The organism is Haematomicrobium sanguinis DSM 21259, assembly GCF_000688395.1.
GTDB classification, from domain to species: Bacteria; Actinomycetota; Actinomycetes; order Actinomycetales; family Micrococcaceae; genus Haematomicrobium; species Haematomicrobium sanguinis.
Map to the genome: position 1 here is coordinate 1 of NZ_JIAG01000011.1, position 57,671 is coordinate 57,671.

At 59.2% G+C, this 57,671-nt stretch carries 49 protein-coding genes (1 of these 49 running past the window's edge); 12 read left to right on the plus strand and 37 right to left on the minus strand.

All coding sequences use genetic code 11. The annotated features are described in order from the left end of the window. Positions 1-2,163, plus strand: a 2,163-nt coding sequence (locus tag O148_RS16110; RefSeq protein ID WP_035745824.1) for an HNH endonuclease signature motif containing protein, incomplete at its 5' end; no start/stop codon positions are given. A 78-nt stretch (positions 2,164-2,241) separates the two neighbouring features. Further along, a complete protein-coding gene (locus O148_RS16115) occupies positions 2,242-3,693 on the plus strand; it encodes a glucose-6-phosphate dehydrogenase (RefSeq protein ID WP_035745826.1) in 1,452 nt (483 codons plus the stop codon). A gap of 101 nt (positions 3,694-3,794) precedes the next feature. Here the strand turns inward: O148_RS16115 and O148_RS0110340 are convergent, their stop codons facing one another. Together O148_RS0110340 and O148_RS0110345 are read right to left on the minus strand one after the other, a co-directional pair. Continuing rightward, positions 3,795-4,133, minus strand: coding sequence for a P-II family nitrogen regulator (locus tag O148_RS0110340; RefSeq protein WP_026530843.1), 339 nt, complete (start codon positions 4,131-4,133; stop codon positions 3,795-3,797). Beyond that, positions 4,130-5,509, minus strand: coding sequence for an ammonium transporter (locus tag O148_RS0110345; protein ID WP_026530844.1), 1,380 nt, complete (start codon positions 5,507-5,509; stop codon positions 4,130-4,132). The genes O148_RS0110340 and O148_RS0110345 overlap by 4 nt, the downstream gene beginning before the upstream one ends. Before the next feature lie 305 nt (positions 5,510-5,814). On the opposite strand from O148_RS0110345, the gene O148_RS0110350 reads away from it, so the two are divergent. After that, positions 5,815-7,581: a glycoside hydrolase family 5 protein gene (locus O148_RS0110350; RefSeq protein WP_051620100.1), complete on the plus strand. Its 1,767-nt coding sequence runs from the start codon at positions 5,815-5,817 to the stop codon at positions 7,579-7,581. On the opposite strand, the gene O148_RS16120 is transcribed toward O148_RS0110350, so the two are convergent. The 5 genes from O148_RS16120 to hchA all read right to left on the minus strand — a co-directional run bounded on the left by O148_RS16120 (position 7,578) and on the right by hchA (position 15,494). After that, the gene (locus tag O148_RS16120) at positions 7,578-8,840 is read right to left on the minus strand and encodes an acyltransferase family protein (protein WP_169737529.1); all 1,263 of its coding nucleotides are present in this window, start codon (positions 8,838-8,840) and stop codon (positions 7,578-7,580) included. The genes O148_RS0110350 and O148_RS16120 overlap by 4 nt on opposite strands. Before the next feature lie 24 nt (positions 8,841-8,864). Beyond that, positions 8,865-9,542 (minus strand): homocysteine S-methyltransferase family protein, encoded by a 678-nt coding sequence (locus O148_RS0110360; protein WP_026530846.1) that lies wholly within the window; start codon positions 9,540-9,542, stop codon positions 8,865-8,867. 69 nt (positions 9,543-9,611) lie between these two features. Next, positions 9,612-10,817 carry a signal recognition particle-docking protein FtsY gene (ftsY, locus tag O148_RS0110365; RefSeq protein ID WP_026530847.1) on the minus strand — a complete coding sequence of 402 codons (1,206 nt, stop codon included), beginning with the start codon at positions 10,815-10,817 and terminating at the stop codon, positions 9,612-9,614. A gap of 47 nt (positions 10,818-10,864) precedes the next feature. Continuing rightward, on the minus strand, positions 10,865-14,464 hold the full coding sequence (gene smc / locus O148_RS0110370; RefSeq protein ID WP_026530848.1) for a chromosome segregation protein SMC: 3,600 nt from the start codon (positions 14,462-14,464) through the stop codon (positions 10,865-10,867). A gap of 163 nt (positions 14,465-14,627) precedes the next feature. Next, positions 14,628-15,494 (minus strand): glyoxalase III HchA, encoded by an 867-nt coding sequence (gene hchA / locus O148_RS0110375; RefSeq protein ID WP_026530849.1) that lies wholly within the window; start codon positions 15,492-15,494, stop codon positions 14,628-14,630. Between the two features lie 189 nt (positions 15,495-15,683). Here hchA and O148_RS18195 point away from each other — a divergent pair, with 189 nt between their 5' ends. Continuing rightward, positions 15,684-15,809, plus strand: a complete 126-nt coding sequence (locus O148_RS18195; protein WP_276203070.1) for a hypothetical protein — start codon at positions 15,684-15,686, stop codon at positions 15,807-15,809. 68 nt (positions 15,810-15,877) lie between these two features. Here the strand turns inward: O148_RS18195 and mutM are convergent, their stop codons facing one another. Genes mutM through O148_RS0110400 form a run of 4 tightly spaced genes read right to left on the minus strand, consistent with a single transcriptional unit; the run spans position 15,878 to position 18,321 of the window. Then, positions 15,878-16,798, minus strand: a complete 921-nt coding sequence (mutM, locus tag O148_RS0110385; RefSeq protein WP_026530850.1) for a bifunctional DNA-formamidopyrimidine glycosylase/DNA-(apurinic or apyrimidinic site) lyase — start codon at positions 16,796-16,798, stop codon at positions 15,878-15,880. After that, positions 16,791-17,528, minus strand: coding sequence for a ribonuclease III (gene rnc, locus O148_RS0110390; protein ID WP_051620102.1), 738 nt, complete (start codon positions 17,526-17,528; stop codon positions 16,791-16,793). The genes mutM and rnc overlap by 8 nt, the downstream gene beginning before the upstream one ends. A gap of 20 nt (positions 17,529-17,548) precedes the next feature. Next, on the minus strand, positions 17,549-17,752 hold the full coding sequence (gene rpmF, locus O148_RS0110395; RefSeq protein WP_026530852.1) for a 50S ribosomal protein L32: 204 nt from the start codon (positions 17,750-17,752) through the stop codon (positions 17,549-17,551). Between the two features lie 2 nt (positions 17,753-17,754). Next, positions 17,755-18,321, minus strand: coding sequence for a YceD family protein (locus O148_RS0110400; RefSeq protein WP_026530853.1), 567 nt, complete (start codon positions 18,319-18,321; stop codon positions 17,755-17,757). 308 nt (positions 18,322-18,629) lie between these two features. Here O148_RS0110400 and O148_RS16125 point away from each other — a divergent pair, with 308 nt between their 5' ends. Beyond that, positions 18,630-19,238, plus strand: coding sequence for a YdcF family protein (locus O148_RS16125; RefSeq protein WP_084157256.1), 609 nt, complete (start codon positions 18,630-18,632; stop codon positions 19,236-19,238). Here the strand turns inward: O148_RS16125 and coaD are convergent. After that, entirely contained in the window at positions 19,235-19,711 is a 477-nt protein-coding gene (gene coaD, locus O148_RS0110410) for a pantetheine-phosphate adenylyltransferase (protein ID WP_026530854.1), read from the minus strand. The two genes, O148_RS16125 and coaD, sit on opposite strands and share 4 nt — an antisense overlap. A gap of 54 nt (positions 19,712-19,765) precedes the next feature. Between coaD and O148_RS16130 the strand changes: the two genes are divergently transcribed. Together O148_RS16130 and O148_RS0110420 are read left to right on the plus strand one after the other, a co-directional pair. Further along, positions 19,766-20,950, plus strand: coding sequence for an aminotransferase class I/II-fold pyridoxal phosphate-dependent enzyme (locus tag O148_RS16130; RefSeq protein ID WP_035745830.1), 1,185 nt, complete (start codon positions 19,766-19,768; stop codon positions 20,948-20,950). Beyond that, positions 20,951-21,736 (plus strand): spermidine synthase, encoded by a 786-nt coding sequence (locus tag O148_RS0110420; RefSeq protein WP_084157257.1) that lies wholly within the window; start codon positions 20,951-20,953, stop codon positions 21,734-21,736. A gap of 88 nt (positions 21,737-21,824) precedes the next feature. On the opposite strand, the gene rsmD is transcribed toward O148_RS0110420, so the two are convergent. Genes rsmD through O148_RS0110435 form a run of 3 tightly spaced genes read right to left on the minus strand, consistent with a single transcriptional unit; the run spans position 21,825 to position 25,542 of the window. Then, positions 21,825-22,391 (minus strand): 16S rRNA (guanine(966)-N(2))-methyltransferase RsmD, encoded by a 567-nt coding sequence (rsmD, locus tag O148_RS0110425; RefSeq protein WP_026530856.1) that lies wholly within the window; start codon positions 22,389-22,391, stop codon positions 21,825-21,827. Continuing rightward, the gene (locus O148_RS0110430; RefSeq protein ID WP_035745832.1) at positions 22,391-24,607 is read right to left on the minus strand and encodes an ATP-dependent DNA helicase RecG; all 2,217 of its coding nucleotides are present in this window, start codon (positions 24,605-24,607) and stop codon (positions 22,391-22,393) included. The genes rsmD and O148_RS0110430 overlap by 1 nt, the downstream gene beginning before the upstream one ends. Next, the gene (locus tag O148_RS0110435) at positions 24,604-25,542 is read right to left on the minus strand and encodes a DAK2 domain-containing protein (RefSeq protein ID WP_026530858.1); all 939 of its coding nucleotides are present in this window, start codon (positions 25,540-25,542) and stop codon (positions 24,604-24,606) included. Before O148_RS0110435 ends, O148_RS0110430 begins: the two co-directional genes overlap by 4 nt. Before the next feature lie 305 nt (positions 25,543-25,847). On the opposite strand from O148_RS0110435, the gene wecB reads away from it, so the two are divergent. Both wecB and O148_RS0110445 read left to right on the plus strand, forming a co-directional pair. After that, complete coding sequence (wecB, locus tag O148_RS0110440) at positions 25,848-26,999, plus strand: non-hydrolyzing UDP-N-acetylglucosamine 2-epimerase (protein ID WP_026530859.1); 1,152 nt, start codon at positions 25,848-25,850, stop codon at positions 26,997-26,999. Then, positions 26,999-28,468 (plus strand): hypothetical protein, encoded by a 1,470-nt coding sequence (locus tag O148_RS0110445; protein ID WP_157374615.1) that lies wholly within the window; start codon positions 26,999-27,001, stop codon positions 28,466-28,468. Before wecB ends, O148_RS0110445 begins: the two co-directional genes overlap by 1 nt. 4 nt (positions 28,469-28,472) lie before the next feature. On the opposite strand, the gene O148_RS0110450 is transcribed toward O148_RS0110445, so the two are convergent. The 10 genes from O148_RS0110450 to O148_RS0110495 all read right to left on the minus strand — a co-directional run bounded on the left by O148_RS0110450 (position 28,473) and on the right by O148_RS0110495 (position 40,971). Beyond that, complete coding sequence (locus O148_RS0110450) at positions 28,473-29,294, minus strand: hypothetical protein (RefSeq protein ID WP_026530861.1); 822 nt, start codon at positions 29,292-29,294, stop codon at positions 28,473-28,475. Next, positions 29,294-31,984 (minus strand): glycosyltransferase family 2 protein, encoded by a 2,691-nt coding sequence (locus tag O148_RS0110455; protein ID WP_026530862.1) that lies wholly within the window; start codon positions 31,982-31,984, stop codon positions 29,294-29,296. Before O148_RS0110455 ends, O148_RS0110450 begins: the two co-directional genes overlap by 1 nt. Continuing rightward, on the minus strand, positions 31,984-32,244 hold the full coding sequence (locus O148_RS0110460) for a hypothetical protein (protein ID WP_026530863.1): 261 nt from the start codon (positions 32,242-32,244) through the stop codon (positions 31,984-31,986). The genes O148_RS0110455 and O148_RS0110460 overlap by 1 nt, the downstream gene beginning before the upstream one ends. Beyond that, complete coding sequence (gene wecC / locus O148_RS0110465; protein WP_026530864.1) at positions 32,237-33,511, minus strand: UDP-N-acetyl-D-mannosamine dehydrogenase; 1,275 nt, start codon at positions 33,509-33,511, stop codon at positions 32,237-32,239. Before wecC ends, O148_RS0110460 begins: the two co-directional genes overlap by 8 nt. An 8-nt stretch (positions 33,512-33,519) precedes the next feature. Next, the gene (locus O148_RS0110470) at positions 33,520-35,481 is read right to left on the minus strand and encodes a glycosyltransferase family protein (protein ID WP_035745837.1); all 1,962 of its coding nucleotides are present in this window, start codon (positions 35,479-35,481) and stop codon (positions 33,520-33,522) included. A 2-nt stretch (positions 35,482-35,483) separates the two neighbouring features. Continuing rightward, entirely contained in the window at positions 35,484-36,371 is an 888-nt protein-coding gene (locus O148_RS0110475) for an ABC transporter ATP-binding protein (RefSeq protein ID WP_051620103.1), read from the minus strand. Continuing rightward, positions 36,349-37,245: an ABC transporter permease gene (locus tag O148_RS0110480; protein ID WP_075204346.1), complete on the minus strand. Its 897-nt coding sequence runs from the start codon at positions 37,243-37,245 to the stop codon at positions 36,349-36,351. The genes O148_RS0110475 and O148_RS0110480 overlap by 23 nt, the downstream gene beginning before the upstream one ends. After that, the gene (locus O148_RS16135) at positions 37,232-38,962 is read right to left on the minus strand and encodes a glycosyltransferase family 4 protein (RefSeq protein WP_157374616.1); all 1,731 of its coding nucleotides are present in this window, start codon (positions 38,960-38,962) and stop codon (positions 37,232-37,234) included. Before O148_RS16135 ends, O148_RS0110480 begins: the two co-directional genes overlap by 14 nt. After that, positions 38,959-40,122 (minus strand): glycosyltransferase family 4 protein, encoded by a 1,164-nt coding sequence (locus O148_RS16140; protein WP_169737530.1) that lies wholly within the window; start codon positions 40,120-40,122, stop codon positions 38,959-38,961. The genes O148_RS16135 and O148_RS16140 overlap by 4 nt, the downstream gene beginning before the upstream one ends. Positions 40,123-40,236: 114 nt before the next feature. Continuing rightward, positions 40,237-40,971 carry a hypothetical protein gene (locus tag O148_RS0110495; protein ID WP_157374617.1) on the minus strand — a complete coding sequence of 245 codons (735 nt, stop codon included), beginning with the start codon at positions 40,969-40,971 and terminating at the stop codon, positions 40,237-40,239. Between the two features lie 173 nt (positions 40,972-41,144). On the opposite strand from O148_RS0110495, the gene O148_RS0110500 reads away from it, so the two are divergent. Further along, positions 41,145-41,678 (plus strand): DUF3515 family protein, encoded by a 534-nt coding sequence (locus O148_RS0110500; RefSeq protein ID WP_026530869.1) that lies wholly within the window; start codon positions 41,145-41,147, stop codon positions 41,676-41,678. Positions 41,679-41,683: 5 nt separating this feature from the next. Here O148_RS0110500 and O148_RS0110505 read toward each other — a convergent pair whose 3' ends face one another. The 6 genes from O148_RS0110505 to leuC all read right to left on the minus strand — a co-directional run bounded on the left by O148_RS0110505 (position 41,684) and on the right by leuC (position 48,228). Beyond that, positions 41,684-42,826: a D-alanine--D-alanine ligase family protein gene (locus O148_RS0110505; RefSeq protein WP_084157258.1), complete on the minus strand. Its 1,143-nt coding sequence runs from the start codon at positions 42,824-42,826 to the stop codon at positions 41,684-41,686. 4 nt (positions 42,827-42,830) lie between these two features. Further along, the gene (locus O148_RS0110510; protein ID WP_084157259.1) at positions 42,831-43,940 is read right to left on the minus strand and encodes an NAD(P)H-dependent glycerol-3-phosphate dehydrogenase; all 1,110 of its coding nucleotides are present in this window, start codon (positions 43,938-43,940) and stop codon (positions 42,831-42,833) included. Next, positions 43,937-44,701 carry a lysophospholipid acyltransferase family protein gene (locus O148_RS0110515; RefSeq protein WP_026530872.1) on the minus strand — a complete coding sequence of 255 codons (765 nt, stop codon included), beginning with the start codon at positions 44,699-44,701 and terminating at the stop codon, positions 43,937-43,939. The genes O148_RS0110510 and O148_RS0110515 overlap by 4 nt, the downstream gene beginning before the upstream one ends. Continuing rightward, on the minus strand, positions 44,698-46,029 hold the full coding sequence (gene murA / locus O148_RS0110520; protein WP_026530873.1) for a UDP-N-acetylglucosamine 1-carboxyvinyltransferase: 1,332 nt from the start codon (positions 46,027-46,029) through the stop codon (positions 44,698-44,700). The genes O148_RS0110515 and murA overlap by 4 nt, the downstream gene beginning before the upstream one ends. 88 nt (positions 46,030-46,117) lie before the next feature. Further along, entirely contained in the window at positions 46,118-46,720 is a 603-nt protein-coding gene (gene leuD, locus O148_RS0110525) for a 3-isopropylmalate dehydratase small subunit (protein WP_026530874.1), read from the minus strand. A 71-nt stretch (positions 46,721-46,791) separates the two neighbouring features. After that, a complete protein-coding gene (leuC, locus tag O148_RS0110530) occupies positions 46,792-48,228 on the minus strand; it encodes a 3-isopropylmalate dehydratase large subunit (protein WP_026530875.1) in 1,437 nt (478 codons plus the stop codon). A gap of 145 nt (positions 48,229-48,373) precedes the next feature. Between leuC and O148_RS0110535 the strand changes: the two genes are divergently transcribed. Continuing rightward, on the plus strand, positions 48,374-49,087 hold the full coding sequence (locus tag O148_RS0110535) for an IclR family transcriptional regulator (RefSeq protein WP_026530876.1): 714 nt from the start codon (positions 48,374-48,376) through the stop codon (positions 49,085-49,087). A 19-nt stretch (positions 49,088-49,106) separates the two neighbouring features. Here the strand turns inward: O148_RS0110535 and thiL are convergent, their stop codons facing one another. Next, the gene (gene thiL, locus O148_RS16145; protein ID WP_051620106.1) at positions 49,107-50,132 is read right to left on the minus strand and encodes a thiamine-phosphate kinase; all 1,026 of its coding nucleotides are present in this window, start codon (positions 50,130-50,132) and stop codon (positions 49,107-49,109) included. Positions 50,133-50,180: 48 nt separating this feature from the next. On the opposite strand from thiL, the gene O148_RS0110545 reads away from it, so the two are divergent. Next, complete coding sequence (locus O148_RS0110545; RefSeq protein WP_026530877.1) at positions 50,181-51,080, plus strand: DUF6492 family protein; 900 nt, start codon at positions 50,181-50,183, stop codon at positions 51,078-51,080. A gap of 33 nt (positions 51,081-51,113) precedes the next feature. On the opposite strand, the gene O148_RS17160 is transcribed toward O148_RS0110545, so the two are convergent. From O148_RS17160 to O148_RS0110570, 5 genes are all read right to left on the minus strand, one after another. After that, positions 51,114-53,756: a polysaccharide lyase 8 family protein gene (locus tag O148_RS17160; protein ID WP_169737531.1), complete on the minus strand. Its 2,643-nt coding sequence runs from the start codon at positions 53,754-53,756 to the stop codon at positions 51,114-51,116. Positions 53,757-53,824: 68 nt separating this feature from the next. Then, on the minus strand, positions 53,825-54,703 hold the full coding sequence (locus O148_RS0110555) for a hypothetical protein (protein ID WP_026530878.1): 879 nt from the start codon (positions 54,701-54,703) through the stop codon (positions 53,825-53,827). Between the two features lie 56 nt (positions 54,704-54,759). Beyond that, entirely contained in the window at positions 54,760-56,091 is a 1,332-nt protein-coding gene (locus O148_RS0110560) for a UDP-glucose dehydrogenase family protein (RefSeq protein WP_026530879.1), read from the minus strand. Positions 56,092-56,101: 10 nt separating this feature from the next. Beyond that, the gene (locus tag O148_RS0110565; RefSeq protein WP_026530880.1) at positions 56,102-57,178 is read right to left on the minus strand and encodes a glycosyltransferase; all 1,077 of its coding nucleotides are present in this window, start codon (positions 57,176-57,178) and stop codon (positions 56,102-56,104) included. Further along, positions 57,175-57,671, minus strand: partial view of a hypothetical protein gene (locus tag O148_RS0110570; protein WP_026530881.1) — the 3' portion only. It continues 181 nt past the right edge of the window; only the last 497 of its 678 coding nucleotides appear in the window; its start codon lies off the right edge, out of view — the gene reads right to left on this strand; it ends in the stop codon at positions 57,175-57,177. The genes O148_RS0110565 and O148_RS0110570 overlap by 4 nt, the downstream gene beginning before the upstream one ends.

The window sequence follows — 57,671 nt, forward strand, 5'->3', positions numbered from 1 at the left end:
CTGCCCTTGGATGAAAAGATCGCACGCGGCAAAGGCGGGCACGGTGGCAAGCGCGGCAACGGTAGCGGCCGAGGGAAACACCAGGATGCGTTCACCGTCACTCCACCTACCAACGCGAACTCTCGCGCGGCTACGGGCCCGTCCGCGGCCAACCCCAACGGCACTAACTCCACGGGCACTGATTCCTCCAGCACTGCTAACTCGAGCACCGGAGCTGACTCGTCGAGCACGAGTGCCGGTCCGGCATCCAGTACTGGTACTGGGTTCGCGCGGGGTTCGGCGTTTTTCCCGGGGTTTGATTCCCGCGATGTTGAGGACTCCGAGGTCGCGTTCCCCCGGGTGTGGTGCGGTGTGTCGGTGAAAGCGATGGACGAAGCGCTCTGGGGTCTCGGGTCGGAGTTGGCGCTGTTGTGGGGTCGGAGCGAGTTCGTGACCACCGGGATGCTGATCGATACCGCGACCTTGTCCCGGCTCCCGAAACTCGAAGCACGATTCATTACAGGGTTACTGAACAGCCGATTGGTGAAAACCGCGGTGAAACACTGTGTCGGGCTGACCGATGAACAAGCCGCCAGTTATGACACTCGCCTGCACGAGTTCATGTTCCCGGCGAAATATGATGTGACCGGCCAATACCCCGTGCGCTCCGCGAATGATGTGGCGAAGTTCGCCGAGGTGACCCGGAACCGGTTACACGCCGAACCACTGGCGGTGCGGGAGCGGCGGGAGATGAAGCACCGGTACGTGTCGATCACCAATGAGTCGAACGGCATGTGCTCTATCAGCGGGTTGTTGCCGGCGACGGCGGCGCACCGGTTCATGAACACCCTCACAGATTTCGCGATCACCGCCAAGAGTGAGAACGACACTCGTACGTTGAAACAACTGATCGCCGATGTCTTCACCGACCTGATCACCCATAACTACAACCAGTCGTACCCGAACACCCCACCCAACCCGGCAGGGACCAGCAGCGCGGGCCCAGACGCGAGCCAGAGCACTGACGGTGCTGAGGGGACGGGTGCGCCAGGAACCGGTTCGGAACATGCCCAGCAGCCGAGCGCACAACCACAAGGCGACGATCCTCCCAGCGATACGGGCCCCTGCGACAGCACGCCGGATGTGGAGTTCTCCTTCGAATCCATCCATAACTTGTTCAACACCACCGGACAGCCCGGTGCCACGTTTACAGCCAGTTCCGACGGAACCACCATGCCCAACGCCAGGCGTGAGGGGACTACTGTGCCTGGCGATAGGCCCGAGGGGACAGTTGCGCCTGACGACAAGACTGAGGGGACAAGTGCGCCCGATCCCGGTACCGGTTCGGCGCCTGAGAACGACCGGGAGCGCGAGGAGCGTTACTGGGTCGACCCCGACGGCGTCATCCACGACCACCCCACGAAGGGTGACGCATCGGCGCACCCTGACACCGGAAACGGCGCCAGCGAATCACAGGCAGCCCGCTCCGCTGGCGGTGCCGAACCAGAAACTGCCTCGGGTTCGCGGTCGGGGTTGCGCGGTGAAGCGAAAATCTTTGTGACGATCCCGGCCACGTCGTTGGCGGGGTTGGATGAGCAGGACGGGTTCCTCTCCGGGTACGGTCCCATCCCCGCCGACGCGATACGCGAGGTCGCCGGAACCGCACACACCCTCTACCGAATACTCACCGACCCCAACACTGGCAGACCGCTCGCGTTGGGTCGCTCAAGCTACCGGGTAGACACCCAGTTGCGTGAATTCCTGCAACTGCGCTCGGACACCTGCCAGTTCCCCGGATGCGGTGTCAACGCCCGTCGCACCGACGCAGACCACATCCACGAATGGGACGCCGGCGGCGAAACGAACCCCGAGAATCTTCAGTTGTTGTGTCGCAAACACCACAACCTCAAAACACATCACGGCTGGGAAGCCAAAGTCCTGGACCCAGAAACCAACACGGTCCAATGGACTTCACCCCTCGGAAACACCTACATCACCGAACCCACCGGAACAGGAACCGGCACCGGAACCAGCACCACACCCGGCCCTGAATCGGAACCCGACAGGGGCAACCAGACCACGGCCAACACAGGCGACCGCAGTAATGACCACGCCACTCGTGATCCCTGGGCCACCCTTCCCCACGAAAACGCCACCACCAACTGGTCAGGCGCACCCTTCTAAACCAGGCCCCGTTCTAAAAATTGCCCCCGACAGACGCAATTGGTTCAGAATTTCGCCCGGACTTGGCAAACTAGGACTGTGAGCGAACAATCCAAGAAGTCCAAGCCCTCCGTCAAGACACTTCTCATCCTCGGCGCCACTGGCGACCTCACCGCACGTCTCCTCCTCCCTGGCCTCGCCAAACTGGTGGCCACCGGCCGCGCAGGTGACTTGAATCTGGTGGGATCCGGACGCGAAGAGTGGACCCAAGAACAGTGGCGCGATCGGGTCAAAAAGGCCTTCGAACCCGCCTTCAAGGAGTGCAAAGAAAACGGCCGCGAAGCCCTCGAGAAGGTCATCGCCAACGCCAGCTACCGCGTCGCGGACGTCACCAAGGAAGGCGAACTCCCAGGACTCCTCGACGGGCTCCCCACTCCCATCGCCATCTACTTCGCACTCCCGCCGGCCGTCAGCCTCAAAGCCATTTCGCTTCTCAAACCTGGCGAGCTCCCCGAAGGCACCCGCCTCGTCATGGAAAAGCCCTTCGGCGAAAGCGCTGCAACGGCCAAAGAACTCAACGACATGCTCGTCAAGCTCGTCCCCGAAGACCACATCCACCGCGTCGACCACTTCCTCGGCAAGTCCACGGTCTTCAATATCCTTGGGCTGCGCTTCGCCAACCGCATCCTCGAACCCATGTTCAGCAACGAAAACGTCGCCAAGGTCGAGATCATTTTCGACGAGGACCTCACCCTAGAGGGCCGCGCCTCCTACTATGACGGCGCCGGCGCCCTCCGCGACATGATCCAAAGCCACTTGCTGCAAATCATGGCCTTCATCGCCATGAACCCGCCTGCCACGCTCGGCGAGCGCGACCTACGCGACCACATCGGTTCGGTCCTGCGCGCCAGCAAAATCGCGGGCGACGTCGAGGTCTCTACCCGTCGTGCCCGCTACACCGCCGGCAAAATCGGCGACCGCTCGGTCCCCAACTACGTCGACGAAGAGGGCGTCGACCCAAGCAAAAACACCGAAACGCTTGCCGAAGTGCAGATCGCCATCAACAACTCGCGCTGGGCCGGCGTACCCTTCATCCTCCGCTCCGGCAAAGCCCTCGCGAAACCACGCAAAGAAGCAATCATCACCTTCAAGCCGGTCGCCCACCTCCCCGAAGGCTTCCTCGGCGGCGACAAGCCCGACCGCCTGCGCATCGGCTTTGGCCCCGCGACCCTTCGCATGGAAATCGACGTCAACGGCCCCGGCAACATCTTCACCCTTGATCGCGCCATCCTCGAAGCGAACCTGCACGACTCCGACCTCCTCCCCTACGGCGAAGTCCTGGACGGCGTTCTCTCCGGCGACCCGCTCCTCTCCGTCCGCGGCGACATCGCTGAGGACTCCTGGCGCATCGTCGACCCCGTCCTCGAGGCCTGGAAAAACCTTGACAAGGTTCCCATGGAGGAATACCCGGCCGGTTCGTTTGGTCCCGAGGACTGGGAAACCTCCCGCGAGGAGGATCCGATCGAGGACCCTCAGGTTCAAGAGAGTTAGCAAAAGAAGAACGACGGCGATGCCTACCTTGGGTGCCTACCGGCACCGAAGGCGAGTATCGCCGTCGTACATTCTTGCCAAAAACCCGCTTGGGTGGGCCGCTAGATTGCCGCGGCCCCGCGCTCCCCGGTGCGCACGCGGATCACCTCTTCGACCGTGGTGATCCAGACTTTGCCGTCGCCCGCGCTGCCGGTGTTGGCGGTGGAGACGATGACGTCGACGATGTCATCCGCCCACGGTTCATCCACGAGGACTTCGACGCGTACCTTGGGGAGCAGATCGACGGTGTATTCGTGACCGCGGTAGACCTCGGTGTGCCCGCGTTGCCGACCGTAGCCGCTCGCCTGGCTGACCGTTAGACCCTGCACGCCGTAGCTTTCTAGCCGCTCGCGCACCTCGGCGAGTTTGTCGGGGCGAATGATTGCGGTGATGAGTTTCATACCGTTGACTCCTCTTTAGATTCCTCGGCGGACGAGCCTTGGGTAGGCCCTGCTGCGACGTAATCTGGCACCAATTCTCGCCCCGGGGCTGGCCGGAACGGTCCGCCCACTCCCAGGCCGCCAAATTCGTACGCGGTTTCAGCGTGCTCGGACAGATCCACTCCATCTTCCTCGCTCTTACGGTCAACCCGGAACCCAATCGTGTACTTGAGGGCTAGCGCAAGCACCAGTGTCACGCCGCCGCTCAGCACAATCGCGATCAACGCGGCAATCGCCTGCGCCGCCAGTTGGCCGAATCCGCCGCCGTAGAACAGGCCGCCGGGTGTGCCATCCAAGGGCAACGCAATGAAGCCGAGCGCGAGCGTGCCAATGATGCCGGCAACCAGGTGAACGCCCACCACGTCCAGCGAATCGTCATAGCCGAGCTTGAACTTCAGGCTCACCGCCATCGCACACACTGCGCCTGCAACCAGACCCAACCCAATTGCCGCCAGCGGGGAGACATTCGCGCACGCCGGGGTGATCGCCACCAGTCCGGCAACGATTCCGGACGCCGCGCCCAGCGAGGTGGGACGCCCGTCGCGGATGCGCTCCACGGCCAACCAGCCGATCATCGCGGCCGCCGGTGCCGCCATGGTGTTCATGATGATCAGTCCCGCCTGCTGCGGTGTCGCCGCTAGGCCCGCGTTAAACCCGAACCAACCAAACCACAGAATCGCGGCGCCGAGCATAACCAGCGGCAAGTTGTGCGGGCGCTGACTCGGGTCCTTGCCGAAACCGCGGCGCTTGCCAAGCACAAGCGCCAAAACCAGGGCCGCCGCACCCGCACTAATGTGCACCACAGTGCCGCCGGCGAAGTCAATTGCGACCCCCACGGTCTTGCCAATGGCGCCGTTCGCGTTGAGGAGGCCGCCGGGTGCGTTCGGATCATCCGCGTTGAAATTCCACACCATGTACGCGAGCGGCGCGTACACGAGCGTGACCCACACCGCCACGAAAATCGCCCAGGCAGAGAACTTCGCGCGATCCGCGATCGAACCGCTGATGAGTGCCACCGTGATGATCGCGAACGTCCCGCCAAAGGCCGCATAAATCATCGCGTCGGTCGCCTCGGGATCATTGAGGATCGCTTCCAACCCGAAATACTCAAATGGATTGCCAAAAATCTCACCCACACTGGAGCCGGCTGTCATCGAGTACCCCCACAGCACCCAAATCACGCCAACGATGCCCATCGTGACAAAGCTCATCATCATCATGTTGAGTGTCGATTTCGACCGCGTCATCCCGGAATAGAAGAACGCAACGCCCGGCGTCATAAACAAGACCAGGGCCGTGGCGACGATCAGCCACGTATCGGTTGGAGCGAAGTCCATGTTTACCTCCCAAACCACAGGTGCCTCCTGCTTATCCCCCAGTCTTCTGGTGGAGTGTTTCAGGTGACGCGGGGGTTGAGTTGCGGGGGTGTAACAAAATGGCCGGTTGTGTGTCGATTCGGTGGCGCCCGTGTTTCGGCAGTGTTTCGCGGGGTGAACCGGTCGCGGTTTCGCGGGGTATCTTGGCGCGGCCGGGCCCGTTCAGGTGGAGCCGATACACTGGGAGTGAATCTCAGCGCGCGAGAAATTGTGTGCGCCATTCTTTTGCGCTTTGCCGTTTTGTGCCCTGCCGACTTTGGAGGATCATGTCCGAGCCGACCCCGCCCTCAAGCAACAACCCCTTTGACGATCTGCCCGAGGGTACTTCTGGACGCAGGCAACGTGCAGAGACCGCGGTCGTTGCGAGCGAGGAAGACCGTGCGAAGGATAAGAAAAAGAAGATTATTCTGGGCTCGGTCATTGCCGCGGTCATCGCCATCTTGGCAATCACGATTCCGCTCATTTTGAATGGGTTGAATAAGCCTGCACAGGTGGCAGAAACGACAACGCCTTCGCCCTCCAAGTCCACCGAGACGCCAACCCCCACCCCGACGGAAAAGGTACCCAACGCCCCCAAGCCCAACGGGGTATATGAGCAAGTGGGCCCGCCTCCGGGTTCGCCGCTTGAACCGGTCGAGCCGTTGACAGTCAACATCGGCAGCGACTCCACCGGCACCATGATCAAGCAGGGCCTTGCGGGTCTCTCTCTGGAAATGGTGGATATGGCCAGTCCGGCGCTGAGCGCTGATAACCCGTCCGCGGTCAAGATGCTCAAGGACCTGAACGGCCCGATGGTGCGTTTTGGCGGTAACTCGGTGGAACGGCGTGCGTTCTGGACCTCAACCGGCGAGCCGTTGCCCGGACGCATCCAGCCTGGCTCGAATCAAACCCCGACGACCGTCACGCCAGACGATCTACGCCGAGTCAACGGACTTCTTGAGGCCACCGGATCGACCGTCGCAATTGTGGTGGACCTTGCGAATTTTGAGCCCGAACGCGCCGCCGACTTTGTGAAGAACGCGAAAGAGATCTTTGGCGACAAGTTCCTTGGCTTCACCCCCGGCAACGAGCCGAACGGCTACCCGGCGAACAATATGCGCCCACAAGGGTGGGCCGATCCTCAGTACATCGATGAGATCCGCCAATACGCCGATGCCATTGCAAAGGTGGCCCCCAATACGCCGATGATTGGGCCGGGCACCTATGAAATCAACTGGGGCAAAACCTTCGCACAGGTCAAAGATTTCCCGTTGCCCACGGTGTTTGCCTTCCACCACTACCCGTACTCCAGCTGTAACGGCTCTGATCCTACTGCCAAGCCCACGATCGCTAATATGCTCAACCCGGACAACCGTCAGGGAAGCATTGGGTTCCGTGAGCGATTCATGCAGGTCGCCAAGGATGCGGGCCTGCCAATCTGGATCCCCGAAATGGGCCCCTCGGCGTGTCCCGGCAATGAGCAAGAATTCACGAAACAGCACGTGATGGCACTCTGGTACGCGGATTACGCTTTGAGTTCAGCGCAACTCGGTGTGGAGCGTCTGGGCTTCCACTCCTCCACTCTCGCTTGCCTCGGCGGACCGTCGATGTCCCCAATCTGCAATACCGGCACCATCAAGGCGCCCTCCGGGGAGTTTGCCGAGCGAGCCAATTACTGGGGCATGTCCATCATTTCGAGTCTGCCCCCTGGCGAGTTCTTAGGCATCCAATCCACCGGCGATCCCATGTCCTATGCATACGCGATGAAGAACAACGAGGACCAGATCACCGTAGCGATCGTCAACATGAACAACCCAGAACGCAACGCGCAGACGGACGTCACAATCAATCTGCCCTTCACCGTCAATCGCGGCACCATGACGCAAATGTATGGCCCGGCCTACACCGCTCAGGATCAAACCGTCATTGACGGTCAATATGCACCGGCCATCCCCGAGGATCAGCGCCCCGGTATCCCGGGCTTTGACGAGGGAAAGACGGTGAAGGTGCCGCTGACTGCGGGAACCGTGACGGTGCTGACCTTCCGGCGCTAGGACAGTTGCTGTTCCAAAGGCGATACACCCGGCGATAGCACCAGCGCAACTGCCGCGGCCATTAGGACGATCGCGATCGTCACGGCGCAGAGCAGGAGCTTTCTGGATGATTTCGGCGATGCTGTTAACCACCTGGTGAACATGGCAACGGTTCCACGCCAACCGTTCTTCAGCACCGGTCGTTCCAACCATCGCCAGGACACCTCCGCCAGCAAGAAGGTCCACACGAGCATGAGCACACCGGCCGCAATGCTGGTCGCCACGGTCACGCTCCCCATAATGCCGCGCAAGATCAGCAACAGCGGCCAATGCCACAGATACACCGCGTAAGAACGAGTTCCCAGCCATAGCAGGGGCCGCAACGCCGCCGTGTTCCGCGACGATTCCCGAGTGGACAGCATAGCCACGGCCGCCACGGCTAATGCCGTAGCAAGCGGCAACCCCCATGCCAAGGTCGTCGTATCGCTCGCAGGAAGGAACAGGGCTAGAGTGACGAACCCGAGAAGGGCCAGCGACGCTAGCCCGAGCGAGGGAAAAGCCCATCTATCTCGCGCAGTGCCCGCAGGAGCGATTCTCCTGGCTGCTTGGAAGGCGGCGACACTGGATCCGCCAAACACACCAAAGGCATGGGTGGCCGTGTTCATGTACAACACCGACGGGTCCGCACCGGCCCAGGTTCCGAGCATCATGGCAAGTGCGGATGCCAGGGCGAGCGTTGCCAGGGCGGCACCGACGACGCGCGTCACTGCCGACGGACGGAAGCGTTTCGTTGCGCGCACGGTCAGCACCAGGATCAGTGGCCACACCAAGTAGAACTGGCCCTCCACTCCCAGCGACCACAAATGCAGCCACAGCGGCGGCTCAAACCTAGCGAAGTAACTCGCATCACCAAAGACATATAGCCAGTTACTCGACCAGGTCAGCGCGCCCAACCACTGGGTTGCAAGCTTGGCGGGAATGTTCGGGTAGAGCAACAGCGAAAGCGCGGACGCAATCGGAAGGACCGCAAGCAACGCGGGATAGAGTCGGCGGCCCCGGCGCACCCAAAAGTTGTCCAGGCGTGTACCGGGGCGCAGGAGGATGGTCGTCACAAAGTAGCCGCTCAGCACAAAGAACAGGTCCACGCCGATCAGTCCACCCGGAAATACCTGCGGCCACGCGTGGTACCCAAGCACTAGGAGCACGGCAAGGCCGCGCAGGTAATCCAAGGTGATGTTGCGCTGGGCACCGCTTGACGTTCCGATTGGTGTTGCTCTCACCTGAGTCATGGTCCCGATCGACATCTATCTCAGGCGCTCTTGAGCGGTGACGATCAGCGGCGCTACGGTATCTGCCAAGACTCCAGCACCTTGCGGGCCCACATGCACCCCGTCCTGCGCAAAGTCCTTGACCTTGGGCGCCGCGGCGGGCCAATCCGCCGTCTGCACCTGATCGGGGTACTCTGCGGCAATTTGGTTGAAGACGTCGATGGTTTGCTGTCCCGAGCCGCCGTTGGGGTAGACCAGGATGATTTGGCGATCTTGCCCCAGTTGTTGAACGGTCTCCTGCATCTGCTCTGGCTCGGCTATGCCATTGATGCCCAGAGCGATGACCACGATCTTCTTGAGCTGACCGGACGCCTCGAGTTCGGAAATATCCGAGCCCAGGCTTCGAAAGCTCCTGCTGACCTTGGCGTCCACATTGATTCCAGGGAACCGCTCCTCCAATACGTCCGGAGTGAAACCTGCGGACACCGAGTCACCAATCCAGGTGACGTTGGAACCATCGATGGTTGCCGAGGAATCATTGGGGATGTTGGCACTAGTTTCCGGAGAGTCGCTGCCCTGCGTCGTTCCGGGTTTTCCCGGGGCTACTTGAGGGCTGTTGTCTCGCAGCGCGGCAACGAGCGCAATGGTTCCCGCAACGAGTGCGGCGACCAGGACCAGAGCAATGATGAGAGTTTTCTTTGCGGTAACATTCATGCCCTCCACCTTGCCGAGGGCGCCGTTGTCGCAGAGTTAAGAAAAACTCATAGGTTTTGCATATGACGCTTAGTCAATAATCGCGTCGACAAAGCTCTCGGCATCAAACGGTGCCAGGTCATCCGCACCTTCACCGAGACCGACCAGCTTGACGGGCACACCCAGCGCGCGTTGGATTGCCACGACGATGCCGCCCTTTGCGGTACCGTCGAGCTTTGTCAGCACAATGCCGGTGATGTTCACCGCATCGGCAAAGACCTTGGCCTGGCTCATGCCATTTTGGCCGGTGGTGGCGTCAATGACCAGCAACACCTCGGACACCGGGGCTTGCTTTTCGATAACGCGCTTGACCTTGCCGAGCTCATCCATGAGGCCGACCTTGTTTTGCAGGCGTCCGGCCGTATCGACCAGTACCACATCAACTTCCTGGTCTTTGCCCGCTTTCACCGCCTCGAAAGCGACGGACGCCGGGTCCGCTCCTTCGACCTCGGACTTCACCGTCGGCACGCCCACGCGGGCGCCCCAAGTGGCCAACTGTTCGGCGGCCGCGGCACGGAAGGTGTCTGCCGCACCCAAGATCACGTCCTTGTCCTCGGCAACGAGCACACGCGCGAGCTTGCCCACGGTGGTGGTCTTCCCCACGCCGTTGACACCCACCATCATGATGACAGCCGGGTCATCGCCTTGACGCGAATCGGCGAGCGCGCGGTCCAAGGTTGGGTCAACCACCTTGAGCAGTTCCTCGCGTAGCATCGCCTTCACCTCGTCCGGGGAACGGGAGCCCTCCACCTTGACGCGTTCGCGGAGCGCATCAACCAGTTCGGCGCTGGCGTCGGAGCCGATATCGGCCAAAAGCAGAGTCTCTTCGACCTCGTCCCAGACATCGTCATCAATCTTGTCCGAGGACAAGAGCGCCAACAATCCCTTGCCGAGCATGTTGTTGGACTTGACCAGACGCGCGCGCAACCGTGCGAGCCGTCCCTGCACTGGAGCCGGGGTTTCAACCGCGGGTTCCTCTTCAACGGGAACCTCGGTGACCGTGTCTTCGGTAATGGAACTAATGTCATCGGGAACCTCGACCGGTTCCTCCACCGCGGTGCCCGTTGCCCCCGCAGAAGCGGAGCTATCTGGGGCGGGGTCGTTGGCGTCCCGCTCGCCCATGTAGTCGCCCAGCGGCGAACGCCGGTTCTTGACGAGCAGGGTGGCGAGAAAACCGATAACGGCTATCGACGCGATGACGGCAATGATGACAATAGTGAGAGTCTGTTGATCCACAAATCTAGCTTCTCACACCCGCCGGGAGGTCGCCTCTCAAGCGGTCCCTAGGCGCTCTCCCCCAGCTTCTGGCTAATGACCGTGGACACGCCATCGCCGCGCATTGTCACCCCGTACAGCGCATCGGCCACTTCCATGGTCCGCTTTTGGTGGGTAATGATGATCAACTGGCTGGACTCGCGCAGTTCCTCGAAGATTGTGATGAGCCGGCCCAAATTCGTATCATCCAGTGCAGCTTCGACCTCATCCATGACGTAGAACGGCGAGGGCCGCGCCTTGAAGATCGCCACCAATAGCGCCACCGCCGTCAGCGAGCGCTCCCCGCCGGAGAGCAGCGACAGCCGCTTGATCTTCTTGCCCGCCGGCTTCGCCTCCACCTCGATACCAGTATTCAACATGTCTTCCGGGTCGGTGAGCACTAAGCGCCCCTCGCCCCCGGGGAACAGGCGCCCAAACACTCGCTCAAACTGCGCCGCCGTATCGGCAAAGGCACTGGAAAAGACCTCGATAACCCGCTCATCGACCTCTCGAATAATCTCCAACAGGTCCTTGCGGCTGTTCTTTAGATCCTGCAGCTGCCTACTCAAAAATTGGTGACGTTCCTCCAGCGCGGCAAACTCTTCCAGCGCCAATGGATTCACTTTGCCCAGCGCCGCCAAATCGCGTTCGGCCCGCCGCAACCGCTTCTCTTGCTCGTCCCGGTCAAACGGCCGGCCCTGCGCAATGGGCTCGCCCGACTCGTCTACGGGCGCCCGCAACGCCGCCCACTTGTCCGAGCTCTCCTCCTCGAACGGCACCAATTGGTCCGGCCCAAACTCCGCAACCAAATTCTCCGAGGACAAGCCCAATTCCTCGATTGACCTGTTTTCCAGGTTCTCAATCTTCATCCGTTGCCCGGTCCGCGCAATTTCATCCCGGTGCACCGAATCCGTCAACTGCGCGAGTTCCTGCACCAGCTCCTCATTGCCGGAGCGCAATTGCCCCAATTCGGCTTCCCAGCGTCCGCGCACCTCTTCGGCGCGGTCACGTTCCGCCGCTGCCCGCGCGAGCGAGACATCTAGGTATCGCAGCGCGTGTTCCACCCCCGCCACGACCGCACGCGCCTTCGCCGCCTGCCGTGCCCGCTCCTCGGCCCGCGCTTGCGCCTGTGCCCGGGCATTCCGCTCAGATTCCGCGGCGCGCTTGAGCGAATCAATGCGGTTGCCCAAAGACTTCAGTTGCTCCTCGGAGCTGCGCAGCGCCAACCGCGCATCCAACTCGGACTGGCGCGCCGCACTCGCCGCGGCCGCCAACTCGTCCCGCAGCTCGGTGGAGGGTTCGGCCTCGGCCGGCTCCTCCTGCGCGTCGGCCAACCGCGAGGTGACTTCCTCCAACGCGGCTTGCAGCTCACCCACCTTCGCTTCGGCGGTGGCTCGCTGTTGCTCAAACCGCACAAGCTCTGCCTGGGCCCCGCGCGCGGTCGCACCGAGGGTCGCCAGCTTCTCCGAGACCGCTGCCAGTTGCGCATCCGACTCGTTGAGTTTGGCGAGCGCAGCTTCCAACGCTTCGCGGGCTTGCCCTTCACGGCCCTGCGCCCCAGAGAGCGCAAAGGTTGTTCGCTCAAAATCGGCTTGCGCGGAGTTGAGGTCGGCTTCGGTCTCGGCAATCGTGGCGTGCAACTGCAGCGAGCTTGGCGCGCTTTGCGAACCGCCGCGCGCACTCACTCGGGTAAACACCGTGCCCGCACGGGTCACAAGGGTCGCGTCCGGCTCGGCCTCGAGCACTTCCCGAATGAGCGTTTCATCATCCAGTACGACGACGTGTCCCAACACGCTCTCGAGCGTCGCCTGAATTTCGGGTTGCGCGCTCACGAGCGCGAGTGCCCGGTGGGCCCCCTTGGGTAGCGCGCTCTGTGTGGTGTTGGTTGGCTCTTTTTTGCCTGGGTGAGCGGCAATCGGGTGGGCCAAGAGTATTTCTACCTGACCGCCGTCGTTGTTTGCCAAATCCGCCAGCGCGCTGTTGGCGCTGTCAATATCTGTGGCCGCGATGGCTTCGGCGAAGCTGCCGAGCGCGGCGGCGATGGCCTGGTCGTAGCCCTTTTTCGCGCTCATGAGTTCGCTGAGCGGGCCGAGGATCCCGCTGCGGTCCTGGTTGAGGAGGGCGGCCGCGCCGTCTTTGCGGTTCAGTCCGAGGACAAGCGCATCGCGGCGCGCGGTCGATGTGGCGATGCTGCGCTCCAGTTCGCGGAGCGTGTCCTGAAACGCGGAGACCTCGTTCTGGATGTCCTCATGGGCGCGGGCGGCGTTTTCATAGGCGTCGTCCAGCCCGGCCTCACCGGCCTCGACTCCCGCGATGTCGCCTTCGAGGGCGGTGAATTCGCGTTGCGCGGTTTCCATCCGCTCGGTCGCCTCGGTGATGCTGTGCTGGATGCGCACAACCTCGGATTCGGCGCCCTCGACCTTGGAGCGCGCGGCGCCCACGAGCCCGGCGAGACGGGCGACCCCCTCGCGGCGATCGGCGGCGGCGCGGAGCATCTTGGTGAGCCGCTGTTCCTCGGCGCGGGCTTCCTCTTCCTTGGCGCCGCGAGTGTTGATGGCTTCGTCGAGAGCTTCTCTGAGACTCTCGATTGTTGTTTCGAGCTGGGTGTATTCGGTACCAAGCTGCGTTGCTTGCTCATCCAGGGCATCGGGGTCTTGAGAGCTGGTTGGCTCCTCGTCGGTGCGTCCGAGGAGTCGCGAACGTTCATTGGCGACGTTGGCAAGCGCGCGGAAGCGTTCCTTGAGCGCGGAAAGCTGGTACCAGGTGTTGCGGGTTTGGCTGACCTTCGGGGTGGCCTCGGCGGCGAGGCGCTCGAGTTCGGCCTGTCGGGTGCGCTGGGCGGCGAGGAGCTTTTCGACCTCGTCTTTGCGTTCTTTAAGGGCGGTCTCGTCCGCGACGTCGTTTTCTAGTGCGGTGCGCAGAGTGACCAGCTCGTCGGCGAGCAGGCGCGCCCGGGCGTCCCGGACCGCAATCTGTACCTTTTGCGCGCGCCGGGCGATTTCCGCTTGTTTGCCGAGCGGACTGAGCTGGCGGCGGATTTCGGTGGTGAGGTCGGTCAGGCGCGTCAGGTTGGACTGCATGGCCTCCAACTTGCGCAGCGTTTTTTCCTTACGGCGCCGGTGCTTCAGGATTCCGGCCGCTTCTTCAATAAAGCCGCGGCGGTCCTCGGGTGTGGCGTGCAGGACGCGGTCGAGTTGCCCTTGACCGACAATCACGTGCATTTCACGGCCGAGACCGGAGTCGGAGAGGAGTTCTTGGATGTCCAGGAGTCGGCAGTTTTCGCCGTTAATGGCGTACTCGCTGCCGCCGGAGCGGAAGAGCGTTCGCGAAATGGTGACTTCGGAGTATTCGATGGGGAGGGCGCCGTCGCTGTTGTCGATGGTGAGCGAAACTTGAGCTCGGCCGAGCGGCGCGCGTTCGCTGGTGCCGGCGAAAATGACGTCTTCCATCTTCCCGCCGCGCAGCGTTTTGGCACCCTGCTCCCCCATGACCCAGGCGAGGGCGTCCACCACGTTGGACTTGCCGGAGCCGTTGGGTCCTACGACAGCGGTCACGCCGGGAAAAAACTCGAAGGTAGTTGCGGAGGCGAATGACTTGAAGCCCCGGACGGTGAGGGACTTCAAATACATGGGGGCGTGACCTCCCGGCGCGAATTCATAAGCAAAAGGCTAACAAATGCCGGGGTGTTGCGGGATGGTTTGTGCTTGGGGGCGCTAGCCGAGGTGGGTTCCGATGCTGTAGAGGCGGTACCCCTCACGGTCGTCGGGGGATGTGGAACCCCCGGGCACCCGTTTAGTCGTTGAACTTCTCGAGCAACGCGGCGACGGCGTCTTTGCCCAATTGGTTGGCTGCCAAAGGACTGTCACCGGTGAGGAGGTTACGGTCCCGGGTGGTTGCGCCGGTCATGTCCTCGTTGATGATGTCAATGCCCTCATTCTTGAGAGTCCCGCCGAGCTTCCACGGCATCTCGCCCGGCAGGTAGCCGATTTCGAGGTTCGCCCCAAAGTCCAATGCGTCCGGAAAGGCCACAATCTTGTAGCCCGAAAAGGGGTTGGAGTCGCGACCAATATTTGCGCTCAGGAGCGCGGCAGGTCCGTGACAGAGGGTAACGATGAGCTTGTCATTGTCCAAAAAGTGATCCAGCGCGGCCTGGACATCGGAGTCGAAGGGGATGACGTTCATCGCGCCGTGGCCGCCTGGGATGAAGATGGCCGCGTAATCATCCAGGCCGTCGGCGATCACCTCGGCAAGCTTGAGCGGGCTCTTGAATTTCTCCTCGGTGCGCTTCCATGCAGAGGCAACCGCTTCGTCATCCTTGGGGTAAGCCCACCATTCGAATTTGCCAGGGCCGCCGGTGACGGTGGCGACGTCGATGTCGTAGCCGGCTTCGATCATGTGGTGGATGGGCAGGAGTGTTTCGACGGGGTGGTTCCCGGTGGAGAAGAACTTCTCATTCTTCATGAGCATGTACCGCTCGTCGGTGGCGATGGTGAGGATCTTCCACTTGTCGCCGGTGTACTTTTCGTCAGTAGCGAGCCCGTCAAAGTCTGTTTTGTCTGCCGTGTATTGGGACAGCGAGTACGGGCTGGGGAAGAACGCGTTATCCTCGGCAGGGTCCGGAGTCGGTGTGCGGTCCTGGGCGTTATCGGTGTCGGTCATGGGATCACCTTTCGTAGAGTGAATGCGCAATGGCGGATGCGTCACCATCGGCCCGTGCTGTTTTGCGGCGAGTGGCGCTCCGGCTCAACGCCTGTGGATTGGTTATCGCGTCGGCAGGCGGAATGTCGACACATTTATCGTTGGTGAAACTGGTCCTGCGTATCCCTCTACCGTATCCGGACTGCGTGCTTGCGTGAAGAGTCCCCGATCGGCATCGCAGAAATGCAAACCCCGACTGCATACGCACTGTTCGCCAGGCCCGTCGGGTGGCTTGCCGAGGATGCTGCCAAGGACGCGATCATCGAACGCCTCTAAATGGGCTGAGATCGGAGTTTCGCGCGGCCGAAGACATGTCGCTTAAAATCGTATGCTAGAAGTTCACCTCAGCGTGTGCGCTGACAACGCGGGCAGAAAAAACTCGACCGGTTCATAAACGGCTCTCGCCGGAGCAACGTTCCGCACCGACCGCACGGCTCCCCCGCTCGCCCGTACGCGTTCAATGACCGGTCAAAGTACCCGCTCGCGCCGTTGACATTGACGTAGAGCTTGTCGAAACTGGTACCGCCAGCGGCCAACGCCCGGTTCATGACGTCTTGAACGGCGTCGATCAGCCTCTCAAATTGCGGGCGGCTCAACGTCGATGCCGGCTTTCGGTAGTGAACGCGCGCGTCCCACAGCGCCTCGTCGGCGTAAATATTGCCAATACCCGAGACCACAGACTGGTCCAAAAGCGCCCGCTTGATTTCGGTGTTTTTCCGAAGCAACACCGAACGCAACCCCGCCCGAGAGAACGCCGGGTCCAGCGGATCGCGGGCAATGTGCGCAACCTCGCGCGGAACAAGATCACCCGGGTCAGCGACCACATCGCCCCCCGCTCCTCGGCCATCAGCAGGCACCAGCTCGCTAATATGCATCCCGCCAAAAATGCGCTGATCCACAAATCGCAGTTCGCCGGGCAAATCCGCGACGCCATCCCGCGGGCCCAGTTCCAGCCGCACCTTCAGGTGCTTTTGTGCCTCGTGCTCCCGCGAAGAAACCAGCAACTGCCCGCTCATCCCCAAGTGCACGGTCAACGCGGTGCCCGTGGGTTCCCCGCGATCGGCCAAAGGCAACCACAAGTATTTGCCGCGGCGCATCGCCGTCGTCATTCTCATCCCGGAAAGGTGGGCCACAAAGTCACTGCTGCCGCCCGGGTGCCTGCGCAATGAGCGCGCGTCGAGAACCGTTGCGCTAAGCACTTCGCGGTCGATCGCCCACGTGTGAAGCCCGCGGCGCACCACTTCCACTTCGGGAAGCTCAGGCATCCACTTCCTCCGCCGGAGCCACAAGAGTCTCTTGGATGTGACGGTACGCTTGCTGCGCGGCTTCCTGTTCGGCTTCCTTTTTGGAACGGCCGTTCCCGGAACCGTAAACCACGCCATTGATCGCAAGCACCGCCTCAAAAGTACGGTCATGGTCAGGCCCAGCCCCGGTCACGGTGTAGCGGACCGAGCCCATCTTGAATTGGGTTGCCGCCTCTTGGATGCTGGTCTTCCAGTCGGTGCCGGTGCCCATGCGCGCGGCATCTTTGATGAAGGGGATCAGGAGGCGGAGCACCATCTGTTGCGCCACCTCAATCCCGTGGGTCAGGTACGCGGCGCCGATGACGGCCTCGGTGGTATCCGCGAGGATAGAGGCCTTGTCATTGCCGCCGGTCTGCACCTCGCCCTGGCCCAGGTAAATGTAGTCGCCGAGGTCCAGCGTCCGGGCAAGAGTCGCCAATGCGCGCGTTGAGACCACCGCGGAGCGCAGTTTGGCCAGCTGACCCTCCGGCAAATCCGGGTACGTCCGGTATAGGTAATCGGTGACCGAGATCCCCAGGACCGAATCGCCTAGGAATTCGAGGCGCTCGTTATCGGCAATGCCGCCATTTTCATAGGCGTAGGACCGGTGGGTCAAGGCAAGACGAAGCGTCTCGGGGTCGATAGTGACTCCGAGACGCTCGAAAAGTACCAGGGGATCCCCGGTCGGTACTGAAGTTTTTTTGGTGCCCATATGGCCTGCTCGGGGCAGGTTTAGACGTCGGCTACCTTGCGACCCTTGTACTCGCGGAACAGTTCGGTTCCGGCGGAGTCGGTGACGACCTTGGCGTGGTGGGACAGCGAGTAGGTCACGCGTCCGTTCTCCACGGTCTTCACAAGCTTCGGGGCGCTAGCTTTCCACTGAGCGCGGCGGGCACGAGTATTGGCACGGGACATCTTCCGCTTCGGAACAGCCACGACTAACTCTTTTCTGTAGTGGACTTCGTGTGGTCTTCGGTGCCTGAGTCTTCCTCAGACGATGCCGGGCTGGCTAGATCTGCTAGCTCCGCCCAGCGGGGGTCAAGGATTTCGTGCTGATGGCCCGGATCCTCCTCCAGCTTGATTCCGCATTCGGAGCACAAGCCTTGGCAATCCTCCTTGCACACCGGTTGGAACGGTAGCGAGGTGACCAACGAGTCACGCAAGAGCGGTTCCAGGTCGATGGAATCATCCTCAACCGTGTACAGCTCTTCCTCTTCATCACGTTCGGCCGGGGCCGAGTAGTAGAAGAGTTCTTGGACTGGAACCTCATGGCGGAACGCGATGGCATCCAAACAACGGCTGCATTCGCCCTCAACCGTGGCGGTTGCGGTGCCGGTTACTAAGATGCCCTCGTGCACAGCCTCAAGACGCAAGTCCAGATCCACGGGGGATCCTTCCGGGACGCCAATGACTGAGACACCAAAATCCTTGGGTGCGTTCACCTGTTCTTCAAGGGTGCGCATGGAACCCGGAGCGCGTCCGAGGTCTTTGACTTGAATCACCAGGGGCGAGACAGATTCACGCTTAATGGGACTCTCCTGTAAAGAACATGTGACCGACGTACTATCTTAGCGTGCCCGGGTGCCTTGGCTCAAACCGGCGGCCCTCGGCGCGCCCCACCCCGCCCCTCGGCGCGCCCCACCCTCGCCGTGGTTCATCCCCTACTTGCATTTTCATCCGGCAATTACGGGATGAAAATGCAAGTAGCGGATGAGCGGCGGTAATTGGCCGGTCGCCTGACGCGGTTCAAATGCACGACGGCGATGCGCGCCTCCCCGACCCACCTCACCAAGCGCCGGGATAGACTGCTTGCGTGAGTGAGAACGCCGAACCCCGCGCACACCCCTCGCCTCACTTGCACCCTCGACGGCGCCGCATCCTCAAAAGAGTCCTGGCCACTCTCGCGGCTCTGCTTCTACTCTGGTTCGCCGCCGGTCTTTACCTCTTTGTCTTCCTCCCCTTACCGCAAGCCGACCGCGAAAGTGCGGCAGACGCCGTCGTTGTTCTGGGCGGTGCGAGCCGCGAAAGGCTCCCCGCGGGCCTCGAGGCGATCCGCTCTGGCCAAGCGAAAACCCTGGTGCTCTCCAACCCGGAAACCGCCGGAAACCGGAGCACCAATTCCTGGTGCGCGGCCGGGGCGCCAATCCCGCAAGACATCGTGTGCTTTACCCCGAAACCCAACAATACAAGCGGCGAGGCGAAGCAGATCGGCGCGCTGGCGAAGGAGAACGGCTGGCGCTCGATCATCATCGTGACGAGCCGCTATCACGAGGCGCGCGCCTCACTGCTCATCTCCCAATGCACGGACGCGACGCTGATCGCCAAACCCACCGAGCCGAACTTCACCCTCGCCGATTGGGCGGGGCGTTTTATCGAAGAAAGCGCTGGAATTCTCGCCGCGCTTGTGACGCCCGCCTGTTAGCTGCGGGTCCGTTCCAGCCCGGCCAGAACCGCGCCCGGCACAAATGCGGCGACGTCACCGCCGAGATCGAACACTTCCTTGATCATCGTGGAGGACACGTGGCTCATCGCCGATTCGGCGGGCAGAAACACCGTCTCCACGCCGGTCAGGTGCCGGTTCATGAGGGCCATCGGCACCTCATAGTTGAAGTCCTGCGCGTTGCGAATGCCTTTGACGATTGCCTCGGCGCCCTGTTCGCGGCAGAAATCGGCGAGCAGCCCGTCACCCATCGGCTCCACGCGCACACCCTCGATGTCAGCAACGGCTTCGCGGGTCATTTCCAGCCGCTCGTCCTCGGTGAAACGGTACGTCTTGGAGTAGTTGGTCGAGACCGCGACAATCACCTCGTCAAAGAGCTTCGCGGCACGCGCGATCACCTCAAGGTGTCCGTGGTGGAGCGGGTCAAAGGATCCGGGGCAGACGGCTCGGCGCATGTCTCGAATGTAACGCATTTACGCGGGCCGGGTGTTGCCAGACATACTGTGAAGATGAATTCTGCGTGGAGGCGCGCCGCGGCCGGCGCCAATCTGTTACGCGCCGACGGCTCCGTCGGCGTCACGATTTTTGAGGAAATGACTGCCGCCGCACTGGACGCCGACGCGGTCAACCTCGGCCAGGGCGCCCCGGATGAGAGCGGCCCGGCCTGGCTCTTGGACGCGGCACGGGCAAACATCGCGGCCGGGTTCAACCAGTACGCGCCCGGGCGCGGCTTCCCCGCGTTGCGCGAGGCCATCGCGGCGCACCAACAGCGCTTTTATGATTACGACGTCGATGCCTCCTCCCAGATGCTGGTCACCACGGGTGCCACGGAGGCACTTGCCGCGAGTATTCTCGCGCTCTGTGCTCCGGGCGATGAAGTGATCGTGTTGGATCCGTTTTACGACTCCTATGGCGCGATGATTGCGGTGGCCGGGGCGAAACAGGTGTCGGTACCGCTGACTGTGCCGGACTTTTCGCTGGACCTGGAAGCGTTGCGTGCGGCGTTCAGCGAGCGGACCCGGATGATGATTCTGAACAATCCGCACAACCCGACGGGCCGGGTTTTCACGCGGGAGGAGCTGCATGCCATTGTCGCGTTGGCGCGCGAGTTCGATGTGTTGCTGTTGGCCGACGAGGTGTATGAGCACCTCGTCTTTGACGGACGCGCGCATATCCCGATCGCGAGTCTTGACGGCGCGTTTGAGCGGACGCTGACGGTCTCGTCAGCGGGAAAAACGTTCTCGGTGACCGGCTGGAAGGTCGGTTGGGTGAGCGGTCCAGAGCATCTAATAACGGCGGTGCGTTCGGTGAAGCAGTTCCTGACGTATTCCTCCGGCACCCCGTTTCAGCCCGCCGTTGCCGAGGCGCTGGGCGCGCCTGACGCCTTTTTCGCCGTCGCTGCGGCGGACCTCGCCGCTCGAAGGGACCTGCTCTTTGACGGCCTGACGTCGCTCGGATTCGCGGCGCAGCTGCCGGAGGCGGGGTACTTTGTGGTTGCCGATGCCGCGCCCCTGGGCGTTACCGACGCGGCGGCGTATTGCCGGGAACTCCCGCATTCCCGCGGCGTCGCGGCCATCCCCGTCTCGGCGCTGGCGACCCCGAATTTTCCTGGGCGATCCCTGGTGAGGTTCGCGTTTTGCAAGCGACGGGAATCCATCGTGGAGGCGTTGCGTCGTCTCGGCGGGGCGTCCTAAGTGGCGCGGCTGCGCACCCGGTACCTGCCGGTCACTCACACGCACGCGGTCATTGAGCGGGACCCTCGTTTCGAGGACGCGCACATCGTCAGCGTCGGCGGTGCCGAACAATCGCATGTGGACCTGGGCGACCCCACCCACGTTTTTTACGAGTACCTGCGCCGCGCCGCAAACGTCGTCGACCTGGTCCGTCCCGGCGAGCCGCTGAGCGCGCTGCACCTCGGCGCCGGCGGGTTCACGCTCCCCCGCTATATTGCCCACACCCGCCCGGGATCCAAGCAGATCGCCGTAGACATCGACCCCGACCTGGTCGACTTTGTGCTGACCGAATTGCCGCTGGGCGAGGATGCCGCCATCGAGGTCCGCATCGACGACGCGCGCGCCGTCCTCCCCCGGCTGGAGGGCACCTTCGATCTCATCATGCTGGACATCTTCAGCGGCGAGGACGCGCCCGCGCACCTGACCGAGCCGAGCTATTACGCCGAACTCAGGGAACGCCTCGCACCCGGCGGCGTGCTCCTGGTCAACATTGGCGACGACCCGCCGCTGCGTTTCGCCTCCACCCAAATGCGCGCCTTCAGCCTTGCCTTTTCGTTAAGTTCGACGGCGGCACTCGCCTCCCCGGCCATGTTCACCCGGGCGTTCCCCGGCAATATCGTGCTGGCCGGTCTGGGACAGGGGAAACCGTGGCCGGAGCGATGGACGAGCAGTCTGCTGGCGCTCGGCCCGCACCCGGCGGGCGTGCTCGTGGGGGACGAACTCCGCGAACTCCTCTCCCGCCCCTAACCGCCCCTCCCCCGCAAATTTAAGCGTCTTTCAGGGTTTTCAGCGTCCTATATGGCGCTGAAAACCCTGAAAGACGCTTAAATTTGCTCTAGGGGGTGGGGTCGAGGAAGTAGAGAGTGGTTTCGCCGTACTTCTTGGTGGCGAACAGGTCCAGAGACTCAGGTACGCTCGGCGCCTCCGTCCGGCTGGATCGCTCCAGGACAACAACGGCTCCCTCAACGAGCGAGGGTGCAAGCAATTCCAGGATCTCGGTGATCTCGCTATTGGGCATTGGATACGGCGGATCCAAAAACACCACGTCCCACGTGGCAGGCTCCGGGCGCGCGAGAAAGCTCTTCGCCGCCGACCGCGTCACGCTCAACCCGGCACTGGACGAGAGCGCCTTGGCGACAAGTTGCACGTTTTGCTTCAGGACCTCGAACGCTTTGTGCGCCTGGTCTACCAGGTCAACGCGCGCGGCACCGCGACTGGCCGCCTCCAGTCCTAACGAACCTGTCCCCGCAAAGAGGTCCAAAACGCGTGAGCCCGCAATCACGTCATACGCTTCGAGCCGGGAAAACAGGGCTTCCTTGACCCGGTCGGTGGTGGGGCGAGTGTTCTCCCCGGGGACGGAGCGCAGCGACAGTCCGCCCGCTGCGCCGGCAATAATACGCACTAAGACCTCCCCAAAAACGCGCGCTCGTCCTCATCGAGGTCCTCCTCGACGGCCTGCGCCAATTGCGGGTGCAGAGCTAGGGACGGATCGGCGTGCACAATCTCATAGGCGTCGGTGCGCGCCAGCTGAATGATGCGCGAGTCCTTGACCGTGAGCACGTTCAGCGCCGACCGCCGTCCCGATTGGGCGGCCCCCAAAATGTTTCCCTCATTGCGCATCGACAGGTCCTCCTCGGCCAACTCGAAACCGTCCGCGTTATTTGCGGCGATGGCAAGACGACGGAAGCCGGGGTCATCTGAGCGCAATGGGCTGATCAAAATGCAGGTACTCGCGGCATCCCCGCGCCCAATCCGCCCCCGCAATTGATGAAGCTGCGCGAGCCCGAAACGATCCGCATCCAGAACCACCATGAGGGTCGCATTTGGTACGTCGACGCCGACTTCGATCACCGTGGTCGATACCAGCATGTCGATCTCGCCCGCGGCAAACGCGGCCATCGTCGCCGACTTCTCTTCCGCGCTCATCCGCCCGTGGAGCATCTCGATCCTGACGCCCTTCAGGTTGGGTAGAGCCCGCAATCGCTCCACGACGCTCAGCACACCCAGCATGTCCCGCGTCTGATCTACCGGGGCATCCTCCCCCAACGAGCCGTCCTCGGTGGCGGGTTCCTCATCCACCGGGTGCGCCGCATCGCCAATCTTGGGGCACACCACAAACACCTGGTGACCCTTCGATACCTCTTCTCGCGCGAGCTCCCAGGTCCGTCGAATCCACCCCGGGTGTTCGGGCTCGGAAATCGCGTAGGTGGTGATCGGACGCCGTCCGCGCGGCAACTCCCGCAGCGCCGAAGTATCGAGGTCGCCAAAGACGGTCATCGCCACGGTACGCGGAATGGGCGTCGCCGTCATCACCAGCATGTGCGGTACCGACTCTGACTTGTCCCGCAACCGGTCCCGTTGCTCCACGCCAAAGCGGTGTTGCTCATCCACAATGACCAAACCCAGATCAAAGAAGCTCACATTGTCAGAGAGCAACGCGTGGGTTCCCACCACTATCCCCGCTTCCCCCGAGGCGATATCCAGCAACGCCTGCCGCTTTTCTGGGATGCTCATGGACCCGGTCAGTAGCGTCACCTTTGTCGCATGTTCTGGCGCGCCGAGTTGCCCGGCTGTCGCCAACGGGCCCAAGAGCCGACGCAAACTTTCGGCATGTTGCATTGCCAATACCTCGGTCGGCGCGAGCAACACCGCTTGTGCCCCGTTGTCGACAACCTGCAGCATCGCGAGCAGCGCCACCACGGTCTTCCCGGACCCCACCTCGCCCTGCAAGAGCCGGTTCATCGGCTGGTGGGAGTCCAGTTCCCCGGAGATCTTTTCCAAGACGTCGATCTGCCCCGCGGTCAGGGTAAACGGCAGTCGGTCAATGAACGCGGAAAAGAGACCGTCGGACTTCATCCCGCGCGCCACGGCGTGCGCCCGGGTGCGGTGCATATAGCGGATGGCCAGCGCGGTTTGTAGGACGAGCGCTTCCTCAAACTTGAACCGCCACTGCGCCTCCTCTATTTGATCCGTAGTGCGCGGATCGTGAATGAAGTGATATGCCTGGTCGATCGGCAGCATGGAGTGGCGCGCCTCCAGTTCCGGCGGGATCACCGTGCGCAGATGTTTGAGCGGTACCTTCTCCAGCAATTCGCGAATTGCCAATTCGATCTCGTGGCTCGTGAGCTTTCCGGACGCCCGGTACACCGGGATGAGACTGGTCCCCTCCTGAATATCGTCCAGAACCCGGTAGTACGGGCCGGTCAACGTTTTTTCATCCCGATACTCGGTGACCTTCCCGGAGAACAGCACATCATCGCCAACGTGCAGTTCCTTTGTCACGGTCCAGCCGTTAAAGAAACTCATCCACAAGTGCTCTCCGGTGCCATCGCCCACGCGGACCTCGGCGAGTAGCCCCTTGCGGGTCTTCATTTTCCGCGAGGTCACCTCCTCGACGCGGGCAATGATCGTCACCTCGGCGCCGGGCCGCAACTGCGCAATCGGCGTGAGCTCCCCCGCCCGCAGGTACGCGCGCGGAAAATAGTTCAGCAGCTCCCCAACGGAGGAAAATCCCAAGTACTTTTTGATCCGGTTGGCCTTCTTGGTGCCCAGAATGTCGGCGAGGGCAATCGCGTTGGAGGCATCGCCGTCGTACTTCTCTACCGCGCTGGCACTCACGGCGCGCCGTGCTCCTGAAGGTGGCCCAGGGCGGTGATGGATACGTTGGCGGGTGCGCCCGCAGCGTTGATGTGCGTGAGCGCGGTGTCCGCGTCCGGCACGTGGACATGGACGCGCCAGCGGTAGCCGCCCTCGATTTCGGTGACCGCGCTCATGATGACCGATTCGCCGATCTCGTCCAGTTTCGCGCGTAGGATCGCGGCGGCGAGCGAGTCGAGGTTGATAGTGCACATCACTTCGAAGCCGTCGGAGCCGGGCATGTCCTCGTGTAAATGCGGGGCGCCGATGTCATAGCCGTGGAGCCCGTCGAGGAGTTCTTCGTCCAGTTCCTCACCAAGCGACGCGGCGCGCAGGGCGTCAAGAATGAGCAGGAAACCGACTCCCCCGGCGTCCACAACCTTCGCCTGGGCGAGCGCGCCGAGCTGATTTTCGGTGTTCTTCACCGCCTCGAGCGCGGCGTCGATCATGGAGCGGAGCGTGACCGAGAGCGCATGGTTGCTCTCGTCGCCGTTTTGCGCGATGTCGGCGGTGCGAGCGCCCTCGGTCGCGGCCTCGAGAACCGAAAGCATGGTGCCGGGAACCGGGTCGGTGAGCGCGGACCAGGCGCGAAGTTGGGCGCGTTCCAGGGCGGCGGTGAGCAGCGGCGGGGACAGGCGGGTGGCGCCCTTGAGAACTTCGGCGAACGCGGAAAGGAAGACGGAAAAGAGGGTGCCGGAATTGCCCTTGGCCTGCTCCATCGCCTCGCGCCCGGCGGCGGTGAGCAACTCACCAATGTCCGTGGTCTCGGTGTTTTTGGCCACGTCCGAGGCGGCGCACACGGTCAGGTAAAGGTTAGTGCCGGTGTCGCCGTCCGCCACCGGGAAAATGTTGATCGCGTTCAGCCGGTCGCTGTGATTCCCCAGCGAAACCTCCGCCTTGACCAGCCATTTCCTGATGGCCGCGGCGTTGGCCGTGATCTTGGTGGACAAGGTGTTCCTCTTTGGGTTGGCACTTTTTGCTTAGGCTCGGTGAGCCGGTTGCCGCGGGGGGTGAAGCACGACGGCGAGTGGTCACCTCACGTGATTTCGGCAGTTTCGAGCCTACCGCATGCGGGTGACGGTGGCGCGGGTTATCCACAGGGGGTTGGCAAGCTTACGCGATTGTTGTATTTGGCAATCAGGTTAGACTGTTAGTGCGTGAACCACCCCACAGTTTGACGCGTTTACTCATCATTCACTTTCACCGACGAAACTTTTGAGGCATGGAAACTAAAAAGAGCGTCATGCTCGTGTATGGGACACGTCCAGAGGCCATCAAGATGGCTCCGCTGGTCCACGAATTCCAGGGCGACGAGCGGTTTAACACCATTGTTGCCGTGACCGGTCAGCACCGCGAAATGCTGGATCAGGTCAACGATATTTTCGGTATTACTCCGGATTACGATCTCGATATTGCTTCCCCCGGGCAGGGTCTCAACGCGATTTTCGCGAAGACGCTGAACGGCTTGGAGGAATTGTTCGAGAAGGTTGACGTCGACGCCGTGGTGGTTCAAGGCGATACCACGACCTCGACCGCGGCCGCCGTCGCCGCGTTTAACCAGCAAAAACCGGTGATTCACGTCGAGGCCGGATTACGATCCGGTAACCTTTTTTCACCGTTTCCGGAAGAGGCGAATCGGAAAATCACTTCGCAGTTGGCCAGCTTGCATTTGGCCCCGACGACCACGAGCCGGGACAACTTGGTGCGTGAAGCTCTTCCCGCCGATGACATTGTGGTGACCGGCAACTCGGTGATTGACGCGCTCTTTGAAGTGGTGGACAAGAAAGTGCCGTTTGCCGATGAGCGGTTGACCGAGTTGGCCGCTTCCGGCCGGAAGGTGCTGTTGGTGACCACGCACCGCCGCGAAAATTTGGGCGATGCGATGATTGGTATCGGCAAGGCGATTGGCCGTCTGGCCGACGCGTACCCGGATATGACTGTGGTGGTTCCGATGCACAAGAACCCGAAGGTGCGTGCCGCGATCCAGCCCGGGTTTGAGGGGCGCTCCAATGTTCTGGACATTGAGCCACTGGATTACGGCGAGTTTGTGCACCTTCTGTCTTTGTCCCACATCGTGGTGACCGATTCCGGCGGGGTGCAGGAGGAAGCGCCGTCCTTGGGCAAGCCCGTGCTCGTGTTGCGTGAGAATACCGAGCGCCCGGAAGCCGTTGTTGCCGGCACCGTGAAGCTCATTGGCACCGATGAAGAACGCATCGTGTCCGAGGTGACGGAGTTGATGGAGAACCCGTCCTCATATGCTTCGCTTGCCAACGCCGTGAACCCCTACGGGGACGGCAAGGCATCCGAGCGGAGTGTGGCTGCCACTGCAAAATTGCTCGGTGTGGGTGAGCGTATCGAGGAGTTCTCACTCTAGTGCCCGATCTGGTATCCGCACTCTTAAAGAGGGCTGAACTCTCCGAAAAATCTCAAGGAGTTCTGCCTTTTCCACGATCGTATGCCGTGAGCATGTGGAACCTTCCTACCCTTCCCGACCCGCTAGAGAGTTATTGGGTTCGGGAAAAAATTGGACCGGGCGAAATCGCTCATGATCCAATCCTTGAGGTCTCAACGGCCAAAAAAGGCAATATGGGAGTGGCCGTAGTTGGCTTGGCATATGATCCGGAACTGCCGAACGACCAGCACCATCTCCTACCTGGACGGCTCTTGGATAGCTGGCGTAACTCTCGTCGGTGCCTGCTTGACCACGTAGAGCGACTCAATGGCCGATTCGTTGTCATCTACTGGGGTCCTTCTGGGTTCTTCATGCAGTCCGATGCGAGCTCGATGCGAGCGATTTTCTATCATGGCCTGCGAAATGTAGCAGCTGGAAGCGCGAATCTGCTTGCGGAACTGAACGGCGAAACGGAATCCACCGTTTACAGCGATCTCATTCGCACCCCGAGCAAGCTCAACACGTACCCCGGACGGCGCACGAATTGGGCCAATATTTTTCTGCTCAACTCAAACCTTGAACTGAACCTTCACGGTCGCGAGATACGAAGGGTCGGCCCAACGCCGATTCTGGAGTGGCTATCTGCTGAAGAGGCTGCACACTACGTCACTGCGGATGCGTCTAAGTTCATGGCGTATCTTTCGTATTTGCCCAACCCCGTCAACGCCTCGTTAACGGCCGGACTGGACACACGTCTTTCTCTGAGTCTGATGAAAGAACTGCGAGCAGAACCAGAGTTTTTCACCTACAAACTTACCTGGGCCGCAGCTAAGAAAATTGCCGATATGGACATCGATATTTCGGCAAAACTTGCTCAAAGATTCAGCCTTAAGCATCGATACGTCACGTTTGAAAGTACTCAAATATCTTCGACACTTCGGGAAATATTTGAGCGAAACAACCCACGTAGTCATGGCCAGTATCTTATTCCGCAATACGGAAATATGTTCAGTCCGGATTCAATCAATATCCGCTCGACCATCTTTGAGCTCGGACGCGCACGCCACGGTATTCAACCCGATATTTCCAACCCTGCTGAATGGATGACAAGAAAGATCGTCAACTCGGGTAAGCCTAACGGAAACATCATCGCAGATTTCAACGACTACATGCAGTCGTCTGACTATGCCCACATCCCGGACACATATTTGGCACAAGATATTTATTACTGGGAGATTACCGATTCATCTTGGATGCAACACATTATCGCAGAAAGCGACCATGTCTTCGACACGGCGGTTCTGATTAATAGTCGAAGAATCTTAAAAACGTTGCTCTCTGTTCCAGCGGAGGAGAGGCAAAGATCCATGACCTACATTAACATGTTGCAGCAAAACATGCCAGACCTACTTAAATTCCCCGTCAACGGCAAAATGCTAGTTGAGGAGTGAGCGCCTATTTTTCAAGTCGGGAAATTAGCTGATTAATTTCTTGAACCGTTCGCTCCTGAGAAAGCGGCGAATGGCCCGCGTCAGGGTCCCAGTAATAACTGACGTCAAGACTGTTCTCTCGCAGTTTGCCTAGAGAACCTTGAAGTCCACCCAAAAGGTGCGCAAGGTCAGTCTCCATGTCGTTCTTACTCGCAGCATTGACGAGGTATCGAATGTTGGGTATATAACCAATTTCCAGATACAAATTTGGCACTGAAGCCCGCGTGGGGTACCTTTCGAGAACTTCCATTCCGGAAAGGCCATTGTAAGAATAGTCCAACACCCTTTTAACAGCGCCCGCAAAATTATAATCAAGCCAATTTGTTTGGGGGTTATTTACTAGCGCACTACTCTCCCGGTCCAACGCGGCAAGGACTAAACTTTGGAAGCCACCACCAGAACTGCCATAGTAGATTCGCTTGCGGGAGTCGGGAATCCCAATGGCGCGTGAAACGGCACTCACTGCGTCATAAACCTTGGGCAGAAAATAGCGTTCTGCTGTTCCCTGCCCCCATCCGAGATTGACTTTTGTTTCACGAGAAGTCGTGACATCGGAGAAGTACAGACAATGGGAGTCCACCAATGGCGACCAAGTGCTACGTTGAAATACTTCATGTGGATCTTTACCACTTCGAAAATCTATAGCACCATTAGCGAACACGGTTAGCGTATGCGCTCCCGCCTTTCTCTTAAGCAACAAGGGAACCGATTCGCCGTCTATGTCAACGTTGAATCTTTCAATCTCGTCATCGAAATCCAACGCTTCGATACTAAAAGCCTGCACCATTAGCTGGAAATGCTCTCTTTGCTGGCTTCATTGAGATCACCATATGCCGCTTCGAGTCGATCGATTTCGGCCGCCAACTTTGCATCTTGCCATTCGGTCTTCTCGTACATCGCCAAAATCTCCTTGATCACGCCGAACGCCTGAGCCTTCTCGTCTTCGGCCACTTTTGAGAACTTATCCAAGTACCAGACTTTCATGAAGGGCTCGAGCCTTTGAACATTGTAAACATCCAGGAGCCCTTCCGCTTTCAGCCAGGTCGAACGAGCAGCTTCGAGCGGTAGGTATTTTCGATAGAAGTTCACACCAATGGTGTTCACGGTTGAGTTTGCCACCGCGGCAAAGTACACGTGCACGGGTTTATCCCACAATGCGACTGTTTCTGAATAGTGCAGCATTTGCTGGAAAAAGTAGGTGTCCTGACCTACTGCTCCGACAGGTTGCTCAAGGCCGAGGGACTTCAACCATGCTGTGTTTGCGACGAGTGCTTGGATGCTCAACGCCGCAAACTTTGAGTTTGCGAGGGCATCACTAGGAACATTCCAAACGCCGCCCGCCCCGTCGACCCGTTCTAGCACCTTCTTTAGAACCGTGGTGTTGGGGACGACTCGCTCCTTAGAATCAATCATCAACATGTTCCCAATAGCGAAGTTTGTGCCTGTCGACTTCACGAGTTCCAACAGTTCGGCAAATGCGTCATTCATGGCTTCGTTGTCGGGATCCAGGTAGCCCACATAAGGCGCGGTTGCCATTTCGAGCCCCTGATTTCGTGGGCGCGAGGCACTCCCGGAGCCGCCCGTCGGATTCAAGTAGACACGAACGTTGCCGAACTTGGTATCGAGATCCTCAAGGATGCGAAGAGTTTCCTTGTCCGAGGACCCGTCGTCAACCAGAATGATTTCAATGCGGTCGAAGACCGAGGAACGCCTCAATGAGGCAAAGCACTTATGGAGAAGATGCTGCCCATTGTTGTAGACCGGCACGATGACCGAAAGCTCCGGGGCAACCTGAGCAGTTGATTCCGTGAGATTGATTGCGCCTTGGCGAGAAGCCTGACCCCTTTGGATAACGTAGGATCGCTTTTTGCCGTTCTCCGTCTTTCCAGGTTGCGGACCGATCCACCTCAGCGACGCACCCTCTTGCGGTGTCGACTCGGTGTAATTGTGCTCGACGTCATTGGACCACGGTCCGTCATAGTCGACCGGTGCCTGGATAGTATCGACGTCCACATACTTGAATGCGTTGACAGTGTCCTGAACAAAGTGCCTGCCGTAGTCGAGTTCGCTATTGAGTTCAAGTGATGCCATTGCTCCTTGCTTCTTTGCTTCAGCGAGGTTAGACACCACTATCATGCTCACGTCGGGGTCCTGAAGCACCTGGTTCTCCACAAAGAGTTGGCCCTGCTTTGCATTCTCACTAATCACCGCAACGTTTCGCTGTTGCGTCGACGGCGCTTTTCCAATTGCCGTCAAGATTGTGGCGATGCGGTCGTGATTGGTATTCGTGCTGTAGGCGTTGCGAATTCCTTGCATCTGAATGTCGAATAACTCTTGACTACTCAGAGCGTCGATCCAATCGCGCGCATCGAGTGAGGTAGTGGGGATATACACGTTGGGAAATTGGGAGTTCACCCCCACGTTATAACTGGAGATGATCGCCGAGCCCATGCCTTGGAGTTCGATGACACGATTGGCGAACATGCTTTCCGAATTGAATACCGAGTTCAGATTGATGTTGAGATCAACATGCTTCTGTAACCGCAACAACAGATCGTGATTGATGCTCTTGTTCATCGACGGGAACAAGTACTCCGGGAAAGCGTACTTCAACTTGCGTTCACCAGAGAACCTGTCCACAATCTCCAGATCACGCCGAGAATTCATGACACCGTCGAAGATCCGAAGTGCTTGCGTACGACGCGTGAGGTACTTGTGGTTGAACCAGCTCCCGGCAAAGAGGACCTCAGGGATTCTGTAGAGCCGCGATCCCACGGGATTGTGCTGGTCTGCAGACACGGAGAACTGTAAGACACCTATCGATTGTGCTTGTGGGCAATCGCGCTCGTAGGAAGGGACCTTTTCCACTGCCGAGGTAAAGATGTGGTCACTCGCCTGAGCGACGTGCAGATAGTCGTTGTAGTGAGGCGGGTCTTCCTTCGAATAGAAAACAACCTGCTTGTCGCGCGATCGAAAAGCCGGGATGACCTTATCTCGCAACAGCACCGAGTTGGCACTCTTGCTCGAGCCGACGAACTCCCACTCTCCGGCCATGCCCCGCCACACGGAAGTCACGAGGAGAAAATCACACGCATCGGCGGCCATGTCATAGTTCGACGGAGTGACTCGCACAAAGTTTCCGGCACTAGCAAGGCTGGCGTAGAGGAAATCATCCGCAATGATGCCAATGACAGCATCTGGCTTGGCGTTCCAGCGTTGCCCGTTTGAATTTGGAACTTCCTCAATCGCCGCCAGATGGCGATCAAGAAAAGTCCGCCCGTCGCTCAGCGCATCCAGCCGTCCAAAGTACTCGGACGAGCGGGTTGCCCGGACCACTCCCGGCCCGCCATTGCGCAATGCGTCGGCAAAATATGGCGAGTGAAAATACCGGTCTGCATCCATCGTCAAGAAGGATTCTGCCTCTAGCCCAAGGAGGCGACGCTTAATGGCGTCAGAAGTCATTTCGCCGTCAGCCATTACCCAACCTTCTTCCGATTTCCACGAACATCCCAAATCTTGCGTTGCAGACGGCCCAATTTTGAATTCTCCACCGCTTTGGCCCGTTTGGCTTCCGCTTCCGCCTTCTTGACCCTTGTCCGAAGTCCCTCAACTTCGCGTTGCAACTTCAATAGCTGTTTGAGCGCCCTGGACTCAGATTGCTTCGCTTTCTGCAGCTCATTGCTATACGTTGCGCCCATAAAAGCGGCATTGCTAATGATGAGGTCTTCCTCAGACATCGGAAGCACCCGACTTCATTGACTCACGCCATTGACCGCGAGTGTCGATGATGTCCTTGCCTGCAATCTCTTCGGGCGTGACGTTGGCAAAGGCATCGTGATCCACCAGGAGAACGACGAGGCTCGCTGCGCTCAGCGCATCCTCGAGTGAGCTGAGTTCAATGTTATCGATGCCCTCCAATTGACGCGGTAGCTCCTCGATGTGGGGTTCCACCACTTTGAGTTGTCCGTCAACAGTCTTAGAAAGGAGTTTGGTGATTTCAACGGCTGGCGACTCGCGCAAGTCATCAATATTTGCTTTGAAGGCCAGACCAAGCACGGCAACAGTAGGATTCGCGCCAGCTTTCGCGAGGTGTTCCTTGACCTTTTCGATGACCCAGTGTGGCTTAGAGTCGTTGCTTTCGCGAGCTTGCCGGATCAACTTAGAGCTGTCCGGTGCTGCCGAAACGATAAACCATGGATCAACAGCAATGCAGTGACCTCCCACTCCGGGACCAGGTTGGAGAATGTTGACTCGAGGGTGGTGGTTTGCCAATTCGATGAGCTCCCACACGTCAATGCCAAGCTTGTCCGAGATAACAGAAAGTTCATTCGCGAAGGCGATGTTGACATCGCGATAAGAGTTTTCCACCAACTTCGCCATTTCCGCCGTCGTCGCGTCGGTAAGGAGAATCTCGCCCTGACAAAAGGCACGGTAGAGGTCGCGCGCCATTTCCGCGGCTTTTGGTGTGATACCGCCGACGATGCGGTCATTTGTGACTAGTTCAATCATGACTCGACCGGGGAGCACGCGTTCTGGGCAATGCGCCACGAAGATGCTGGACTCATCATCCTGGTCCAGATTGAGGTCGGGACGCTTCGACAGGATGCGGTCGGCAAGGTGTTGCGTTGCCCCTGGAGGGGAAGTCGACTCCAGGATGATGAGTTCGCCCCCGCTGAGCTGAGGGGCAATTCCGTCTGCAGCCGCATCAATGTAGGAGAGGTCTGCTGATTTGTCATCCTTGAATGGAGTTGGGACTGCCACGATGTACGCGTCTGCTTTTGGGGTTTCCTTCGAGGCCGAAAGCCTGCCTTGATTGACCGCACCAGACACGTGCACCGCGAGATCGGGTTCAACGAAGGGAACTTCGCCACGATTGACCGCATCGACGGTGCGATCGGTCACGTCTACGCCCAAGACGTTGAGTCCGTTTGTCGCAAGAATTGCCGCTGTAGGCAGACCGATGTAACCCAATCCGACTACTGCCACGTTTTCGATAGTTTTCATTGTTTCCCCTAGAGAGTGATGTTGTTGTAGTAGTTGCCGAGTAATACTTCTGAAGCTTGAGGGACTAGTCCCGCATCATTGGTGCGCCAAGTGTGGCCGTGGCGGTTACGTAACTGAGTGTAGTTGTAGCGGTCACTGGAATAGATCCTGCCGCCATCGGTACGGACGCGTTTCAACAGGTCGCTGTCTTCTCCGCGTCCCAACTGACCGAACTTGTATTCGCGGAAAAGGTCGGCACTGCCGGTGAGCGTTGGCCCCATTACCATGTTGGCGAACTTATGCTCGCTGTGCCCAAGCCGCAAGATGGTGATGTCCCGGTGTGAAAGATACATGTAGTGCGCCAATTTTCCGACGATGCTAGCCCCGGAAAAGTCGTACGCAAATAACAGGTCTGAGAGATAGTGGGCACCGTACATGTCATCATCATCCATCTTGGTGATCATGTCGCCCTCGGCCATATCGATACCGTGATTGAGCACCTCCCCGAGCGAAAGGGAGGAATCAACCATCTCCACTCGCACGTTCTTCAAGTCCAGCCGCGATTTCAGATCTGCAAGCTGACCGGGGTCAACTTCAAAGCCGTGGGTCAGGAGAATAAGCTCCTTTTCTTCGACTATTTGCCGGCCGTATGAACCCAAGGCATGTTCAATCTGATCGGGACGAATGGTGGGCAACACGACCGAAATGCTGTGTTCGCCAAATTTTTTGGATGTATCGTGTGGAATACCTACCGCGCCCAGAATCGTGTCAACTCTATGAGAATAGGTGTGATGCTTCCATATCTCGCGCTGGGCAAGGTGGTTCTTGCTTTGGGTGAGGACAGTGTCGGCGAGCCCAAGACCAATGGCTTCCATAGCGGTAAACCGATCCCATGGTTGCTGAATCTGATCTTCTGGGAAATAGGTGCGAATCGACTCCGATTTTGCGCTGACGACCGTAGATCCCGAAGCCACTGCCTCAAACACCCGCCGCGAACACATTGTCGTGGACTCGGGGGCGCTATTCACATTGAGCATGACTTTGTAAGCCTTGTATGCGCTCAGCATCTCCGGGTAGGTCAGTTCTCCAACCACATTTCCTTGGTACTTTTCCGGAAATTGGTGGTTCTTGCTTGCGCCTTGATGTCTCGCAAAAATTTCCAGCCCCGGCTGGCGCTCCTTGACGATGCCCTCGGCCCCATTGAGCAATAGCTCTAGTTGTTGCTTCCGTTTCGGGTACTTGTGGTCGAAGTACATGCCTGCAAACGCGACATCACGCTCGTGGAAGCCGACCGGCCGAATAGGGTTGTGGAGTACTGGCTGCGCGGCAAACGAAAGCACTCCGACGCGGTCATGCCCCAAATCTTGTCGATAGTTATCGACGCGGCCGGCGTCGCTGGTGAACACGTAATCAAAAATACGCGCCGTCTCAACAAAATCTTGGTAATGGGGAGGGTCTTCCTTGTTCCAAAAGACGGTCGGGATCCCCTGTTGTTTGACGTAGGAGATCATTGATTTTATCTCGGCGGAAGGGGCGTTCTTCCCGGTAAGTTGGTGGCTCCAGGCACCGTCATTACCTGCCCATGCAGATTCCACAAAGACAAGGTCAATTTTGTCCCAGTCCACCTCGGTCAGCCAATTATTCGGACGAACCGCGATCTGGTTCCACTCGAACTTCAGCGCCAACTCGGTAAATGGATCTGCAATCACCGCTACGGTGAGATCCGGGTAGCGAGGAGTGACCTCCGGGATCTCGGCGGGAAGGAAATTGAGCTGGCGATTTGCGTGCGAACCCGAACGTGACCAATAACCTTGCACGCCGTCAGCATCTCCGGCGGACAGCTTGCGCCATGAAGCTTTCCGTCCCGCAATTGCCTGGGATCGGTGCCGAATGAGCTGCCGGATGCCTCCCTGGCGCAAGTGCCACAACTGCTTTCTCAGCGGTGCGACCTGCTTTTTTGCATACCCCACAATGCTGCGTAATGACGTCATGACTACTTACCTGTTCTCCTGCGACCGCTTTCGCGGGGTTGAATCTTGGTGGCGGTTTGTTCGAGAGTTATGCGGTCCAGCACTTTCTGTGCTTTATACGCTGTTCCTTCTGAAAGGTAACGAGTGAAATGCGAGTATGCTCGCGTAACTTTCCAAGGAGACCCGTCCATGACCAATCGGCCGTAATCTACCCACAGCACGCGGGAGCACACTTGGTTGATCGTGCCCATGCTGTGGCTAACCAGGAATACTGTTCCAGCCTCTTCGCGCATTTGCTTCATGCGCCGGGTGCTGCGTTCCTTGAACTGCGCATCACCGGTATTCAGAGCCTCGTCAATGATGAGAATCTCCGGTTTCACGCTTGTGGCGATGGCAAAACGCAAACGTGAGGACATACCGGAAGAGTAGGTCGACATGGGATAGTTGACGGCGTCGCCCAGCCCAGACACTTCAAGAATCTCGTCATAGCGCTCTTCGATCTGGGCGGGAGTCAAACCCATTGCCAAGCAACCCAGGGTGATGTTTTGGTTTCCAGAAAGTGCCGGCACCAGCGCCGAGTTCACTCCAAGTTTGATGGGAGTGCTCGATGCGTACACGGAACCTTGGGTGGGCGAGAGGCTTCCTGAGATCAGGTGCGCAAGTGTCGATTTCCCTGACCCGTTTCGCCCGATAATACCGATGGATTCACCGTGGCGGGCAATGAAACTGATGCCGCGGAGCGCCTCGATCCGTACCCGTTTCGACTTCATCAATTTTGCCGAAAGCCTGCGTGTTTTCGATGCCTTGGCGCGGTCCGGGGTCGCCCAAAAGTCCATGTGCACGTCGTCGACAACAACGGTGGGGTCGAGAGCCGGTAATGCAATGCTGTCAGCCCTTATTGGGTCGGCCATAGGTCTCCTCCCCTCTCCAGAAGAACCACACTCCAAAGACAAGCGACCCGGCCGCCCATCCAAGAACAATCACCCAGGACTGCCAACCGGGCCACGTCTCGTAGAGGATAAAGTCCCTGGCAATGTCGAGGAAGTTAAAGAGGGGATTCATGTACATGATCTCCTGCATGACAGGGAACTTGGCATAGCGGTCTATCGAGAAGAACACGGCGGAGGCATACATGAGTACACGCATACCAAAATTGAGCAGGTGCGCGATGTCCGGAACGATCGATACCAACCGCGCGAAGATGAGCCCGATGCCGAGATTGAACACCGTTTGAATCACGATCAGTGGTGCCAGCAGTAACCAAAGCGGAGTGATAGTTTCCACGGGAGGCAGCGCGATGATCAGCACCAGCATCGTCAAGAACGCAGGCACAGAAGCAAACAACTCGCGCAAACAGGCCGCAATCGGGAGCGCGATCCGTGGGAAGGAAAAGGAGTGGACTACCGCCGAATTTCCCTGAAGCGTCTTAGCAATGGTTGTGATTGATTTTGTACTGTACTGAAAAAGGAATATGCCCAAGATGAGGTACCCCACGAAATTGGGAATACCGCCCTGAGTGTTCATGACAAGCCCGAAGACAAAGTAGAACGCGATACCCATCAAGATGGGATTCAGGATTAGCCATAGCGCGCCAAGCCGATCCCCGGTGGTCTTGTCTTGGACTCGGGCGCTGGCGTCATATGCGATGAAGTGCCGGTATTGCCACAATTGGGCAATGTAGTTTTTGAACGGTGGACGTCCACCAACCTTGACAAGAGAACGAAAATCCACGGAATACCGTTGTCTCTGATCCGGCTCTCTCACGATGAGCTCATTTGCTGGCATGAGCAGTCAGCCTTCCGTAGGTTTCCGAAATGGTTGCGACCTTGTGATTCCAATCAAGCCGATCTCTGTCTGGTGGAATCGTCCTCCCCTTTTCTCTTGCCCGCGCTACTGCCGAGCGCAACCCATCAAGCAGCGACTGTACTCCGTCCCCCACCAGCAGCGTCTGGTCTTCAAACCCCGCTCGCAACTCCCGGAGCGCAGGGAGGTCCCGGAGTACCGTAACACTGCCTGCGGCGATTGCCTCCACTGCTTTGAGCGGTGTTACCAGCTCAGTGACCTCTGATCGAATGCGCGGAACGGCGAAGACATCCAGCTTCCAATGTGCCGCTAACGCTTCGGATCGCGATACACGCCCCGGCATGTCAATTGCCGCACCGAGCCCATGCGTGGCGACTCTCTCGGCCAGAGCCTGGAACTCGCTGCCGTCTCCGAAAAGTTTCAGTCGAACGGCGGGGTCCTCTTGGTGCATAGCCGCAAACGCATCGATGAGTTCGGTGAGACCCTCATACGGAACAAAGCTGGAAACCGTGCCAATGGTCACTGTCGAGTCCGGGGAGCCAGCATCGATCCGGTGAGTTCCTCGTGCCGCATCGAGTTCGCGCAGGCTCACACCATTTGAGACCACCGTGACTTCTCGGGAGTCACTTGGAGCGCCGGTTAGCCGTTCTCTCATGGCAACACCGAGCGTCAACACCGCATCCGCCGAACGGGTAGCCTCCCGCTCTCGCTCCGAGAACAAGCGGTAGCGTTCCGAGTCTCTTGCTTGCGCTCCGCGGCTGGATGCCCACGTGTCTGCTAGGAAGCCGCGCACCTCATAAACCCAGGGAATCCCGAGCGCCTGTGCTACGGCCCTGGTGACAAGAGCGTTGGTGTAGTCCGTCGTCGTGTGCAGAACGGACGGCTTGACGGTGACTGCAATTTTAAGGAGTTCTTCTGCCTGGCGCTGGATGCGTTCGGTTGCGAGTCGAGGCAAGCGCCATGGCAGTAGCCGGTGGTAATGCACGCCATCGATTATTGACACGTCTTCGCGCGCCAGCTTCCCGACAACAGCCGGATAGCCGATACGGGTCACCGCATGAACCCGGAGGCCGCGACCGGCTTGTCGCGAAAGTAAGGAATGAGTTCGCGAGGTGTAACCGCTTGCGGTAAATGGTACGGAATTCGTCAGCACGTGCAGGACAACGTTTTCGTTGCCCTCATACGCTGGGACTGGCTTGAGCTGTGGCACAAAGTCCGTCAGAACTTCCCGTTCCGCAAGAATTTTTTCCTGCAACCGCCTTGACGCCGCATCAGTGCGGCCGTCCAGTGCTGCGATCGCGTCGCTCGGCCGGCCGTTGTAGAGATAAAGTCGTGCCCGTGTCTGAGCTGTCTTGCCGTCCTGGTCGCCCTGAAGAAGGGATTCGGCCATGGCCGGTTTAGCTGCAACAATGGCAACTTCCGCGAGCCGTCGACGTTGGGCAGAGGATCCGGCACCGACACGAGCCTCGAGATGGGTACCGAGGTCGGTCTTGCTACCTGCCAGCAGGAGTAACGCCGCCTTGGATGTGGGAAGCCGGGATCCATTTAGCCTCGCAGCAATTGATCCCAACCCGGATCGAATGCCATGGGGTAAAAGTACGGTTGCGGCCTGCAGTCCTGTCCGAAAGAAGTCCCCTCGTGCGGCACTGACCCCGTTGATCAGCAGTGTCGCTGTGGAACGTAGAAGTGCAGTGTTCACGCCACCAACCCGCTTTCGGGCTCGGTGGAGGCCGGGACATCTTGTGTCACGCGCTTCGTCACTCGGGATACTTCCCGGACCATGTTCTCGGCAAGCACGCGATTATCGGCAAACTGTTCTACCCAGCGCCGTCCTCTGTCAGACACGCGCAGCCGATCGCGGTTCGCGGCCAAATCACACCAATAATGCGCAAGAGCACTCGGTGACGAATTTACAACGTCGCCCACCGCCGCTTTCCGCAGGATTTCGGCAGCTTCTCCCCGCACAATCCCGGTCACGTGACGGCCGGTGGCCAGTAATTCGTAGGTCTTTGACGGGATCGTGGTTTCAAAGCTCTTCCAGTCGTCCCGCAACGAAATGACACAAGTATCCGCGTCCTCGTAGGCGGCGAGGACTGCATCGCGCCCATGAGCGGCGGGTAGAAATTCCACGTCGACCCGGAGTTGGTGTGCCAAACGTTGCAATTGCGGCTTTCGGACGCCGTCGCCAACCAGCCGAAGGCTCACCGCGGGCCCAGCGAGCGCGGCCGCGCGAATCAACACGTCGAGACGTTGGCTCTCGCCATGATTTCCCAAGTAGAGAACACTCAGCGGACCCGAATCGGCGGTAGGCGGCGGCAGTTGACGCACGCTTCGGAAGTTCACGCCATTGGAAATGGTCGCGACGTTTTTTAAGCCGCGCGCACGCAGAGTCCTGGCGAACCCTTCGGTCACGGTCACCACCAACGCCGCGCGTTGTTGTACATAGGTGAGCGCGGACTCCACGAAGCTGCGAATACCGCTATTTCGCGAGCTAGATTCATTCACTAAATCGGGCCAAGCGTCTCGCATATCGAGAATGAGCGGGACCCTGCGTACGCGGGAAAGCAGGAAACCTACAAACGCGATCGGCAAGCTTGGCACGGTTGCCACGATGGCATCTGGCCTTGGCCCTTTGAGGCCGGCGGGTACAGACATGAGCGCGGAAAAGCTATGGGCAATAAGCTTCCCCCAGCGGGTGTGCGGAGTTCTTACCGTGCGGACCCGGCGCACGGTCTCGCCATAGGGACCTTGGACTTCTTCGACACCAGTTTCGGAGGCGCCCGGAGGGTCATTCTCCAGGCGAGGGGTGATGACGTCGACGTCCCAGCCAACGTCGCGGAACTCACGGATAAAGTTCATCCAGCGACGTTGCGGTGGCGAGTGTTCGGGCCAGTAAGAGTGGGAAAGCACCACAAGCTTCAACGCGACCATCCCCCTCGCGCAGAGCGCCAGCGATGCAACTCAATCTCGCCTTTACACATCCGACTGTCGACCGTTCCGCCGCCCACGGTGCAGTCGCAGGAAATACAACGCACCAAGCGCCACCAAAATCAGCACCACACTAATGCGGAACCACAGAGTAGCCCCGATCGGTTCGGAATCGCTGGTTTGCTCGGCCGCGGGTTGAGAGGCCGTTGCAGACGGCGTAGCAGATGGCGTGACGCTCGGTGTCGCGCTGGGAGTTGGTGTTTCCGTGGGCGTCGGCTCTGGGCTCGGCGTCTCAGTCGGCTCCTCTGGAGTCTCCTCAGAGACCAATCCCGTGGCAGCATCCCAGACAAAACCGGAACCCACGAGCGTCCCATCGGCACCGTAAACCAAGAGCCTGCCGGTACCGGGTTCGATCAACCACCCATTACCTGGGTAAATCAAGAAACCCGTCCCAGGATCAATCTGGAATCCCGTCACGGGATCTACCGGCACGGCCGGAGGAGGCGGGTCCGCTGGCGGCGGCGATTGCTCCTCGACAGGAGGTTCCGTCGGTTGCGGGTCTTGCGGCGTAGTTGGCTCTGGGGTGGAACCGCTCTCCGAGGGCGCCGGATCTGAGGTCGGCGCCTGCGACGGCTGCGTTTCTTCTGTCGGCGTGACGCTCTCGTCAACTACCTCAAATTGCGGCGACAACGGCGAAAACCCGGGAACGGCCTGCGCCCCCGGCGCAGCCATAAGAATAAGTAGGAGAACCGTCCCCACCAGTGAGAGCGCACGCCTCATACGGTCCAAGTACCTTTCAAGTGCCCCAAACTTGCCGAGTCCCCCAACTCGAATCAAGTTGCCTATCCATACTACTTTAACAGGTTTGACCACTAAGCACCCGTCGATGACGGTTAGAAAACTCACATTCACGCGATTGTGAACCGACCCAGCACGCGCTTTAGGCTGGATTCATGCACACCCCCGGCAAGCCCCCGCGCCCAGAACTGCGCAAAGCAACAAAAGTCACTTTGGCCGGCGCCAGCGTCATTGCCGCCCTCGCACTCACCTCATGCGCCGCGCCCGTTCAGGTCGATGCCGCCCCCGATGCCGCCAACGCCAAGTGCGCCCCCACCATGATTGCCCTGCCGGAGAAGATTAACGAGGAGCAGCTTCGCGAAACCACGTCGCAGGCAACTGCCGCGTGGGGAGACCCATCCTCTATCATTGTCCGTTGCGGTGTCACTCCCCCGCCGCCCACCACCGACCCGTGTGCCTCGGTCAACGGCGTGGACTGGCTCATCAAGCAGATCGAGGGCACCAACAACTGGCGCGCCACCACCTACGGCCGCGAGCCCGCCCTCGAGGTCGTGTTCAATCTGGATAAGGTGAGCTCGTCAACGGTTCTGGTCGACCTTGCGCAACCGGTTGCCCAACTCCCCCAGGTCGCCAAATGCCTCAATGTTCAGGACACAACCGACCTTCAGCAGGGCACCAAGAGCAAGTAAACCCGCTAGCGCAGCCCAATCCGGCGTGAGAGCGCCAGGTTCACCAGCTCATCAATGAGCTGCTCGTACGGCAGCCCGGTTTTCGCCCACATTTGCGGGTACATGCTGATTGGCGTAAACCCGGGCATCGTGTTGATTTCGTTGATCACGAATTCGCCCTCGGGCGTATAAAAAAAGTCCACCCGGGAGAGCCCCTCGGCCTCGAGCGCCATAAACGCCCTCGCCGCTAACTCGCGCACGAGCGCAATATCCGCCTCCGGCAAATCCGCGGGGCAGCTCAAGTCCGCCGCATTGCCCTCTACATACTTTGCCTCAAAGTCGTAAAAATCGTGATCTTGGGACGTCACCGCAATCTCGCCGGGCAGTGTTGTGCGCGGTTCGCGTTGTTCACGCGCTTCAAGCACCCCCACCTCGATCTCACGCCCGGCAATGCCCTCCTCCACGATCACCTTGGGATCAAACTCCCGGGCATGTACGACGGCGTTAGCCAACTCCCCGGGTTCGCTCACCTTGGTGATCCCCATCGAGGATCCGGCGCGTGCGGGCTTAACGAAGAGCGGAAAGTTCAGCGATGCGGCACGCCCGAGCGCACCTTCTCGATCGAATTCCCAATCGCGATCGGTAATGACTTCATAGGGGCCTACGCGCAATCCGGCAGCGGCAAAGAGGACCTTCATGAAGTGTTTGTCCATGCCGGCTGCCGAGGCGAGTACCCCCGAACCGACGTAGGGAACGCCAGCCATTTCCAGCATGCCTTGGATGGTGCCATCTTCGCCAAACGGTCCGTGCAGCAGCGGGAACACGACGTCCACGTCGCCTAGGCTCTTTACCGGATCGCCCTCGTTGACGCTCATGAGTTCTTGCCCATCCGCGGTGGAGTGCAATTGCACCGCTGTGCCTGCTCCACTCACCTCGGGAGAGTCTCCGGAGTCCAACGCGAAGCGGGTCTGACCGGCAGGAACCAGGGTCCATTGTCCGCTCTTGGTAATGCCGACCGGGATCACGTCATATTTTTCCGGGTCCATGGCGGAGATGACGGACTGTGCCGTGACGCAACTGACCGCATGCTCGCTGGAAACCCCGCCAAACACCACGGCTACCCGAATCCGGGAATCCCGGCCACCAGTCGTTGGTGTGATCTCGTTCACGCTGTTATTGCTCGCCTTCTGATTTCAATTGGCGTCCCATGAGCCGGGGTCCTAAATCGGTTGCGGAAAGGTGTCCTTGCAAGACTTTCACAACACTTGCGGCAATGGGCATCTCGACACCCATTTTGACGGCAAGTTCGTGGACGGCCTCCCCGGACTTGATGCCTTCCGCCGTTTGCGTCATGCGCGCAGCGACCTCGTCAAGGCTCAGGCCCTCTCCGAGTAATTTTCCTGCGGTGTGGTTACGGCTCAGCGACGATGAGCAGGTTGCTACGAGGTCACCTAGGCCGGCAAGTCCGGCCATGGTTTCGGCGTGACCGCCCAGCGCTTGGGCGAGGCGTGTCGTTTCGGCAAGGCCCCGAGTGATGACGGACGCCTTCGTGTTGTCCCCCACTCCCAGGCCCTCGCACATGCCGACCGCAAGAGCGATGACATTCTTGACGATGCCGCCGATTTCCACACCGACAACGTCGCCGTTGGTGTACGGGCGGAAATATCCGGTGGTGCTTGCGCCGGCGATAAGAGCCGCCGTCTGTTCATCGGTACTCGCCACGACCGAGGCCGTCGGTTCCTCCCTCGCGATTTCCATGGCCAGGTTCGGTCCCGAAACCACGGCAACCTGACGCGCCGGAACACGCAGTACCTCTTGAATCACCTCTGACATGCGCAGATCGGTGCCGAGTTCCAGCCCCTTCATGAGCGAGACGACAATGGCGTCGGGAGGGAAATCGTCCTTCAGTTCGCTCAGTTGCGCCCGCAAGGTTTGGGCAGGCACAGCAAGCACCACGACGTCGGCGCCCGCGAGCGCCGTGCGCGGATCACTTGTCGCGCGCATTGAACCGGGAAGCGCGGTTTCACCCAAGTATGTGGAATTACGGTGCCGGTTGTTGATGTCTTCAACGACCTCGGGGTTCCGCGCCCACAAGACAAATTCGGTGGAGGTATCGCTCACGCCGGTCTTATTGGTCTGCGCCGCGTCCGCCATGACCTTGGCAAAGGTGGTGCCCCAGCTTCCCGCGCTCAGGACGGCTACTTTTTTCAGCGGTTCGCGGGACCGAACGGAGTTGGCGGCGTCGGTGGAATTATCGGTTACTTCTTGGTGGGTATCGCTCATGTCGCGTCGCCTTCACGCGATCCATTGTCCAGCGTGCGGCCATGCGAGGTCTGCTTGTGCTCGGCAGGATCCCATCGCTTTGGCGGCGCCTTTTCGCTGCGCAGTTCTTCTAGCAGCTCCGTGATCGCGTCCATCACGCGATCGGTTGCCTTGGCTAAGAGTTCTCGATCAATCGGCTTGCCACGAAACTCGTCAAGGTCAACCGGGTTCCCGATGAGCACTCGAACTTTCTTGCGGGGGAAAATGTGCAATTTCTTGCCGTATCGAGGAAGCACTTCTTGCGCTCCCCAATGAGCCACCGGGACAAGGGGGGCACCCGTCTGCAGGGCGAGTCGCGCGGCGCCGGTGTGTCCTTTCATCGGCCACAGATCCGGGTCGCGGGTGAGGGTACCTTCTGGGTACACAATAATTCCACCGCCCTGATCAATCACGGTCTTGGCTGCCTCGAGGGACCGATGGGCTCCTGAGCCGGCGCGCTCCACCGGAATTTGCTGAGATGCGCTCAGCAGCGCGCCGACAACCGGAACCTTAAACAGCGACGATTTCGCCAGAAAATGCGGGTTGACCTTGTTGTTGTAGAGCATGTGTCCCACCGCAACCGGATCGATTTCCGTGACGTGGTTGGGCGCCACGATCATTCCCGTGTCCTTGGGCAATCGTTCGGTATTGAGCCATTGCTTGCCCATCAACAGGTTCATAACAGGGCGAAGTACGGTGGCAAGCACACCAAAGGTGAGGCGCGCTTTGAGGGGCTCTTTCATGCCGCGAGTTTTTCTTCAACATCAAAGTCGGCGCCGAGGCCGCGAAGCTTGTCGAGAAAGCGCTCATAGCCGCGGTTTATGATCTCGATACCGGTCACCCGCGAGGTGCCAGTGGCGGCCAGGGCCGCAATCAAGTGGCTGAACCCGCCGCGCAGATCCGGGATGTCGATATCCGCGCCGCGAAGTTGAGCCGGTCCGGAAATCACGGCCGAATGCTTGAAGTTGCGCTGGCCAAAGCGGCAGGGCACCGAGCCGAGGCATTCGGAGTGCAACTGGATATTGGATCCCATGCGCACGAGCGCGTTTGTGAACCCGAAACGGTTCTCGTAGACGGTTTCGTGAACAATAGACACACCCTCGGCTTGCGTGAGTGCGACCACGAGCGGCTGCTGCCAATCGGTCATGAAGCCGGGATGCACGTCGGTCTCCAGAATCAGCGGCGAGAGTTTACCGCCCGGGTGATAGAAGCGGATGCCCTCGTCATCAACCTCGAACGCACCACCGACCTTGCGATAGGTGTTCAGGAATGAGGTGAGATCCTGCTGGTCGGCGCCCTTGACGTAAATGTCGCCTTTGGTCACGAGGGCTGCCGAGGCCCAGGACGCGGCCTCATTGCGGTCGGTGAGCGCCTTGTGGTTGTAGCCGGTCAGTTCTGCAACGCCTTCAATGCGGATCACCCGATCGGTTTGCACGCTGATAATCGCGCCCATTTTCTGGAGCACCGCAATGAGATCGAGAATTTCCGGCTCGACGGCCGCGTTGGAGAGTTCGGTGATCCCCTCGGCCCGAACCGCTGTGAGCAAAACCTGTTCCGTTGCCCCCACGCTGGGATAGGGCAACGCTACCTTGGTGCCCTTTAAGCCTTTGGGTGCCGAGATCGAGATGCCGCCGACTTGCTTGTCCACGACAGCGCCGAATTGGCGCAAGACCTCGAGGTGGAAGTCGATCGGACGATCACCGATCCGGCAGCCGCCGAGGTCCGGGATGAACGCGGCACCGATCGAGTGCATAAGCGGACCGCAAAAGAGAATGGGTATGCGTGAGTCACCGGCATGGGCATGAATATCGGTGGACTGAGCGGTCTTTGCGCCGCTTGGGTCCAGGACCAGGGTTCCGGCGTCGCGGTCATAGTCAACGCTCACGCCGTGCAGTTCTAAGAGGCTCGTCACCACATCGACGTCTTTGATTTCCGGGACGTTGCGGATTGTCGATTTATCGTTTCCGAGGAGCGCGGCAACCATGGCTTTGGGCACCAAATTCTTTGCGCCGCGAACTTCGACGGTTCCGGTCAAGGGCACACCGCCGCGAATGGTCAAGACACTTGTCATGGGACCCCATTTCTTGTGAACAGGCGCCGTGAGGTGGCGTGGCGCCTCACTCAAGTGTAAAAGCTGGCAGAGAGAGTCTGAAATACATTTATGCCGTTTTCGCGGGAAGCGTGTGCGGCTTGAAGCTCTGCCGCTGCGCCTCAAACGCGTCAATGTCATCCTCGTGTTGCAGTGTCAAACTGATGTCATCCAAGCCTTCCAAGAGGCGGTATCGGGTGTATTCGTCGATGCTGAAGGGCACAACCAGGGTGTCACAAGTGATGAGCTTGGATTCCAGGTCAACGGTGATCTCGGTTCCCGGAGCATTCTCGAGGACCTTCCAGATGAGTTCAACGTCACCCTGATCGACCTCGGCCGTGACGAGCCCCTGTTTCCCAGAGTTCCCGCGAAAGATGTCCGCAAAACGGGCTGAGATGACCGCCTTGAATCCGTAGTCCTTGAGCGCCCACACCGCGTGTTCGCGCGAGGATCCGGTGCCAAAATCGGGTCCGGCCACCAGCACCGAGCCGCGATCAAAGGGCTCCTTATTCAGAATGAACTCCGGGTCTTTGCGCCAGGAGGCAAAGAGCGCATCCTCGAATCCGGTGCGGGTGATCCGCTTGAGGTAGACGGCGGGGATGATCTGGTCGGTATCTACGTTGCTGGAGCGCAACGGTACGCCGATTCCGGTGTGTGTCGAAAACTTTTCCATGGGGTGATTTCCTTAGCCGTACGGGAGGTGGGGTGCGCTCACGTGGTGAGCAACGCCGTCGTTCATCTTTTTCAGGCGTTGACGAGGTCCGAGGGCGCCGAGAGGGTTCCGCGGATGGCGGTTGCCGCCGCCACGACCGGCGAGACGAGGTGTGTGCGGCCGCCCTTGCCTTGGCGGCCCTCGAAATTCCGGTTGGACGTGGAAGCGCAGCGTTCGCCCGGCGCGAGCTGGTCCGGGTTCATGCCGAGGCACATGGAGCATCCGGCGAAGCGCCATTCGGCACCGAAGTCGGTGAAGACCTTGTCGAGGCCCTCTGCTTCTGCTTCCAGGCGCACGCGCGCGGAACCGGGGACCACGATCATGCGCACCTCGGGGTCTTTGACCTTGTTTTTAATGATGGCGGCAGCGGCGCGCAGGTCTTCGATGCGGCTGTTGGTGCAGGAGCCGAGGAACACGGTGTCGACGCGGATGTCTTTCATCGGGGTGCCGGCCTCGAGGCCCATGTAGTCCAGGGCCTTTTGGCAGGCGGCCTTGGCGTTGTCGTCGCCAAAGTCTTCTGGACTGGGAACTTTTGCGGAGAGACTGACGCCTTGGCCGGGGTTGGTGCCCCAGGTGACGAATGGTTCGAGGGTATTGGCGTCGATGAAGACTTCTTCGTCAAAGGTGGCGCCCTCGTCGGTTGGTAGGGAACGCCAGTATTCGAGCGCCCGGTCCCACTCCTCGCCTTCGGGCGCATGCGGTTTGCCCTTGAGGAATTCGAAGGTGGTTTCATCCGGGGCGATCATGCCGGCACGGGCGCCGGCCTCGATCGACATATTGCAGATAGTCATGCGAGCGTCCATGGAGAGCGCGCGGATGGCCGAGCCGCGGTATTCGAGAACGTAGCCCTGTCCCCCGCCGGTGCCGATTTTGGCGATGACCGCGAGGATGATGTCTTTCGAGGACACGCCTGGGCGCAACTCGCCTTCGACGTTGATGGCCATGGTTTTAAAAGGCTTGAGGGGCAGCGTTTGCGTAGCGAGGACGTGCTCGACTTCACTGGTGCCGATGCCGAAAGCGAGAGCGCCCACCGCGCCGTGCGTGGAGGTGTGCGAGTCTCCGCAGACCACGGTCATGCCCGGTTGGGTGAGCCCGAGCTGCGGTCCGACGACGTGGACGATGCCCTGTTCCTTGTCGCCAAGCGAGTGCAGGCGGATGCCGAACTCTTCGGCGTTGTGGCGCAAGGTTTCGATTTGGGTCCGGCTAATGGGGTCCGCGATGGGCTTATCGATGTCGAGGGTGGGGGTGTTGTGGTCCTCGGTTGCGATGGTGAGGTCTGGGCGGCGGACCGGTCGATTGGCCAAGCGCAGGCCCTCAAAGGCCTGCGGGCTGGTGACCTCGTGGACAAGGTGCAGGTCGATGTAGAGGAGGTCTGGCTTGGCGTCCGCCCCTTGGCCTTCGCCCTTTGCGACGACGTGATCGGTCCACACTTTTTCAGCCAGCGTACGCGGTGCGTTCTGCGCGCTCATGGCGGCTCCTTTGTCCTGCCTGTTTCTTGCTTGTTTGGTGCTCTGATGCGCCCGGTGGGGCGTTGTATCTACTACAGCACTCCGGGTTTGGCGGAGGCTAGCTCGCCGATTTGCATCTCACATAATGAGACTGCAATATCAGAGTATGGACAACGCAAGTGGTGTGGGCGTCATAGATAAGGCGAAGATGGTGCTGGATGCGCTGGAGTCTGGGCCGACGACGCTCGCGGAGCTCGTCAAGGTGACCGGTTTGGCGCGGCCGACGGCGCACCGACTTGCCGTGGCGCTGATTCATCACCGCCTGGTGGCCCGAGATATGCAGGGCCGTTTTGTGCTGGGGCCGCGGCTGGTGGAATTGGCGTCCTCGGCCGGGCAGGATCGACTGGTGGCGCTCGCCGGACCCGAGCTCATTGCATTGCGGGATGCGACCGGCGAGTCTGCTCAGGTGTTTCGCCGCCAGGGCGAGTGGCGCGTGTGCGTGGCCTCGGCCGAGCGGCCGGTGGGCCTGCGGGACACGATCCCGGTGGGGACGCAGTTGTCGATGAAGGCCGGGTCCGCGGCGCAGGTGTTGTTGGCCTGGGAGGACCACGACCGAATCATCGAAGGACTGAAGAACGCGCGGTTCACGCCGACGATTCTGGCCGGCGTCAGGCGGCGCGGGTGGGCGCAGTCGCTGGGTGAGCGGGAATTGGGGGTGGCGTCGGTGTCGGCGCCCGTGCGCGGACCCTCGGGGCGCGTTATTGCGGCGATGTCTATTTCGGGGCCGATGGACCGGCTAACCCGGCAACCCGGACGGATGTACGCGGAAGTGGTGGTGAATGCCGCGCGGAAGCTGTCGAATCAGTTGCGAAGCGGGTAGTTTGACCCCCGCGGGGCGGCTATTTTTGCTCGGCAAATGGATCCCAGCCCATGGATCCCGTCACTTTGTTTCCGTCAAGTGTAACTAGTGGCTGGTTAGTGTCACTGCGCTCGAGGAGTTCGCCGATCACAGCGAATTCCTCTGGTAATCGAATTTCTGGTGGAGCGGCCACGAGGAGCGCGTAGTCCTCCCCACCGCCAAGAACCCAATGGAGAGGATCAACTTTCATGCGCTCGGCAAGAGAGTTCAAATCAGCGCTGACGAACCGGTCAACGTGCTTCTGGTTAAGATCGACCTGAACTGTGGAAGCAAGTGCAATTCTGGATGCGTCCACGACAAGTCCGTCCGAGATATCCATCCCGCACCTCACCCCCAGACTCACCGCTTGCTGCCCGCTTGTGAGTGTTGGCTGAGGTCGGGTCTGCGCCAGAAAAAGTTCAGGAAACTCCCGCACGAGCGATGGGTCAACCGACTCCAGAATTGCAAGCCCTGCCGCTGCCTGTCCAAGAGCGCCCGCGACATAAAGACGGTCGCCTGGTCTCCCTGAAGATCTCAATAAGGTCTGGGGTTCCCCGTTCCTCCCGCTTTTCAAGGAGCCAAGCACTGTGAGGCTCGCTGAGAATTCAGTCCCTGAGCCGGTGTCACCACCGACTAACTCTGTCTGGTTAGCCCCTAGGACGTGACAGCACTCCGCAATACCTGTCGCCAGGTCCGCAACGTCTTGAGATCGCGCGTAAGGGTCTAAGGTGCAACTCAGGAGCATGAAGGTGGGACTAGCGCCCATGGCGTTAATATCCGAAAGATTCTGAGCGGCCAATTTCCAGCCAATATCCGCCAATGTGGTCGCAACGCCGGACGGCCAGTTCCATCGAAAGTCTTGACCTTCGGTGACGGTATCGACTGTGACAGCCGTGTGCGTGAAGCTCGGGGGAAGAATCGCGGCGTCATCGCCGGGACCTAGGGTCGCCTTGGTGCGCTCCAGCCTCGCCGATCCAAGAAGGATACGATTAATAAGTTCTCCTTCGGATACCGATACGTAACGCATACGTGGCAGTTTACGGGATGCTACCGGCTGCGACGTACAATAAGAATCATGCCGAAGTCCTTCCCTATCGCGTCTGTCTTTTTTGAGGGCGACTTGCGCCTACAGATCCTCCAAGCCATTTCGATTGATCGACTTTTCGACATCTCAGGACTGACGCAATATACCTTAGTTCTAAATGGGAATGACAATGGAAAGCTAAAATCAGATTTTATTAGGGCGATTGATCATACCATTTCAACTGCGCTTCGCGAGAAAATGCGGTTCGTTGAGTGGGCGGAAGTGTATGGTCAGGAACCTACCATCGGCAAGCTAAGCCAACAAGCATTGAAGTTGGGGATATCCGGGCTGTACGAGGACGAATACTACCTTGTACTAGATGCAAAAAACCATTTCGTTAGCCCGTTCACCATGGACGGTTTCTTTAACGAAAAGAAACCGGTGTCATCTCTTGTAGGAATCAACTCCTACTGGAGGAATTGGGTCGAACAATCTTTCCTTGCAATTGACATGAACCCCGCGGAATCCCGAGGCGTTATGATCGCATCCACCACCCCCTTCGCGTTCAACACCGAAAAAGCAAAGAAACTGATACTTTTTATTGAAGCTAAATTTGGAAAGAGATTTCCAGCCGCATTCCGAGAGATGGGTAGAGTGAACAGCCTTCTAATGTATTATGCATGGATGAGGAAGTCTGGGATCGATTCATATCATTTTGGTAAACGCGAGAGAAATATTTGCAATACTCTTTTCGCTATTTGGCCACAGGACGAAAGCATCGTTCGTGAGAGTATTGCGCGGTGCGCGAAAGGTGCCGTCCCGCTTTTCGGCGTAGATCTTGAGCGTCTTGATCACCTCACCGCCGAGCAGCGAGTACTAATTGGCGACCTGTGGCACCAAAACCTATTGCACGAATGGGAATCGGCGAAGTGGTTCCTCACCGCGCCGTGAATACGCGGCCGCATTGATTTTTATCAATGCACATTACGGCCGAATAACCACACCCGCGATCCGCACTCGACGCTCCGAACTTCCCGGTTCGCCAGCATCCAACACGCTGATCTTTAATGAGTGCGTCTGGTCAGGAGCGAGGCCGCCAATCATGGCGACGATTCTTACCCCATCGCTCGCTGGTTTGTATGTATCAACGAGGCGTGGAGGGTCGCCGTCAATGCTCACTTCCATAACCCCGCCGTCTGGCCCGCAAATGGACTGGATACCAATCGCGGACCCTCTGAACGGCAATTCCGCTGTGGCGGATTCGGATGTACCGTTCACGGCGACTTCACCGGTTTCCCAATCGGGTCCGTCAAATCGCCAGTGCAAGAGTCCTTCACCCGTGATGCGATGGGAGACTACCAACACGGGGTCATGGGTGAAACGCCAATGAAATCCGTGCCCCCTGCTTCCTTGAGTAGCAACAGCAATTCGATAGGACGCACCGTTATCCGTGAACTCTGAGTGCTCCGGGAACTCAATCATCGTCCCGGGCATACGACTAACCACAATGCCGACAACCTTGTCGTGTCTCGGCGGCGCCGAGACAGTGACCACTTGATCTTTTGTTCCGATCGGACCCTGGGCGTCCTCTCCGATGATGACCGAAGCACGAACGTTTGCAGCAATCCCCGCAACTTTCCCCGGGGCGAAAAAGTTCGCCATGACCAGGTTACGATCCGCGACCTTAATGGCCTGAAGGCTCGGCGAGTTTGCGATCACCGAGAACCGCGGATCGGATGCCCGCTCAGCCGTTGATCCCTCCATGGCAGTAGGGAGAACAGCATACTGGTAGTCCCTCGAGGAAGGATTCACTCCGTGATCAATAATGACGTTGAAATACTCGTCCGTTTTCTCAAGACCGCTTCCAGACTCGTTGATAGCTCGCCACGTAGAGGTTCTCGATTCTTTCGATATTTTGATGGACGGAGTCCCTAAGAACAGGTAACCGCCAACGCCCTCGATATGCGCCCAGCCGATCGTATCGGGCGACGTTGTTCCGTCTTGGTGCTCAGAGTAGCCTCGGCCGTCTACCAGGATCCGTTGTGTCGCACTTTGTAGTTTGCGAGATTCGATGGTCGTATGTACACGTTGGCCCTGCGTCGCAGTGATTCCAGAGCCCAAACAAACAACCGCATCCTCAAGCGCAAACCACGATTTGAATGCACAAAGGTCACCGTCATATGCCCGATGATCCAGCCCAATCGCCCCCACTTTCCCGAGCCACCCAACTCCGCCGGCCCACTCTTGGCTTGCCTGAGGTATTACTGTTCGATTGCTCGGCGCAGGATCACGTTGTTCGAGACCGTTCGTCACGCCGGGAAGGTGGTATGGATCGCTTGTCGCCCAGTAGTCCACCGAAAACGCCTGCGGATCGGTCTCCACTCGCAATTGCATGAGGCCGTCACCCTGGTACCACCCCGAATTGTTCTCACCATTTCCCCACGAATACCTCCCAATTCGATTGGACGAAAGAGAGAAACTAACAGCCCAGGAACCCTTGTGATGAACTACTCGAAGCTGGTCTGGCATGTGAAAATGTCCCTGCAGCGCATCTGCTGCAGGGACCTGCTCATCGGCCAAGAGATCCGCAGCGAGTTGCGATTGAAACACGCTTCGGAGGTGAGAGTCTTTGGCCAGATCCACTCTTGCGAGGAGCCAGCTCTTCACCAAGGAGCGAAACCGTGCCCGGTAACTCGGGAAGCTTTCGGCGAGAACAAGCACATCGCCGGCAAGCTGGCCCCCGGCAACGTGATCGGATTCTTCCTCTCTCGATACGGCCCTGCCACGGACCGCATCCATCACCGCAGCGCCAAACACAAATGGAGAAAATGTCAGTTCAATGGAGTCCAGTAGTACTTTGACGTCCGGAGTATTCATCTGCCAGACCGTGCCCGCCAATGTGGCAAACGTACTGGATACTGAGCTCAGCGCGACGATGCCATATGACCCCGCTTGAGCTAAACGGTTGTGTTGAATAAACGAACCGTCTGCATAGAATCCGTCGCCCCGTTCAACGTACCTGAATAGCGTGCGGGCTCCCAAGCCGGCGACGTCGCTAATGCATTCGATCCCTTGCGTTATACGTTCGGCGCGTTCCGAAACTAATCCATGCACAACAACAATATGCGCTTTATCACTCCGATTTGCGCCGGACTCTTTTTCTGCGGGGTTCGCGGTTCGAACGTTTGGATCCGGAATATGGGTGCTCAAGAACGCATCGATGTACTGCAAATCGCCCTCAGTCATGTCCGATCGCAACAGAGCACCCAAGTTCACCAGGTGCTTTGGAATGCCGACTTCCCAGAACCACCAATTGCCCGTGGCCTCTCGATCGGTTGGAAAGTCGACTTTAAAGCGACGGAAACGAGCGAGAAGCAAGCCCAGAAGTTTCGCATCCAAGTAAAACTGGCTACCTCTGGTTCGGTAGGCAATTGCCAGACTCGCGAGACGATCAATGGTGATATGACCGCTCTTCGGGTCTTGCGCCTCGCCAGATTCTCCCCTGACAGACTCCTCTTCGGAGCCCGTCCGTATATCCCTGAGGTACAGTCGCGCTTTCTCATCGAGAGCCTCTATCAGCATCGCAGACTGGGGTGTCAGCTCCCGATCCGGTGCTCCAGTGAGCAATGACCTCCACTGATCTCGCCCTTGTTGGAAATCTTCCTCAAACCGATTCGCAGGCTCTCGCGATTTCATCACAAACGCAACAGCTTTTCGAGTGCGGACATAAAGACGTCGCGCTCAGGTGGCACGTGGGTCTCACCGTCGTCATACTCAAGAACCTCGACTTGCATCTCGCTTTCTCGATCCTTGAGCGCGTAGAAGAATGGACGAAAATGGTCATCGTGGTGATGGTCTGACACGTTTGTCGCGTATAGGATTCTTGTCGCGTGGTCGCGACTATACCGGCGAACCGCTGACAGCCGGTCACCCATAATCCAGGTCCAATCATTCACTCCATCAACGTCTCGGTCGGACACTCCATGTACTTCGGGGAGTACAGCATTGATGTAGTTCTTCTGTGCCCACACCGATCCATTAGGCAACACATACCGATGAATCTGTGTTTGTGGGTTGAAAACAAGTGTCTTGGACCCAGGCACCATGGGTGCAACTTGCAGCGAGGCAAAACCGCCACCGGACGACCCAGAGAGAACAATTCGTTTCGCTCCGATCGTCTCTGCGATCAGCCGAATTTTGTAGGCGAGAATTGCGAAAAGGTCGATCTCTAGATTTCCGCTAAACCACGTAAGCTGAACCGTCTCGTTAGAATGCAACCAAGGGTCCGCGAACGCGAGAATGCTAAAGTCGGTTTCAGCTAGGGTGGCTACTCGCTCGAATCGAGGTATGGAGAACTTGGATCGGTCTAAAGCGCCGTGAAAGGAGACCACCAAGGTGTTAGATTGACGGTTCACCAATAAGTAGTCCAGGGGGTAACCGTTTGAGAGAGCCGACCGGTACCGCGACACGCCGGTCTCTGCGTGGGAACCGTCAAAGATTGAGTTCTTGGTCAACGGTGCATTCTCATGCCGAGGTGAGAGCTCGGAGAGTGGGATTGTTTTGGGCTCAATCATTTTTTGTTCTTACTACCTCTTAACTTGTTCATCTCGCGCAAACTAGGAGGTGATGGTTAACCATGGAAATCGAACTTGCGCCCGAGAGCGTCGACCGTCCAGCCTTCCGACTCCCATTCGGCCACTGAGAGAACGTTTCTCGCGTCGATCAGCTGGCGATGTGCCACCTTATTGGCGGTAAGTTTCGGGTCAAGAATCCTAAAATCGGACCATTCGGTTGCCAGGACGAGGAGATCCGCACCATCCAATGAGTCCTCTAGCGATTCTGCGTATGCGAGGCGGGGGAAACGTGCCTCTGCATTTGCGTTTGCCACTGGGTCAAAGACGGTGACGTCGTAGCCCATCTCATACAGTTTGGAGGCCACGTCGAGTGCCGGGGAGTCGCGAACGTCGTCGCTATCTGGTTTAAACGCCGCACCAAGAACCGTGACTTTCTTACCGTCGACGCGGTCCAGACGGTTTGCGGCCATTTCACACAAGCGCGCTCGACGGCGCAGGTTGATATCGTCGACCTGATTGAGGAAGGACATCGTCCGGTCGAGCCCGAGTTCGGACACCCTCGCCTGAAGCGCTCGAATATCCTTGGGAAGGCAACCCCCGCCGAATCCCAGGCCGGCATTCAGAAAACGGCGCCCAATGCGAGTGTCGATGCCAATAGCGTCCGCCAGCGTTGTGATGTTTCCACCGACATGTTCGGTGACCTCGGCAAAAGCGTTGATGAAGGAGATTTTCGTCGCCAGGAATGCGTTTGCCGCGACCTTGACGAGCTCGGACGTTTCAAAGTCCGTGGTGATGATGGGAGTGCCCGCGTCCAGGATCGAGCGATACACTTCGTCTAACCCATACGTCTGACCCTCAACGTTAGCCCCGACAACGATCCGATCGGGGGTAAGCGTATCTTCTACCGCAAATCCCTCACGGAGAAACTCCGGGTTCCACACAAGCTCTACGTCAATTCCCTCAGGCACCGAACGCTTTGCCAGGTCACGGAGGCTACGCGCGGAGCCGACGGGTACGGTTGATTTTCCGACAATCAATCCGCTGTGGGTCATGGATCTGGCGACGTTCTCAACCGCCTCAATCACAAACGACATATCGGCGGAGGTTTCACCGGCCTTCTGAGGAGTGCCAACGGTAATGAAGTGCACGTCAGCATCAGCGACTCCCTCGGCCAGGTTGGTCGTGAAAGTCAGCGTGCCACGCTCAATGTTCCGATCCAAGAGCGTAGGCAAACCAGGTTCGTGGAAGGGTACCTTCCCATTGGCCAGATCCGAGATCTTGCGTTCATCGACATCGATACCAACCACGCGGTGGCCAAGTTCTGCCATGCATACGGCGTGAGTCGCGCCCAAATAGCCAGTTCCGATTACACTAATAGTCTTCACGATGGGGTCCTTGTTACGAAAAGTCGTTGACGAGCTCTACGAGCTTTTGATCTGCAAAATCGACGTCGCGTTCGACCGCGACTATGGCCTGTCCGTGGGACTGGATTGCTACGTATGAGTTTGGATCCAGCAATGATTTCACTTGAGATTCCAAGTTGAATGCGGGCGTGTTTCCTGCCGGGTAGTCTCCAAAATTGGACCAGAGCCCTATGCGAAGAGCGAGTCCATGTTGGAGCCCTTGGTTTCCGAACTTGCCGGAAGCAAAACACGGAGTTCCGGCAACAATGCTCTGCAACGCACCCCGACCGGCAGCTACAGAAGCAAAGCTGTTGGCGAGGATTTGTGGCACGTCCTCGGCATCGACCCACCCCTTGAGGTCATAGGAAACATTCTGTGAGCCGCGAAACGCGTCAGCGAGTTCGAGTTCGAACAGTTCCTTTTCCGGGCCGTCGCCATAAACGTCCAGCCGCCAGTTCAGCTCCGGTTGCAACCGCGAAAAGTGACTGACAATGTCGATGGCTGCATCGCGTTGGGCTCGCTTGTCGGCATCGAGGCGCGAAACAAGTGAGATACGAGCCTCTCCCCCTGCAGTCTTCTCTTCAAAATTCTTCGTCAGGGCCAAAAATTGAATGGTGTCCACCGCATTGGGAATCTCGGAGATTCGCCATGGTTCAACTTTTGAAAAACCGGCTAGCAAATTGGTGAGTGCCGGTGCCACCGCGATCCAAGCGTCGACTTTATCGCGCCAGGTGTGCGCCGCGTCACTCCAGAAGCCCTGAATCTGGGCGATGACGGGCACGTCGCTGGAGCCCTTGACTTCGAGCGCGAACTTACGTGCCTCTTGCAACTGCGTGAAAATGAGGTCGTACTCGCGCGTTTCTCTGAGTAAATCCGCCTCGCTCTGCCAGTCCTGCCAGTCGACGACAATTACGTCTAGACCCAAGGACTTGGCAGCTTCCGCAATGCGCCCGTCGCGACACACAAACGTTATTTCATGGCCAGCCTTGCGCAGCACTTCGGCACTGTGTAGGGCGTTTTCGTGCAGTCCACCCCAATCCGCGACAGTAAATACCGGCATGAGAATTCTCATCGCGCAACCGCTTCCTGGAGATCGGAGGAAACTTTCAAGTTCAATCCGGTTGCTTCCAGCATTCGCTCGATCACCTCTCGCGGTGCACGGAAAGGAACAAAGCTTCCGTCGAGCTCAATAGTGTTGCAACCTAAATCTTCAGCGAACAGTACTGCGGCGGCCAGCAATGACTCGGCGGCAATGGGGTCCTGTTCGCTACCTCGATTAAACAACCAGGCGTTGGACGCCACAGCCGCAGACCCCATCCCCATGAGGGTGCCCGCAAATCGCGAGGTTCTCAGCAACTGAAAGTTGATGACGTTAATACTGTCGCTTCCAACCAGCTTCAAGGTTCGGTTATCGGGTTCGGGTTCTGAAATGCGGAGGGTGCTGCCGCCTTCCGGTATTGGCTTGGGACCCCAGTCAATTGGTTCGACGCTTCGGAACCCGGGCTTTGCCAGTTCGACGATACATTCCGCGGTGACCGCACTTGCAGGCGACGGTAACTGAAAAT

Coding starts and splice junctions, on each gene's coding strand:
- O148_RS0110450 (WP_026530861.1), bottom strand. CDS start 29,294: ATGGTGCAGGCTTTTAGTATCGAAGCGTTGGATTTCGATGACGAGATT.
- murA (WP_026530873.1), bottom strand. CDS start 46,029: ATGACAAGTGTCTTGACCATTCGCGGCGGTGTGCCCTTGACCGGAACC.
- O148_RS0110500 (WP_026530869.1), top strand. CDS start 41,145: ATGCACACCCCCGGCAAGCCCCCGCGCCCAGAACTGCGCAAAGCAACA.
- O148_RS0110510 (WP_084157259.1), bottom strand. CDS start 43,940: ATGAGCGATACCCACCAAGAAGTAACCGATAATTCCACCGACGCCGCC.
- O148_RS0110545 (WP_026530877.1), top strand. CDS start 50,181: ATGCCGAAGTCCTTCCCTATCGCGTCTGTCTTTTTTGAGGGCGACTTG.
- hchA (WP_026530849.1), bottom strand. CDS start 15,494: ATGACCGACACCGATAACGCCCAGGACCGCACACCGACTCCGGACCCT.
- O148_RS0110515 (WP_026530872.1), bottom strand. CDS start 44,701: ATGAAAGAGCCCCTCAAAGCGCGCCTCACCTTTGGTGTGCTTGCCACC.
- O148_RS0110535 (WP_026530876.1), top strand. CDS start 48,374: ATGGACAACGCAAGTGGTGTGGGCGTCATAGATAAGGCGAAGATGGTG.
- O148_RS0110340 (WP_026530843.1), bottom strand. CDS start 4,133: ATGAAACTCATCACCGCAATCATTCGCCCCGACAAACTCGCCGAGGTG.
- wecC (WP_026530864.1), bottom strand. CDS start 33,511: ATGAAAACTATCGAAAACGTGGCAGTAGTCGGATTGGGTTACATCGGT.
- O148_RS0110360 (WP_026530846.1), bottom strand. CDS start 9,542: ATGAATGTTACCGCAAAGAAAACTCTCATCATTGCTCTGGTCCTGGTC.
- rnc (WP_051620102.1), bottom strand. CDS start 17,528: ATGGGCACCAAAAAAACTTCAGTACCGACCGGGGATCCCCTGGTACTT.
- O148_RS16130 (WP_035745830.1), top strand. CDS start 19,766: ATGAATTCTGCGTGGAGGCGCGCCGCGGCCGGCGCCAATCTGTTACGC.
- O148_RS0110565 (WP_026530880.1), bottom strand. CDS start 57,178: ATGAGAATTCTCATGCCGGTATTTACTGTCGCGGATTGGGGTGGACTG.
- O148_RS0110460 (WP_026530863.1), bottom strand. CDS start 32,244: ATGTCTGAGGAAGACCTCATCATTAGCAATGCCGCTTTTATGGGCGCA.
- O148_RS0110480 (WP_075204346.1), bottom strand. CDS start 37,245: ATGCCAGCAAATGAGCTCATCGTGAGAGAGCCGGATCAGAGACAACGG.
- O148_RS0110350 (WP_051620100.1), top strand. CDS start 5,815: ATGTCCGAGCCGACCCCGCCCTCAAGCAACAACCCCTTTGACGATCTG.
- leuC (WP_026530875.1), bottom strand. CDS start 48,228: ATGAGCGCGCAGAACGCACCGCGTACGCTGGCTGAAAAAGTGTGGACC.
- O148_RS16140 (WP_169737530.1), bottom strand. CDS start 40,122: ATGAACTTTATCCGTGAGTTCCGCGACGTTGGCTGGGACGTCGACGTC.
- wecB (WP_026530859.1), top strand. CDS start 25,848: ATGGAAACTAAAAAGAGCGTCATGCTCGTGTATGGGACACGTCCAGAG.
- leuD (WP_026530874.1), bottom strand. CDS start 46,720: ATGGAAAAGTTTTCGACACACACCGGAATCGGCGTACCGTTGCGCTCC.
- mutM (WP_026530850.1), bottom strand. CDS start 16,798: ATGCCTGAGCTTCCCGAAGTGGAAGTGGTGCGCCGCGGGCTTCACACG.
- thiL (WP_051620106.1), bottom strand. CDS start 50,132: ATGCGTTACGTATCGGTATCCGAAGGAGAACTTATTAATCGTATCCTT.
- O148_RS0110495 (WP_157374617.1), bottom strand. CDS start 40,971: ATGAGGCGTGCGCTCTCACTGGTGGGGACGGTTCTCCTACTTATTCTT.
- smc (WP_026530848.1), bottom strand. CDS start 14,464: ATGTATTTGAAGTCCCTCACCGTCCGGGGCTTCAAGTCATTCGCCTCC.
- O148_RS0110555 (WP_026530878.1), bottom strand. CDS start 54,703: ATGATTGAGCCCAAAACAATCCCACTCTCCGAGCTCTCACCTCGGCAT.
- coaD (WP_026530854.1), bottom strand. CDS start 19,711: ATGCGCCGAGCCGTCTGCCCCGGATCCTTTGACCCGCTCCACCACGGA.
- O148_RS0110475 (WP_051620103.1), bottom strand. CDS start 36,371: ATGGCCGACCCAATAAGGGCTGACAGCATTGCATTACCGGCTCTCGAC.
- O148_RS0110470 (WP_035745837.1), bottom strand. CDS start 35,481: ATGACGTCATTACGCAGCATTGTGGGGTATGCAAAAAAGCAGGTCGCA.
- O148_RS0110345 (WP_026530844.1), bottom strand. CDS start 5,509: ATGGACTTCGCTCCAACCGATACGTGGCTGATCGTCGCCACGGCCCTG.
- O148_RS0110455 (WP_026530862.1), bottom strand. CDS start 31,984: ATGGCTGACGGCGAAATGACTTCTGACGCCATTAAGCGTCGCCTCCTT.